Annotated in this window: 45 protein-coding genes and 1 pseudogene (1 of these 46 running past the window's edge); 21 read left to right on the forward strand and 25 right to left on the reverse strand. The window is 71.5% G+C overall.

The annotated features are described in order from the left end of the window. Both AB0B57_RS24730 and AB0B57_RS24735 read right to left on the reverse strand, forming a co-directional pair. On the reverse strand, positions 1-359 hold the 5' end (the start) of the coding sequence (locus AB0B57_RS24730) for a SigB/SigF/SigG family RNA polymerase sigma factor (protein WP_357074252.1). 790 nt of this gene lie to the left of the window's left edge; the window shows 359 of its 1,149 coding nt (coding positions 1-359); its start codon is at positions 357-359; its stop codon lies off the left edge, out of view. 223 nt (positions 360-582) lie between these two features. After that, positions 583-2,025, reverse strand: a complete 1,443-nt coding sequence (locus tag AB0B57_RS24735; protein ID WP_357074255.1) for a hypothetical protein — start codon at positions 2,023-2,025, stop codon at positions 583-585. A gap of 270 nt (positions 2,026-2,295) precedes the next feature. Between AB0B57_RS24735 and AB0B57_RS24740 the strand changes: the two genes are divergently transcribed. Continuing rightward, the gene (locus AB0B57_RS24740; RefSeq protein ID WP_357074258.1) at positions 2,296-2,526 is read left to right on the forward strand and encodes a CDGSH iron-sulfur domain-containing protein; all 231 of its coding nucleotides are present in this window, start codon (positions 2,296-2,298) and stop codon (positions 2,524-2,526) included. Positions 2,527-2,879: 353 nt separating this feature from the next. Here AB0B57_RS24740 and AB0B57_RS24745 read toward each other — a convergent pair whose 3' ends face one another. From AB0B57_RS24745 to AB0B57_RS24755, 3 genes are read right to left on the reverse strand one after another with little or no spacing between them, the layout of a single operon-like run. Next, on the reverse strand, positions 2,880-3,977 hold the full coding sequence (locus AB0B57_RS24745; RefSeq protein WP_357074261.1) for an iron-containing redox enzyme family protein: 1,098 nt from the start codon (positions 3,975-3,977) through the stop codon (positions 2,880-2,882). 49 nt (positions 3,978-4,026) lie between these two features. Beyond that, positions 4,027-5,781 carry a thiamine pyrophosphate-binding protein gene (locus tag AB0B57_RS24750; RefSeq protein ID WP_357074264.1) on the reverse strand — a complete coding sequence of 585 codons (1,755 nt, stop codon included), beginning with the start codon at positions 5,779-5,781 and terminating at the stop codon, positions 4,027-4,029. Next, complete coding sequence (locus AB0B57_RS24755; RefSeq protein WP_357074267.1) at positions 5,774-6,898, reverse strand: Vms1/Ankzf1 family peptidyl-tRNA hydrolase; 1,125 nt, start codon at positions 6,896-6,898, stop codon at positions 5,774-5,776. Before AB0B57_RS24755 ends, AB0B57_RS24750 begins: the two co-directional genes overlap by 8 nt. A 142-nt stretch (positions 6,899-7,040) precedes the next feature. Here AB0B57_RS24755 and AB0B57_RS24760 point away from each other — a divergent pair, with 142 nt between their 5' ends. Then, the gene (locus AB0B57_RS24760) at positions 7,041-7,589 is read left to right on the forward strand and encodes a hypothetical protein (RefSeq protein WP_357074270.1); all 549 of its coding nucleotides are present in this window, start codon (positions 7,041-7,043) and stop codon (positions 7,587-7,589) included. Positions 7,590-7,610: 21 nt separating this feature from the next. Here the strand turns inward: AB0B57_RS24760 and AB0B57_RS24765 are convergent, their stop codons facing one another. Next, positions 7,611-7,949: a DUF3817 domain-containing protein gene (locus AB0B57_RS24765; RefSeq protein ID WP_357074394.1), complete on the reverse strand. Its 339-nt coding sequence runs from the start codon at positions 7,947-7,949 to the stop codon at positions 7,611-7,613. 154 nt (positions 7,950-8,103) lie between these two features. Here AB0B57_RS24765 and AB0B57_RS24770 point away from each other — a divergent pair, with 154 nt between their 5' ends. Further along, positions 8,104-9,582: a glutamate--cysteine ligase gene (locus AB0B57_RS24770; RefSeq protein ID WP_357074273.1), complete on the forward strand. Its 1,479-nt coding sequence runs from the start codon at positions 8,104-8,106 to the stop codon at positions 9,580-9,582. A 30-nt stretch (positions 9,583-9,612) separates the two neighbouring features. On the opposite strand, the gene AB0B57_RS24775 is transcribed toward AB0B57_RS24770, so the two are convergent. Then, on the reverse strand, positions 9,613-9,999 hold the full coding sequence (locus AB0B57_RS24775; RefSeq protein WP_357074275.1) for a DUF2267 domain-containing protein: 387 nt from the start codon (positions 9,997-9,999) through the stop codon (positions 9,613-9,615). Between the two features lie 378 nt (positions 10,000-10,377). On the opposite strand from AB0B57_RS24775, the gene AB0B57_RS24780 reads away from it, so the two are divergent. Next, complete coding sequence (locus tag AB0B57_RS24780; RefSeq protein ID WP_357074278.1) at positions 10,378-11,397, forward strand: LD-carboxypeptidase; 1,020 nt, start codon at positions 10,378-10,380, stop codon at positions 11,395-11,397. Here AB0B57_RS24780 and AB0B57_RS24785 read toward each other — a convergent pair. From AB0B57_RS24785 to AB0B57_RS24795, 3 genes are all read right to left on the reverse strand, one after another. After that, complete coding sequence (locus tag AB0B57_RS24785) at positions 11,394-11,969, reverse strand: GNAT family protein (RefSeq protein WP_357074281.1); 576 nt, start codon at positions 11,967-11,969, stop codon at positions 11,394-11,396. The genes AB0B57_RS24780 and AB0B57_RS24785 overlap by 4 nt on opposite strands. 61 nt (positions 11,970-12,030) lie before the next feature. Further along, a complete protein-coding gene (locus AB0B57_RS24790) occupies positions 12,031-13,203 on the reverse strand; it encodes a zinc-dependent alcohol dehydrogenase (RefSeq protein WP_357074284.1) in 1,173 nt (390 codons plus the stop codon). Between the two features lie 25 nt (positions 13,204-13,228). After that, positions 13,229-14,179, reverse strand: coding sequence for an SRPBCC family protein (locus AB0B57_RS24795; protein ID WP_357074287.1), 951 nt, complete (start codon positions 14,177-14,179; stop codon positions 13,229-13,231). 236 nt (positions 14,180-14,415) lie between these two features. Here AB0B57_RS24795 and AB0B57_RS24800 point away from each other — a divergent pair, with 236 nt between their 5' ends. The 6 genes and pseudogenes from AB0B57_RS24800 to AB0B57_RS24825 all read left to right on the forward strand — a co-directional run bounded on the left by AB0B57_RS24800 (position 14,416) and on the right by AB0B57_RS24825 (position 21,585). After that, complete coding sequence (locus tag AB0B57_RS24800; protein WP_357074290.1) at positions 14,416-15,432, forward strand: carboxypeptidase-like regulatory domain-containing protein; 1,017 nt, start codon at positions 14,416-14,418, stop codon at positions 15,430-15,432. A 111-nt stretch (positions 15,433-15,543) separates the two neighbouring features. Next, positions 15,544-16,011 (forward strand): annotated as a pseudogene (locus AB0B57_RS24805) (sigma-70 family RNA polymerase sigma factor); the annotation flags it as partial. 106 nt (positions 16,012-16,117) lie between these two features. Beyond that, positions 16,118-17,320 (forward strand): hypothetical protein, encoded by a 1,203-nt coding sequence (locus AB0B57_RS24810; protein WP_357074293.1) that lies wholly within the window; start codon positions 16,118-16,120, stop codon positions 17,318-17,320. Between the two features lie 81 nt (positions 17,321-17,401). Continuing rightward, positions 17,402-17,764 (forward strand): SCP2 sterol-binding domain-containing protein, encoded by a 363-nt coding sequence (locus AB0B57_RS24815; RefSeq protein WP_357074296.1) that lies wholly within the window; start codon positions 17,402-17,404, stop codon positions 17,762-17,764. 12 nt (positions 17,765-17,776) lie between these two features. Next, on the forward strand, positions 17,777-19,822 hold the full coding sequence (locus tag AB0B57_RS24820; RefSeq protein ID WP_357074397.1) for a glycogen debranching N-terminal domain-containing protein: 2,046 nt from the start codon (positions 17,777-17,779) through the stop codon (positions 19,820-19,822). 254 nt (positions 19,823-20,076) lie between these two features. Beyond that, entirely contained in the window at positions 20,077-21,585 is a 1,509-nt protein-coding gene (locus AB0B57_RS24825; RefSeq protein ID WP_357074299.1) for a DUF1996 domain-containing protein, read from the forward strand. A 40-nt stretch (positions 21,586-21,625) separates the two neighbouring features. Here AB0B57_RS24825 and AB0B57_RS24830 read toward each other — a convergent pair whose 3' ends face one another. Then, entirely contained in the window at positions 21,626-22,705 is a 1,080-nt protein-coding gene (locus tag AB0B57_RS24830) for a MerR family transcriptional regulator (RefSeq protein ID WP_357074302.1), read from the reverse strand. A gap of 7 nt (positions 22,706-22,712) precedes the next feature. Beyond that, a complete protein-coding gene (locus tag AB0B57_RS24835; protein ID WP_357074305.1) occupies positions 22,713-23,381 on the reverse strand; it encodes a HEAT repeat domain-containing protein in 669 nt (222 codons plus the stop codon). A gap of 160 nt (positions 23,382-23,541) precedes the next feature. On the opposite strand from AB0B57_RS24835, the gene AB0B57_RS24840 reads away from it, so the two are divergent. Continuing rightward, on the forward strand, positions 23,542-24,249 hold the full coding sequence (locus AB0B57_RS24840; RefSeq protein WP_357074308.1) for a carbonic anhydrase: 708 nt from the start codon (positions 23,542-23,544) through the stop codon (positions 24,247-24,249). 139 nt (positions 24,250-24,388) lie between these two features. Here the strand turns inward: AB0B57_RS24840 and AB0B57_RS24845 are convergent, their stop codons facing one another. The 3 genes from AB0B57_RS24845 to AB0B57_RS24855 all read right to left on the reverse strand — a co-directional run bounded on the left by AB0B57_RS24845 (position 24,389) and on the right by AB0B57_RS24855 (position 26,703). Next, complete coding sequence (locus AB0B57_RS24845) at positions 24,389-24,979, reverse strand: hypothetical protein (protein WP_357074311.1); 591 nt, start codon at positions 24,977-24,979, stop codon at positions 24,389-24,391. A gap of 297 nt (positions 24,980-25,276) precedes the next feature. After that, positions 25,277-25,945: an HNH endonuclease family protein gene (locus AB0B57_RS24850; RefSeq protein WP_357074314.1), complete on the reverse strand. Its 669-nt coding sequence runs from the start codon at positions 25,943-25,945 to the stop codon at positions 25,277-25,279. A gap of 191 nt (positions 25,946-26,136) precedes the next feature. Further along, positions 26,137-26,703: an RICIN domain-containing protein gene (locus AB0B57_RS24855; RefSeq protein ID WP_357074317.1), complete on the reverse strand. Its 567-nt coding sequence runs from the start codon at positions 26,701-26,703 to the stop codon at positions 26,137-26,139. Positions 26,704-26,854: 151 nt separating this feature from the next. Between AB0B57_RS24855 and AB0B57_RS24860 the strand changes: the two genes are divergently transcribed. Then, positions 26,855-28,402, forward strand: a complete 1,548-nt coding sequence (locus tag AB0B57_RS24860) for a WD40 repeat domain-containing protein (RefSeq protein ID WP_357074320.1) — start codon at positions 26,855-26,857, stop codon at positions 28,400-28,402. A gap of 207 nt (positions 28,403-28,609) precedes the next feature. Here AB0B57_RS24860 and AB0B57_RS24865 read toward each other — a convergent pair whose 3' ends face one another. Both AB0B57_RS24865 and AB0B57_RS24870 read right to left on the reverse strand, forming a co-directional pair. Continuing rightward, the gene (locus AB0B57_RS24865; RefSeq protein ID WP_357074322.1) at positions 28,610-29,389 is read right to left on the reverse strand and encodes a hypothetical protein; all 780 of its coding nucleotides are present in this window, start codon (positions 29,387-29,389) and stop codon (positions 28,610-28,612) included. 128 nt (positions 29,390-29,517) lie between these two features. Continuing rightward, the gene (locus AB0B57_RS24870) at positions 29,518-30,480 is read right to left on the reverse strand and encodes a hypothetical protein (protein WP_357074325.1); all 963 of its coding nucleotides are present in this window, start codon (positions 30,478-30,480) and stop codon (positions 29,518-29,520) included. Positions 30,481-31,001: 521 nt separating this feature from the next. Here AB0B57_RS24870 and AB0B57_RS24875 point away from each other — a divergent pair. After that, a complete protein-coding gene (locus tag AB0B57_RS24875; RefSeq protein WP_357074328.1) occupies positions 31,002-32,093 on the forward strand; it encodes a winged helix DNA-binding domain-containing protein in 1,092 nt (363 codons plus the stop codon). Positions 32,094-32,108: 15 nt separating this feature from the next. On the opposite strand, the gene AB0B57_RS24880 is transcribed toward AB0B57_RS24875, so the two are convergent. Together AB0B57_RS24880 and AB0B57_RS24885 are read right to left on the reverse strand one after the other, a co-directional pair. Then, on the reverse strand, positions 32,109-32,552 hold the full coding sequence (locus AB0B57_RS24880; RefSeq protein ID WP_357074331.1) for a DUF5990 family protein: 444 nt from the start codon (positions 32,550-32,552) through the stop codon (positions 32,109-32,111). Positions 32,553-32,573: 21 nt separating this feature from the next. Further along, positions 32,574-32,993: a helix-turn-helix domain-containing protein gene (locus AB0B57_RS24885; protein WP_357074334.1), complete on the reverse strand. Its 420-nt coding sequence runs from the start codon at positions 32,991-32,993 to the stop codon at positions 32,574-32,576. Between the two features lie 89 nt (positions 32,994-33,082). Between AB0B57_RS24885 and AB0B57_RS24890 the strand changes: the two genes are divergently transcribed. From AB0B57_RS24890 to bla, 3 genes are all read left to right on the forward strand, one after another. Next, entirely contained in the window at positions 33,083-33,730 is a 648-nt protein-coding gene (locus AB0B57_RS24890) for an NAD(P)H-binding protein (RefSeq protein WP_357074337.1), read from the forward strand. 163 nt (positions 33,731-33,893) lie between these two features. After that, complete coding sequence (locus AB0B57_RS24895) at positions 33,894-34,595, forward strand: DUF4396 domain-containing protein (protein ID WP_357074340.1); 702 nt, start codon at positions 33,894-33,896, stop codon at positions 34,593-34,595. 158 nt (positions 34,596-34,753) lie between these two features. Further along, positions 34,754-35,668 (forward strand): class A beta-lactamase, encoded by a 915-nt coding sequence (gene bla, locus AB0B57_RS24900; protein WP_357074399.1) that lies wholly within the window; start codon positions 34,754-34,756, stop codon positions 35,666-35,668. Positions 35,669-35,733: 65 nt separating this feature from the next. Here the strand turns inward: bla and AB0B57_RS24905 are convergent, their stop codons facing one another. Further along, entirely contained in the window at positions 35,734-36,717 is a 984-nt protein-coding gene (locus AB0B57_RS24905) for an RNA polymerase subunit sigma-70 (protein ID WP_357074343.1), read from the reverse strand. A gap of 129 nt (positions 36,718-36,846) precedes the next feature. Between AB0B57_RS24905 and AB0B57_RS24910 the strand changes: the two genes are divergently transcribed. Both AB0B57_RS24910 and AB0B57_RS24915 read left to right on the forward strand, forming a co-directional pair. After that, on the forward strand, positions 36,847-37,227 hold the full coding sequence (locus AB0B57_RS24910; RefSeq protein WP_357074346.1) for a hypothetical protein: 381 nt from the start codon (positions 36,847-36,849) through the stop codon (positions 37,225-37,227). A 247-nt stretch (positions 37,228-37,474) separates the two neighbouring features. Then, positions 37,475-38,683 carry an MFS transporter gene (locus tag AB0B57_RS24915; RefSeq protein WP_357074349.1) on the forward strand — a complete coding sequence of 403 codons (1,209 nt, stop codon included), beginning with the start codon at positions 37,475-37,477 and terminating at the stop codon, positions 38,681-38,683. Between the two features lie 56 nt (positions 38,684-38,739). Here the strand turns inward: AB0B57_RS24915 and AB0B57_RS24920 are convergent, their stop codons facing one another. Beyond that, on the reverse strand, positions 38,740-39,249 hold the full coding sequence (locus AB0B57_RS24920; protein WP_357074352.1) for a hypothetical protein: 510 nt from the start codon (positions 39,247-39,249) through the stop codon (positions 38,740-38,742). 93 nt (positions 39,250-39,342) lie between these two features. Further along, entirely contained in the window at positions 39,343-39,813 is a 471-nt protein-coding gene (locus tag AB0B57_RS24925; RefSeq protein ID WP_357074355.1) for a DUF3592 domain-containing protein, read from the reverse strand. Between the two features lie 92 nt (positions 39,814-39,905). Between AB0B57_RS24925 and AB0B57_RS24930 the strand changes: the two genes are divergently transcribed. Further along, positions 39,906-40,790: a S41 family peptidase gene (locus AB0B57_RS24930; protein WP_357074358.1), complete on the forward strand. Its 885-nt coding sequence runs from the start codon at positions 39,906-39,908 to the stop codon at positions 40,788-40,790. A gap of 39 nt (positions 40,791-40,829) precedes the next feature. On the opposite strand, the gene AB0B57_RS24935 is transcribed toward AB0B57_RS24930, so the two are convergent. Next, positions 40,830-41,705 carry an NAD(P)-binding domain-containing protein gene (locus tag AB0B57_RS24935; protein ID WP_357074360.1) on the reverse strand — a complete coding sequence of 292 codons (876 nt, stop codon included), beginning with the start codon at positions 41,703-41,705 and terminating at the stop codon, positions 40,830-40,832. Positions 41,706-41,822: 117 nt separating this feature from the next. Between AB0B57_RS24935 and AB0B57_RS24940 the strand changes: the two genes are divergently transcribed. Beyond that, the gene (locus tag AB0B57_RS24940) at positions 41,823-42,182 is read left to right on the forward strand and encodes a helix-turn-helix domain-containing protein (protein ID WP_357074363.1); all 360 of its coding nucleotides are present in this window, start codon (positions 41,823-41,825) and stop codon (positions 42,180-42,182) included. Here AB0B57_RS24940 and AB0B57_RS24945 read toward each other — a convergent pair. Continuing rightward, positions 42,179-42,427: a hypothetical protein gene (locus AB0B57_RS24945; RefSeq protein WP_357074366.1), complete on the reverse strand. Its 249-nt coding sequence runs from the start codon at positions 42,425-42,427 to the stop codon at positions 42,179-42,181. The genes AB0B57_RS24940 and AB0B57_RS24945 overlap by 4 nt on opposite strands. 177 nt (positions 42,428-42,604) lie before the next feature. Between AB0B57_RS24945 and AB0B57_RS24950 the strand changes: the two genes are divergently transcribed. Beyond that, a complete protein-coding gene (locus AB0B57_RS24950) occupies positions 42,605-43,333 on the forward strand; it encodes a hypothetical protein (RefSeq protein WP_357074369.1) in 729 nt (242 codons plus the stop codon). A gap of 37 nt (positions 43,334-43,370) precedes the next feature. Here AB0B57_RS24950 and AB0B57_RS24955 read toward each other — a convergent pair. Next, the coding region (locus AB0B57_RS24955; RefSeq protein WP_357074371.1) for a hypothetical protein at positions 43,371-43,801 on the reverse strand (431 nt) is incomplete at its 5' end.

A 43,801-nucleotide genomic window follows, 5' to 3' on the forward strand; every position in this document is an offset into this window, starting at 1 on the left:
ACGCCCCAGGTGCGGTCCCGGAAATGGCGTTTGATCTCGCCCACGATGGTGATCGCGGCGTACGCGGTGAACGAGCCCCGCTCCGGGTCATACCGGTCGACGGCGTTGACCAGCCCCAACCGGGCGACCTGCTCCAGGTCCTCCAGCGGCTCTCCACGCCCTCGGTACCGGCGGGCCAGCCGCCCGGCGAACGGCAGCGCGAAGCGCACCAGGTCGTCGCGGGCCTCCCCCCGCCGCTCCGGTGGGAGGCCGGCGATCCGGGCCGCGTACGCCAGTGCCGCCGCGTCGAGGTCCTCCAGACCACGCTCGGTGGGTGGTGGTGTGGTCGTGGTCGTGGTCGTGCTCGTCTGTCCGAACATCCGCGCCTCCCTCAGGAAGGTCCCCCGCCCGGATCGGGAAACCGGTCGTGCGCGTGGTCGAGCCACGCACCGGGCCGGAAAAGTGGGTCAGTGACTGGGATGCCAGCGGGCGACACCGCCTCTACGCAGCGCAATCAGGCCGTCGCAGCCAGCGATGTTCCCGCTCCGTAGGTACTCAATCACGGGACCCCGGGTTCGCGAGGAAGTTTCGGCGTGCTCCGCCTCAGGAGACCAACAACCCCTGGTGGCCGCCGCTGTCCCGGAGTACGGCCAACGCCTCGGCGGCCCCCAGCGGAGGCGGCGCGGGCAGGTCGTACGGCTGGGCACGCAGCACCTCGGTGGCCCGGCGGGTGGGCACCGAGGTGACCGGGTAGCCCCGGGCGGTGGTGCGGTCCAACGCTCGACGCCGCCGCCCGAAGCCGGCCACCGCCAGCCACTGCGGCAGCCCGGCCAGGGCCGGTGACCGCATCCCGGGTGGCTCGGGCAGCACGTCCACCGAGCTGAACGCCTCGCTGCCGGCCAACCACCACTCGGCCTCGTCGACGCTGCGCCGGGTGGCGTTCTCACACCAGTACGGCACCAGCCCCGCACGCACCACCTGCCACGGGTCGAGCAGCCGGCCGCACTCCACCACCAACCGGTCACCGGTCTTGCCGGCGGCGCGCAGCCACCGCCGGTACAGGTCGGCCACGCCCGCGCTCAGTGCCGCCGGCCGGGGCACCAGCACCTGGTGCAGCGGGTGCTCGTGCCGTGCGGACCAGTCCCGCACGGCCGGCTCGAAGCCCGGGTCGACGCCGTGCTCGGCGTAACCCGACGGAACGGACACCTCCGGTGGCTCCCAGCGGGTCGCGTCACCGCCGACGGAGCGCAGCACCTGCCGCAGGGCGTGGCTGTCCGGGTGGAAGTCGACCGGGTCCAGCCCGCTGGCCGGGCAGCCGACCTGGAAGCTGTGGCCGGGGCCGCGCTCCAGCACCGGCCAGGTGCGCGCGTCGCGGACCAGCAGCACCGGGGCACCCGGGACCAGCCGGTCGGCCAGAAACTGCGCGTACGCGGCCGGTAGGGCCGTCCACGCGGCGGCCAGCGACACGGTGGCCCCGATCAGCGGGCCCCGGCTGGCCGGGCAGTGCACCTGGCGCAGGTGCAGGTCGGCGTTGCCGGCGAGCAGCCGCACGGCGAGTGCCGCACCGTGCTCCAGTGCGTCCGCCGGGCGGTCCACCGCGCCGTCGGGCCAGTGCACGCTCATCTCGAAGCCGGCCGGCAACCACGGCACGCCGAGAGCGACCGCGAGGTGTGCCGCCGCGCCGTGCGGTGAGCCGATCAGCACCCCGGGGTAGCGCCGGCGGGGGTACTGGTCGACGAACCAGCGGGCCACCCGGGCGGCGTCCACCTCGTCGGTCTGGTCCACGGTGAGCGCGACCCGACCGGCGGCGCGGGTGACCGCGGCGCGGCGTACCGGTTCCGGGGCGCCCGGGAACCGCGACGTCGGCCCGGTGTGCCCGAGGTCGGCGCAGTCCACGCCACGCAGGGCCCGGGCGGTGGCGGCGACCAACACCCGGGCGGCGCTGCCCACGGCCACGACCCGGTCGCCAGCGAGACCGGCGCCATCGGCCGTGAGCCCCTTGTGCACCTTGTGCACCGGCCCCACCTTGCCTCTTTCGCTCACCACGCGGCCCGGCTTCCCGTCCCGATGGGGTTCAAACGGGGCATCACCCACCCGGCAGCACATTCCGCTGGTCAGCGGCGTGCGCCGGTCATCACCGCCGTTCGGCGACGATCGGCCGAGGACGGCGGGAGCGGGTCGGCCGAGGGCAGATCGACTCGGCCCTTACGAAATCGCGGTGGCCGTGCGGGCGGGATACCGCGGTTTCACCAAACCCGAGTCGACCTCGACGGACGACCCGGTTTCGCCGGCCCCAAGACGGGCACTTCCGGGGCCATGCGCACCGACGACACCAGCGAATCAGCCGCCGCCACGATCACCCCGTACGAGGACGGACCGCTGCTGGTCCGCGGCGACTTCGCGTTGGTCACGCCGGACGGCGAGCACATCGACGCGCGCCGGGGCACGGTGGCGTTGTGTAGGTGCGGCAAGTCGGCGCTCAAGCCGTTCTGCGACGGCACCCACAAGGCGGTCAACTTCCGGGCCGGCACCACCCGCGAGGGCTGACCCCACGTCACCGCGTCCCCCGCCGCGCCGCGTCGCCCACCTCGCCGCGTCGCCGCGCCGCCGCGTCGCGCGGCGAGAGCACGCGGACGGACCGCACCAAGACACGCCCCCTTTGCTCTGCACCCGCCCGCGCACCACGCACGCTGCGTAACTGGCGCATGGGCGGGTGCAGAGCAAAGGGACGAACCCGCGCAGCACGCCCCCCAACAGCCGGCACTCAACACCCGGCGCTCGACACCCGGCGCTCGACACCCGGCGCTCAACACCCGGCGCCCAACAGGCGGCGCTCAACAGCCGACCCCACCCCGCCTGGGCGTGATCCGTCGGCTTCCTAAGGTGCCAGTCGCCTCGGCTCAGACGAGCGCGGGCGGGGCCGGCGGGGCCACCGCGGGCAACGCGACAAGCGGGACCTTGGGCGGCAGGGCCGGCGGGGCGGGTGCCCGCAGCGAGCTGCGGCCGGCGGCCCAGCTGTCCAGCAGGTGCGCGGCGAACAGCCGGTCCACCGCGAGCCCGGCCGCCGCGCCGAAGAGCACGTCGGGGGCGAGGGCCGGTTCGGCGCGGACCAGGCCGCCGCACATGTCGTGCGCGGCGATCTGCTCGTGTACCGCGTCGGCCTCGACGTGCTCGTCGTAGAAGCGGGTGGCCACCTCGTCGAGGCCGAGCCGGCGCAGCCCGTTGCCGTAGCGACGGTTCGGCAGCGAGGAGGTCATCTCGAACGCGGCCAGGTGCCCGAGCAGCGCGCCGCGCCACCGCCGGTGCAGCCCGAACAGCGACATCAGGTTGTTTGTCGCCAGGGTCACCGCGGGTGCCGCGTCCAGGTGGGCGCCGTAGGAGGTGTCCATGCCCAGCCGTTGCAGGGTGCGCCGGAACAACTCGGCGTGCATCCGGTCCAGCCGGCCGTTGCCGTACTCGTCGGTCTGGATCTCCACCAGCGCGGCCTTCGCCGGCCCACCGAGGCGGGGCAGGGCCCAGCTGTGCGGGTCCGCCTCGCGTAGGTGGTAGACGGAGCGGTGGGCGACGAACTCGCGGAACTGGCTGAGATCGGCGCGTCGTTGCAGCGTCGCGGCCAGCGGCGGCCCGTCGTCGGCCGCGACCAGCTCGGCCAGGCCGGCGGCCACCCCGGCGGCCGGCACCGACGGTACGCCGACCAGCCGGCGCAGCGCCGCCGCGAAGGGCCGTTCGGCTTCGGCGCGCAACGCGAGCAGCGTCGGCTGCCACTCCCACGCCTCGTCCACGCCGCGCCAGCCCCGGTAGTGCAGCTCGTAGCAGAGGAACAGGGTGAGCTGAAGGTCCTCGTCCGTGATCGGGTCGGCCGGATCGAGGTCGGTGCCGAGACCAGCCGGCAGGTCGTGCGGCGGGCGCCGGAGAGCGTCGAGCACCGCGGTGGAGAGCGGGCCGCGCGATCGTGGCAGTGTTGCGGGGCCGTAGCGGCCGTCAACCTGCTCGGACATGGGACCTCCAGCGTCGTCGGGCCGCTACTGATGCCCTGGCCGAGGGCAGCTAAACGAGGTCTTCGGCGTTCGCGGTGATCTCCACCTGCTCGCGGACCTTGCGGGCCGGAGCGCCGTCGGCGTACAGGCCGCGCAGGTCCGCGAACGCCGGCTCCGGCGGCGCCAGCGACACCGCCGGGTCGACAACCGCCTCCAGTACGCAGGGACGGTCCGCGGCGAGGGCCTCGTCCCAGGCCGCGCCGACCAACTCCGGGCGGTCCACCCGCACACCGTGCAGCCCGAGCAGGCGGGCCCAACCGGCGTACGGCACATCGGGGCGGCGGTTGCCCGGATCGGACGACGGCTGCCGCCCGCCACCCGTGCCGCTCTGATCCCGGTTGTTGAGCACCAGCACCACCAGCCGAGGGTCACGCCAACTCTGCCAGTGGTGCGACACGGTGATCAGCTCGGCGAGCCCGTTGAGCTGCATCGCCGCGTCGCCGAGCAGCGCGATCACCGGCTGGTCGGGGGCGGCGAGCTTGGCGGCCACCGCGTACGGCAGCGCACAGCCCATCGACCCGAGAGTGCCGCAGAGCTGCGCGTTCACCCCGGGTGGCAGGGTGAGGTGCCGGGCGTACCAGTAGAGGACCGAACCGACGTCGACCGCGACCGCCGCGGTGCCCGGCAGGCGGGCGGACAACTCCTGGAGTACGAGCTGCGGGTTGACCGGGTCGGCGGACGCGGCCACCCGTCCGGCGGCGATCTCCCGCCACCGGTCCACCGAGCTCTCCACGGTGGCGCGCCACCGCTGTTCGGGACGACCCCGCAGCCGGGCCAGCAACGCCCGCAGCGTCTCGGCGGCATCGCCGACCAACGGCACGTCGGCCGGGTAGCGGGTGCCGATCCGCCGGCCGTCGATGTCGATCTGCACCGTGCGGGCCTGCTCCGGCATCGGGAAGTAGCCGGTCCACGGGTCGTTGGTGCCGACCATCAGCAGCGTGTCGCAGCCGCCCATCAGCTCGGCCGCGGCCGCGGTGCCGACCTCGCCGAGCACTCCGGTGTGAAACGGCAACCGCTCGTCGAGCACCGGCTTGCCCAGCAGTGACGTGGCCACCCCGGCACCGAGCCGGTCGGCCACCTCGATGATCTCGGCGGCCGCGTCCCGCCCACCCTGACCCACCAGGATCGCGACGCGCTGACCGCCACCGAGCAGTTGCGCGGCGGCGTCGAGGTCCGCCTCGTGCGGCAGCACCCGGGCCAGCGGCTCACCGGGGGTGGCCGAGACCACCCCGGCGGCGTACGTCTGCACGTCGGGCACCAGGGTTTCCTGCAACTGCCGGGGCAGTACGACACAGGTGGGGCTGCGGGTCGCCGCCGCCGTCCGGAACGCCTGGTCCAGCAGGGCGGCCACGTCCTCGGGGTTGCGCCCGTAGCGGACGAACTGGTTGCACACGTCGCCGAAGAGCCGACTCAACCCGATCTCCTGGTGCGCGGCGCCGAGCGGCCCGGAGATGTCCTCCCCGACGATCGCCACCACCGGCTTGCTGTCCAGCTTGGCGTCGTAGAGGCCGTTGAGCAGCTGCACGGCGCTGGGCCCCTGGGTGGCGAGACAGACCCCGATGCCGCCGGTGAACTTGGCGTGCCCGGTGGCCATGAACGAGGCGGTCTCCTCGTGCCGGGCCGGGACGAACGCCGGCTCGCCGCCGGTGCGGTCCAACGCCTCGATCAGCGGGGTGATCGCCTCGCCCGGGTAGCCAAAGGCGCGGGGCACCCGCCAGGCCAGGAGCCGTTCCACCACGAGATCTGCCACCCGGCGCTCAGCCATTGCCGCGCCCCGGTGTGCTGGGGTCGACGTAGCGCAGCACCGCACCCACCCCGTCGGTGAGGTCTGGTGCCTCGTCCGCGCCCAGCACGGTCAGTGCCGCGTCGGTGCCGACGAGCGCGCGGACCAGCGCCGCGTCGGCGCGTACCCGTTGCGGGTCGGCCACCGACATGGCGGCCAACTGCCCCGGGTCGACGGCGATCTCGGTGGGTTGCGCGCCGATCCACAGCTCACCGTCGGCCGACGGATCGTCCACGATCAGCATGGTGTCCACCTGGTTGCGTTGCAGGGCCGAGACGACCGCGTCGAGGCCGCCGCCCACGTCCTCCTGCACACCGAACTTGTCCAGCGCGGCGCTGATCCGCTGGTCGGCGATCTCCGCGATGGTCTGCACGGTGAGGTCGTCCAGCATCGTCTGGTCGGCGCCCCCGGCCCGCGACCCGGCATCGGTGCGGACCACCAGGTCCTGCCACCGCTCCGGCATCTGGGCGGCGATCATCCCGGTGGCGCGGACGTCACCGGCGACCACCACCACGTCCGCGCCGACCTGGTCGGCCAACTGCACGGTGGCCGCGGTGACGTCGCCGGCGTTCTGGTGCCACGCCTCCATGGCCGCCCGCTGGTAGCGCGACTGGGACCAGCCGCCGGGCTTCGTCCGCCGCAGCGGGAACTCGTCGCGGCCGGCGACGTGCGCCCGGCGGGGCACCCCGCCGGCGCTGACCGCCATCGCGTCGGCGCCGAGCCGGTCGGCGACCACACGTACCCAGGCCACCTGTTCGCCGCGTTGGGCGAGCAGCGGCATCACGTGTGGCAGCGGCGCGAAACTGGCCAGGTCGCGCAGTGGTGGCGCGGACAGGTACTCGGAGAGGACCACCCGACCGTGGCTGGCGAAGACCGCCAGTCCGTAGTCGCCGACCATCGGGTCGTGTCCGCGGATCACCCGGTCCAACGCGGCGATGCTCGCCTCGTCCGCGCCCTGTTCGGTCAGGCGACTCTGTAGGGCGCGCCAGCGCAGGTCCAGCGCGGGTTTGGCGTCCTCCGTGTCGGCGGAGGCATCCAGGTACACCGAGCACCACGGCCCGGGACGGTCGTAGAGCGGGCGCAGGAAGGACAGCTGCATGCTCGACCCCTTTCCAGCTCGGCCCCCCGCTTACCCGGGTCGCCGGGGATGTCACCTCGCGGCCGTGAGCCCGTGACCAGGTTTCATTCACGTCGTTCAACTCAGGACGTCGATACGATCTGTGCACACAAGCGGACTCTCGGTGGTGGGAATGGACAGCGGACTCGAAACCCGACGGATCGTGCATCCGACCGAAAGGATCGTCACCGGGCGGTTGATCCGCCTGCTCGACGGCTACACGCGCGAGATACGCGTCGGTCAGCCGGTGCTGGTGGCGGTGCTCGCCGCGGCGGCGATCGCCCGGCTGCCCGCCCTGCTGCTGCGCGCGCTGTTCTCGTTCGGCGGTGGCGGCACCCGCCGGCGGTGGAAGGAGCTGAAGAAGGGCCCGGAATACCTGGTCGTCCCGGTGCGTCTGCGCAACACCGCCGGCCAGCTCTGCGAGGTGGAGCTGCACGGGCATCTGCCGCAGAGCGCCCTGCACCCGGCGGACCAGGTGCAGCTCACCCTGCGCCCGCAACGCGACCCGGAGCTGCCGCCGCGCATCGAGCGGATCGTCAACCTCACCACCGGGCAGTTGCTCACCCCGCGCACCGCGACGCTCTGGTCGCACCTCGGGCCGCCGCTGCTGTTGCAGGCGTTCCTGGGCGCGCTGCTGCTCGCCGGTGTCACGGCCTGCTCCGCACTCACCTGACCGCTCAGGCAGGCGCCCCGGTCAGCCGACCGGGGCGGGCTCGCGGGCCGGTTGGCGGTCGACGCCGAGCATCCCCCGGCGGCGAGCCCAGCGCTCGTAGGCCAGGGTGGCGAACGGCGGCACGGCACTGATCAGGGCGACCGCCGTGGCCAGCAGGCTCCACCGGTGCAGCCGGGCCACGGCCAGCGTCAACACGACATACGCGATGAACAGGCCGCCGTGGATCGGCCCGAAGACCTGCACGCCCAGCTCGTTGCCGGGCGGGCCGTACTTCATGAGCATGCCGACCAGCAGGGCCAACCAGGAGCAAGCCTCGGCGATCGCCGCCGCGACGAACAGCCGGGTCACCTTCTCGCGCATCCGCACGCCACCACCTCTCGACCGGCAATGCTATCGGGATGGTCTGACTGGGCTATCAGGGTGGTCAGCTGGGTAGAAGAGGTCCATTGGGTGTTCCCCCGCCCGACGAGGACGTGCGAGGTTAGGGGGAACCAGCGGTGACAGGGTGGTGACGATGGGCGAGGACGTCGGCGTACGGACCTTCAGTCGAGAAGATCGGGCCCGCTATCGCGACAAGGTCCGCCGCTGTCTGGATGTCTTCGCCGAGATGCTGCGCGAGTCGCGTTTCGACGTCGACCGGCCGATGACCGGCGTGGAGATCGAGCTGAACCTGGTCGACGAGGCGTCGAATCCGGCGATGCGCAACGCCGACGTGCTGGCGGCCATCGCCGATGAGAGCTTCCAGACCGAGTTGGGCCAGTTCAACGTCGAGATCAACGTGCCGCCGCGGCGACTGACCGGCACCGGCACCGCCGACTTCGAAGAATACGTGCGGGCCAGCCTGAACGCCGCCGAGGTGAAGGCGCGGGCGATCGGCGCGCACATGGTCATGATCGGGATCCTGCCGACGCTGCGCCCCGAGCACCTGACCGCCGAGACGCTCTCGGCCAACCCCCGCTACAAGCTGCTCAACGAGCAGATCTTCGCGGCGCGCGGTGAGGATCTGCCGATCGCCATCAGCGGGGTGGAACGCCTGGCGGTCACCGCCGACACCATCACCCCGGAGGCGGCCTGCACCAGTACCCAGTTCCATCTGCAGGTCAGCCCGGCCCAGTTCGCCGACTACTGGAACGCCGCCCAGGCGATCGCCGGCATCCAGGTCGCCGTCGGTGCGAACTCGCCGCTGTTCTTCGGCCGGGAGCTGTGGCGCGAGACCCGCATCCCGCTGTTCCAGCAGGCCACCGACACCCGGTCGGAAGAGATCAAGGCCCAGGGGGTACGCCCCAGAGTCTGGTTCGGCGAACGCTGGATCACCAGCGTGTTCGACCTGTTCGAGGAGAACGTGCGCTACTTCCCGGCGCTGTTGCCGGTATGCGACCCGGAGGACCCGACGCAGACCCTCGCGGCCGGTGAGGTGCCCAATCTCGCCGAGTTGCGCCTACACAACGGCACCGTCTACCGGTGGAACCGCCCGGTCTACGACGTGTCCCGTGGCCGACCGCATCTTCGGGTGGAAAACCGGGTGCTGCCCGCCGGCCCGACGGTGCTGGACACCATCGCCAACGGTGCCTTCTACTTCGGGCTGGTTCGTGCCCTTGCCGAATCCGACCGGCCACTGTGGTCGCAGATGTCGTTCAGCGCCGCCGAGGAAAACTTCACCAACTGCGCCCGGCACGGCATCGACGCGCAGGTCTTCTGGCCCGGCCTCGGCTATCTGCCCGTCACCGAGCTGGTGCTGCGCCGGCTGCTGCCGATGGCACACCACGGCCTGGACGGGTGGGGGCTCGACCCGGGCGAACGCGACCGGCTGCTCGGCATCATCGAGCAGCGCTGCCTGACCAGCCGCAACGGCGCGAGCTGGCAGGTGGAGACGCTGCACCGACTGGAGTCGGCCGACCACCTGGACCGGCCGGCGGCGCTGCGGGAGGTGGTCCGCCACTACGTGGACCTGATGCACAGCAACCGGCCGGTGCACGAGTGGCCGATCCCGTGAGCGCCCCCGGTGGCCCGACTGGCGCGGGGCTCAGCCGCGCGGGGTGGGCACACCGAAGAGATCGATGATGCCGCCGGGAAGCTGGGCGAGCAGGTCGTGTCGTTCGTCGTCATCGAGCGCCTCGGCGACGGTACGCAGCACCGCCTGGGCGTGTTGACGCACCTGGTCGGCGTTCGCGACCTGTTCGCGGTCCCCGACGTTCTTCAGGAACTCGCCGACGTCCCACCGGCGGCCCTGCGGATTGCGGGTGACGGACCCGTTCAGCCGCTCGGGTAGCTGCGCCGCGAGGTGGTCGGCCTCCTGTCCGGCGAGCCGTTCGCCGAGCACCGACAGGACTGCCTGTACGGACCGCACGGCCTCGTTCTCGCCGAGGCCAGCTCGCTGTCGTACCGTGGCGATCATCTGCTCGTACTCCATGCTCCGCTCCTTCGGTTCCTCGACCTGCCGTCGGGCCTGCCTGCGGACGAACGGGGCGAGTTCCCAGGCTCACTGGCCACAAACGGGGTCACGCGCGGATCCGGACTTCCCGCCATCGGCGGTCGGACCCGCACGAAACCCGCCAGTCACGGCACTCGGATCGCCAGTGCGGCCGGGTCGGGCCGCGCGGGAAGCCCACCGGGGCATCGCGCGTCCGTCGACTGGGGACCGTCCGTTGTGGACCCCGCCTGGCGTCGATGACTGTCGTAGGCTGTGGCGGCTCGCACATCGTCAGACGAGGGGATGCCGATGGCCACGTCAGGACCAGACCCAGCTTCGACCCGAGGGCCCGCGCGGGTGCCCCTGTCCCGTCGACACATGCTGCGGATGGGAGCGGCGGCGGCCGGTGGCGCGGTGCTCGCCGGCGGGTTGGAGACCGGGCCCGCGCAGGCCGCGCCGGCTGGTGCGAAGCGTGCGCTGCGGGCTCCGGCGCTGGCGCCCGGCGATCGGGTCCGGGTCGTGTCGCCCGGCAGCACTCCCGACCCCACGAACATGGCCCGCGGCATCGAGATCCTGCGAAGCTGGGGCCTGGAGGTCGAGCTGGGCACGCACGTCTTCGCCAAGTACGGCTATCTGGCCGGCACCGACGCGCAGCGGCTGGCCGACCTCAACGCCGCGCTCAACGACCCGGGGATCCGTGCGGTCTTCGCCGCCCGTGGCGGTTACGGCACCCAGCGGATCGTCGATCGCATCGACGTGTCCGGCGTTCGCCGGGATCCCCGGGTGGTCGTCGGGTTCAGCGACATCACCAGCATCCACGGCAAGCTCTGGCGCGAGACGGGCCTGGTCACCTTCTACGGTCCGATGGTCAACTGGAGCGACGACCGCACCGGCCCTGATTCGGCCGAGGCGCTTCGCCGGGCGGTGATGACCACCGCACCCGTGACGATCGTCCGGGACCCGGCCGAGACGGCGGCGCCCGTGCTGGTGCCAGGGCGCGCGTCGGGCCCTCTGCTCGGTGGCTGCCTCACCCTGCTCTCCACCTCGCTGGGTGCCGGTGACATCCCGAAGTTCGACGACGCCATCCTGTTCTTCGAGGACGTCGACGAGGCTCCGTACAGCATCGACATGATGCTGACCGAGCTGCGCCGGGTGGGCGTGTTGTCGAGGGTTGCCGGGGTGGTCATCGGCCAGATCACCAACAGCGTCGGCGAACCCGGCGAGTGGGACGCGGCGGCGGTGCTGAAGGACCGCCTGTACGACCTTGGCGTGCCGGTCCTGGGCGGGCTACGGCTGGGGCATGGCAACGGGCAGCTCACCGTTCCGCTCGGCGCACGGGCCACGATCGATGCCGAGGCGGGGACCCTGACGGTGGAGCCGGGAGTCCGGCCGCGCTAGCCTCCCGTCACCGCGGCCCAGGGGGACAGGTCGTCGCGCAGCCGGCTGTAGAGGTAGGCGTCGCGCCACTGGCCGGCCCGAAACTCACTGGCCCGCACGACGCCCTCCAACTGGAAGCCGGCCTTCTCCAGCGCCCGCTGCTCGGCGATGTTCTCCGGGTGGGTGCCGGCCTGGATGCGCTGCGCCGGCGTGTGCTGGAACAGGTAGTCGCAGAGCAACGCCTGCGCCCGCCAGCCGATCCCCCGCCCGCGCCATTGCGGCAGGAGAAAGATGCCGATCTCCCAGTACGACGCCCGCCCGGCGTAACGCCCGGAGATGTAACTGACGAGGCCTGCGGCTGCCCGCTCCTGCTCGACCTCGACGATGAGCCGCCCGTCGTCCTCGCCGAGGTAGCCGTCGACGGCGAACCGCCGAGCCGGCGCCCCAGCGTCGCGGAAGCCGGCCCAGTCCAGACCGATCAGGCCCGGCTCGGTGCAGAGCCGCCGAAATATCGCCAGGTCGGGCTCGGCGACGGGTCGCAGCCGAACGGTGAGATCTGCCGTCACCGGCACCGACGTGCCACCGTGATCCATGGCGACACGCTAGCCGCCAACCCACACCGCGGTCGTCCCGGCAGCAGGGAGGCGCCGCCGGTCAGACCGTGAGCAGCACCTTCGTACACTCGTCCTGCTTCTTCTGGAAGATCTTGTAGCCCTTCGGGGCGTCGCGCAGCGGCATCCGGTGGCTGACGATGAAGCTCGGGTCGATCTCGCCGCGTTGGATGCGCTCCAGCAGCGGCCGGGTGTAGCGCTGGACGTGGCACTGACCGGTCCGCATGACCAGCGAACGGTTCATGAACGCGCCCATCGGGAACTTGTCGACGAAACCGCCGTACGCGCCGACGACCGAGACCACCCCACCCGAGCGGCAGGCGAGGATCGCCTGGCGCAGGGCGAACGGCCGTTCCGTCTCGACCCGGGCGACCTGCTTCGCCCGGTCGTAGGCGTACATGGCGGCGTTGCCGTGGTGGCCTTCCAGACCGACCGCGTCGATGCACGCGTCGGGCCCTCGTCCGGCCGTCATCTCGTTCAGGGTGTCCAGCACGTCCGCCTGCTCGTAGTTGATCGTCTCGGCGCCGATGTGCTCCTCGGCCAGCCGCAACCGGTACGCGAACCGGTCGATGACGATCACCCGCTCCGCGCCGAGCAGCCGGGCGCTGGCGGCGGCGAACAGACCCACCGGCCCGGCGCCCCAGACCGCGATCACCTGGCCGGGTTTGATGTCGCACATCTCGGCGCCCATGTAGCCGGTCGGGAACACGTCGGCGAGCATGACCGCCTGGTCGTCGCGGACCTCGTCGGGCACCTTGAGCGGGCCGATGTCGGCGAACGGCACCCGGGCGTACTCGGCCTGACCGCCGGCGTAGCCGCCGAGCAGGTGGGAGTAGCCGAAGATGCCACCCGGCGAGTGGCCCATGATCTTCTCGGCGATGCCGGCGTTCGGGTTGGAGTTCTCGCAGACCGAGTAGAGGCCGCGCTGGCAGGACGAGCAGTGCCCGCAGGCGATCGGGAAGGGCACCACCACCCGGTCGCCGGGCTTGAGGTTGCGCACCTGCGGACCGACCTCGACCACCTCGCCCATGAACTCGTGGCCGAGGATGTCGCCCCTGCGCATCGCGGGGATGTAGCCGTGGTAGAGGTGCAGGTCCGAGCCGCAGATCGCGGTGGTGCTGATCCGGACGATCGCGTCCCGGGCGTTCATGATTTTCGGGTCGGGCACGTCGATCACCTTGACGCTGTCGGTGCCCATCCAGGCGGTGGCCTTCATGGTCGGTCCCTTTCGGAGCGGGCGGTCATCGGCGCGACGGCGGCAGCGGCTGGGCGGGGCGCTGCATGGCCTGCTGGCGTACGGAGATGCCGTTGGGGCTGCCCTCGGAGCGGACCACCTCGCCGGTCTCCAGCACCTGCTTGAAGCGGCGCAGGTCGTCACGGACCTGCTGCTCGGGCTCCTCGCCGAAGAGTTTCGCCACCACCCGCCCGAGCGGGCCGGCCGGCGGCGCGTACCGCAGCTCGACCCGGACCTCGGTGCCCCGGTCACCGGGTGCGGGCACGAACCGGACCCGTCCGGCGTTGGGCACCCGGGTGCCCGGCAGCGAACGCCAGGTGATCGACTTGTTCGGTTGGTCGTCGATGATCTCGGCGTCCCACTCGACGCGGTGACCGGCCGGGCCACGGGCGATCCAGTGCGAGCGGCGCAGGTCGTCGGCGCGTACGGACTCCAGGTGTGCCATGAACCGGGGCAGGTTCTCCATGTCCCGCCAGAACCGGTACGCCTCGGCGGGTGAACGGTTGACGGTCACCGCGATCTCCATCCGGATCATCCGGGCCCGGGCCCGTTGGGCCCGCCCGATCCGTACGGCGCAGAGCACGTCGACGGCGGTGATGCCGGCGACCGCGAGGGTGCTCAGTGCGACCCGGCGGCGGCGTTCACCGTCGCGGTCGGCGAGGGCCCGCCCGAGCAGGGTCAGGTCCATGGCGTCGCCGGCCACCCGGCTCCAGGCCCAGCCGGCGGGGCGGCGCCCGCTGAGCAGACCGGCGGCGCTGCCCACCTCCCGGAGGCCGACGGCCGGCAGCACGGCCCGCGCGGACGGGGAGTCGTCCACCCCGGTCAGTCGCGCCAGGGGTCCGGGCGCGACCAGGGCGCCCACGCCCAGGGCCAGGCTCAGCAGGCCCAGGGTGCTCGGCAGCGTCGCCGGCACCGGCCCGTCCAGCTCGGGCAGGAGCACGGTGTCGATCCGGGTCATGCCTGGTCCCTTCCGTTGGACGTGACGGCCGGCGGAGCGGCCGTGGTGGTGGTTCCGCCCCCGTGACGCTATGTCGTAGACGTGCCGTATGCGCCAGGTTCGGGGTAGAACGTCCAACGCGACAACGGAGGCGTGAACGCCTACGGCACCGGTCAACATCGCGACATTGACCGATTTGGATCGCTTGAAGCCGTTACCTTCGGCCCAACCCGCCGCGCCGCCGGAAGGACACCCCCATGAGCCGGGCTCTCCTGCGCCACCTGACCGCCACCGTCACCGTCGCACTGCTCGTCGTGCCGGCCGCCGCGCCGGCTGCCGCGCGTACCCCCGGGTCGGCGACGCCCGCGCCCGGCGTCGTCCGCACCGTCGTGCGCGACGCGACGACCGGCGCACCGGTGCCCCGGGCCTGCGCCGCACTCCTCCCGGTGGACGCCGCCGCGTTGTCGGCAGTCGGCATCGGTGAGGACCAACTCGGACGGTACGGGGGTTGCGCCGACGAGCAGGGCGTCCTGGTGGCCTCCGACGTCGCCCCGGGGAGGTACCGGCTGCTGGTGCGCCCCTACGACACGACGGCGCACGGCTGGCAGTGGGTCGGCCGGCACGGCGGCACCGGTGAACGCGAGCGGGCACAGGTGATTCAGGTGCGACCCGGCGTCGTGACCAGCGCGCCGACCATCCGGCTCGACCCGCCGGGCACCGTCGTCGGAGTGGTGACCAACGCGGCGACGGGCGCTCCGGTCTATCGTGCGCTGGCCATGGTGGTGCCGTATGTGCCGCACCCGAAGTACGACGACCACGGCCCGACCACCGACGAGAACGGCCGCTACACGATCACCGGCCTCGGGCCGTACCACTGGCCGGTGCAGTTCGCGGCGAGCGGGCTGGCGACCGTGTGGTCCGGTGGGGTGGGCAGTCGGCAGCAGGCGCGGTCGGTGCGGGTGCGTGCCCACCAGACGGTAGCCCTGGACCAGGCGCTGCCCGCCGGCACGCTCGTCAGCGGCGCGGTACGCGTCGACGAGCTGCTCACCTACGCCCAGGTGATCGCGTTCGACACGGCCACCGGGGACCTGGCCGGCGTGGCGGACGTGGGCACCGGCTACACCCTGCGCCTGCTCCCCGGGCAGCGGGTGAAGCTGCGCTGCGACTGCGCGTACGCCCCGCCGGTCTGGCACCGGGACGCGGCCGACTTCGACACCGCGACCCCCGTACGGGTCCGACGCGCGCCGGTCGTTCTGGACTTCGACCTCCGGTAGGAGTCGCTGGCCCGTACCGACAGCCGAACCTCGCCGGTCCGCATATTCTGGCCGGCCACCGGAACCTTCTTCCCGGCCCAAAGGTGGGAATGGTGGAGAAGGGGGGTGACGGTGTCCGACTGCGATCTGATCTCCGAGCTGTACGCCGGCTGTTTCCGACGCCTGGTGGTCCAGGTGTACGCGGTGACCGGCGACCTGACCGAGGCGCAGGAGGCGGTCCAGGAGGCGTTCACCCGGGCGTTGGTGTCACCACGGCGCTTCGCCGCGCTGGACAACCCGGAGGCGTGGTTGCGCCGAGTCGCGGTGAACTGGGCCCGCAGCCGGTACCGGCGGCGCCGGGTGCTCGACGGGCTGCTGCGCCGCATCGGCCCGCCGCCGGCCGTCGCCGACCACTCCCCGGAGCACCTCGCCCTGCTCGCCGCGCTGCGCGTGCTGCCGGAGGGGCAGCGGCACGCCCTGGCTCTGCACTACCTCGTCGACCTGCCGGTGGACGAGGTCGCGGCCACGCTGGGCGTGTCGGCCGGGACTGTGAAGTCCCGACTGTCGCGGGGTCGGCAGGCCCTGGCGGCGCTGCTCGCCGACACCGACACCCCCGATGCCGCCGCCGGCGCCGGCACGGGCACTGCGGCCGACACCGGCACTGGCACGAAGCGCGCCACCGACGCTACGGAAACCGGGAGGATCGATGTCCGGTCGTGAGTTCTCCGGGTTCGACGTGGACACCCTCACCGAGGCCGTGTCACCGCCGCCCTTCGACACCCTGCGCTCCACCGCCCGGTCGCGCCGACAGCGGTCGGTCGCGATGGTGGCGACAGCACTTGTCGCACTGGCCGGGCTGGCTGTCCTGCCGCTGGTGGCGGGGGCGGACCGGGCCGACCCGGTGGCCCCCACGCAACCGTCGCCCGTGCACGGGGACGACTTCACGCTCACCGGGCCGGAATCGGGGGTCGACGTCGACGTGTCCGAGGACGGCTGCGTGGTGCGCTTCACGTACACCGGAGACCGCGGCCGGACCTGGTCGGACTGGGACGCGGCCCTGTTCCGGGGCACCAGGTGTGCGGCCAGCGCCCGCACCGCGACACCGGCCGGTCCGGTCCAGGTCGCCGTGCTCAGCGACCGGTCCTACCTGGTCAGCGACGCCGGCCTGCCCCGTCTCTCCACCGACTACGGTCGCACCTGGCGGGACGGAAGCACCGCGATCGTCGCCGTGTCCAGGTTCCCGGCGACGGCCCGGCCGGTCTTCTGCGGGTTCGGTTGTCGGCCGCTGGCCGAACCACTCGCGGTGGATCCGTCGAACGGCACCGTGTACCGCCTCACCACGGCACCCTCGTGGCGTCCCCTGTACAGCCTCTACCCGGCTGCCGACGGCTCGATCTGGGCGGTGTACCGGATGGGAAGAACCTCGGGGTCGACAGTCGCCCGCAGCGTGGACGGGGGCGCGACCTGGACCACCTGGGACGCGGGCGACGACGCGAACGTGGTCGCGGTGGTCGGGCTCGACGACCGAAAGGGGTACGCGCTGGCCGAACCGTCGACGACGAGCGGCGGGATCCGGCTGCTGCGCACCACGGACGGCGCGAAGACCTGGACGGACACCGGCGCCCACCTGCCGCGGCAGACGTGGGACCTCACTGTGGGGTCGGACGGCTCCCTGCTCGCGACCAGCACCAACGGGGGCACCGAGCCCAACGAGCTCGCGCGGCTCCTGGTCAGCCGGGACGGCGGGAGCCACTTCACTGTCGCGCGGGACTACGGCCCGGTTGTCGGGTCGATCAGTGTGACACCCGGGTACGCCTGGCTCTTCGGCCGCGACGACGGGGCGGAGCCCGACCACCTGCTCGTCACCACGGACGCGACCACCTGGAGCCGCTTCGCGCTCAAACCCTGAAGAAGGAGTGCCGCCCGGAGTTAACACCGAGCCGCACCGGGTAGCCGGCATGCGCTTCTACCAGCGCCCGGGGGAGGTGGGATGACGGCGACCAGTGCGTTCTTCGAGCGGTTGACGGTCGCCGGCCAGGATCCGCGGTTCGAGAAGGTGTGCGGGAGCGTGCGGTTCGACATCCGCGACGGCGCTCAGCTGGAGCAGTGGCTCCTGGTGATCGATCACGGTCGGATGCGGGTGACCAGGAGCTCCGACCCCGCCACCACAGTCATCATGGTGTCCGCGCAGGTAGCGGAGGCGATGGCGCGCGGTGAGGTGAACGGCCTGGCGGCGATCACCCGAGGCGACATCATGGTCGACGGAGACCTCGGTCTGGCCCTGCGGCTCGGGCGGCTGTTCCCGCGGGAGCCCGGGCCGCTGCAGAGCGGCGGCCAGGCCAGTGGGACGTGACCGATGAGGGACATCCCGGGCACCGTGTCGTGTATCGACGGGAACACCTTCATGGTGTCCGACGCCAGCGGCGATGTGGAGTCGTCCCCCGCCACACCGGTCGGGCTGTTCGCCGCCGACACCCGCTTCCTGTCCCGCTGGATGCTGTTCGTCAACGGCGAGTGCATGACCGCGCTGTCGGTGGACGACAGCCAGTACTACGAGGTGACGTTCTTCGTGGTGCCGGGCGCGGCGGTCGACTACGTCCAGGCCGACGTGTCGGCCATCCGGCGCAGGCGCATCGGCCCGGACCTCACCGAATCGCTGACGATCTTCAACTACGGCGAGCGGGACACGGACCTCGACATCCGGCTGGAGGTGGCCGCCGACTTCGCCGACATCTTCGAGATCAAGTTCGACATCGGTGACAAGACCGGCACCAGTTACACCCACGTGGGCCCGGACGAGTTGCGCCTGGGCTACCGGCGCGGCACCTACCGACGTGAGGTCGTCGTGTCGGCGAGTGAGCCCGCCGAGTTCGACCCGGACGGCCTGCGGTTCACGATCCGCCTGGCCCCCGGCGAGCAGTGGTCGACGCGGTTGCAGGTCGCCATGCTGGCGCTGCGTCCGGACGGCGTCGACCTGCGCTCCGCGCTGCGGGCTCTGCGGCCCGACGACTCCACCCTGCCCACCAGCCTGCGGGCCTGGGTCGCGGCGGCCCCGACCCTGGACACCGAGAGCGCCGCGCTCCAGCAGGTGTACCACCGCAGCCTGGTCGACCTGGCGGCCCTGCGCTTCGCCCCGCTCTCGCTGAGTGGCGCGGCCGTGCCCGCCGCCGGGTTGCCCTGGTTCATGACCCTGTTCGGCCGCGACAGCCTGCTGACCTGCCTACAGACCCTGCCCATCACCCCGTCGTTGACCCCGCCGACGCTGCGGATCCTCGCCTCGCTCCAGGGTGTCCGCACCGACGACGTGCTGGAGGAGGATCCCGGCCGGATCCTGCACGAGCTGCGCTACGGGGAGTCGGCCGCGTTCGAGGAACAACCGCACTCCCCGTACTACGGCACGGTGGACGCGTCGCCGCTGTTCGTGGTGCTGCTCGACGAGTACGAACGGTGGAGCGGCGACACCGCCCTGGTCCGGGAGTTGGAGCAGGAGGCTCGCGCCGCCCTGGCGTGGATCGACAACTACGCGGACCTGACGTCCACCGGCTACATCTGGTACGAGCGGCGCAACCACGTCACCGGCCTGGAGAACCAGTGCTGGAAGGACTCCTGGGACAGCATCTCGTACGCCGACGGAAGAATGCCGGGCTTCCCGCGGGCCACCTGCGAAACCCAGGGGTACGCCTACGACGCCAAGATCCGCGGGGCCCGGCTGGCCCGTACCGTCTGGGGTGACCCTGATTTCGCCGACCGGCTGGAGCGGGAGGCGGCGGCGCTGTACGACCGGTTCAACCGGGACTTCTGGCTGGCCGACCGCGGCTACTACGCCCTGGCGCTCGACCACGACGGCACCCCCGTCGACAGTCTGTCGTCCAACATCGGGCACCTGCTGTGGAGCGGCATCGTGCCGCCGGAGCGGGCACCGCAGGTCGTCGACCACCTGATGGGTCGGGCGCTGTTCTCCGGGTGGGGTGTGCGGACCTTCGCCGAGGGTCAACGCCGCTACAACCCCCTCGGCTACCACAACGGCACGGTCTGGCCGTTCGACAACTCGTTCATCGCCTGGGGCCTGCGCCGCTACGGGTTCGCCAGCGAGGCGGCGCGCATCGCCGAGAGCATCCTGTCCGCCGCGACCTACTTCCAGGGCCGGCTCCCCGAGGCGTTCGGCGGGTTCGACCGCAACACCACCCGCTACCCGGTCCGGTACCCCACCGCCGGCAGCCCGCAGGCGTGGTCCAGCGGAGCGTCGATGCTGCTGATCCGTACCATGCTGGGCCTCAACCCGCACGAGGACCACCTGGCCGTGGATCCCGCGCTGCCCTCCATCTTCGGACGGGTCGCGCTGCTGGACGTTCCCGGCCGCTGGGGCAAGGCCGACGCCTTCGCCCGCCACCGCCCCGACCAACGGCAATAATCGGAGCAAGATTTATCTCCAAAAACTGTAATCACCCATTCGCCGGGGACACGCGCCCCGGCACCTCAGGCACTTAACAAAGAATTAAGGTTGCCCGACCGAAAAACTGTCATCTGGCACGGACACGACCGCAGCCAGGAGACTTGCCGGTCACCCTCCTTAATTCTTCGTCCGCAAGTTGTTGTCAGCCCTCGGCGCACCCATAATTCCTTTCGTCAAAAGATTTGTCGCCGACGCAAAGGAAAACACTGGTAATGCGGACTCCCCCCGCGCATGTCGCACCGGCGGACCGGGCGCGAAAGCGTCGCCGCCGCACCCGCATCTCGCTCTCCGTCGCCGTCGTGGCCGCACTGGGTGCCAGCGGCATCTACATCGCCGGCGCCCAGGCCGAAGAGGTCGCCGTGCCCGGCCGGGTCCAGGCCGAGGCCTTCGCGGCACACTCCGGGGCGCAGACCGAGGGCACCGGCGACGCCGACGGCGGCCGGAATGTCGGCTGGCTGGCCAGCGGCGACTGGCTGCGCTACGACGCCGTGTCGATCACCGGCGCCGACCTCACGGCCCGGGTCTCCTCGCAGAACGCCACCGGCGGCACGGTCGAGCTGCACCTCGCCGCGCCGGACGGTCAACTGCTTGCCACCTTCCCGATCGCGCAGACCGGCGGCTGGCAGAAGTGGACGACTGTCACGGCGCAGGCGTCCGGCGTGCCGGCCGGCCCGCAGACCGTCTTCGCTGTCATGAAAAGCACCTCGCCGTCGGACTTCGTGAACCTGAACTGGTTCACGTTCGGCCCCGCGGCGGGCTCGTCGCCGAGCGTGCCGGTGAGCGCCTCGGCGACGCCCACCGCCTCGCCCACGCCGAGGCCCACCCCGTCGGCGTCCGCCTCCACGTCCGTCCCGCCGGGCGCGCCGGCAGCCGGCTGGGTACCGGTCGACCAGGCCCGGTGGAGCAGGGAGTTGGCCGCCTTCGACGCCCTCACCCCGAAGGCGGTGCCGCCGGGGACCACCCGGGTTCCCGAGTTCCACACCGACTGCGAGGTCGCCAACTCGGCGCCGGACGACCCGATCGTCGTGCCCGCCCTGCCGGGCGCCTCGCACATGCACACCTTCTTCGGTCCGAAGATCGACTCCTTCACCACGACCGACAAGCTGCTCTCCGCGACGACCAACTGCAACGCCCCGGGTGACAACAGCGCCTACTGGACTCCGGAGTTGCGCAAGGACGGTCAGCCGGTCCCGATCAAGAGCATGCGCGTCTACTACGGCTCGCGGGTCAAGGACCCGTCGACCGTGAAGCCCTTCCCGCCGGGCCTGCGGGTCGTCGAAGGTGACGCCAAGCGGCAGGTGGACACCCCGAAGAACGCCGGTAGCAATCAGTTCTGGTGCGCCGGCAGCGCCGAGATCGGCCGCAGCGCCGACGGCAACTGGCCGGTCTGCGCCCCGGGCGGCAACCTGATCTTCCAACTGGTGTTCAAGGACTGCTGGGACGGCAAGAACATCGACTCACCCGACCACAAGTCGCACATGGGTGACCCGGTGAACGGTGTCTGCACCGGCAAGTACCCGGTGGCCGTGCCGGACCTGTCCTTCATGGTCAACTACCAGTCGCTGGGCGGTGACGGTCTCACGCTCTCCTCCGGCAAACCGTCGTCCATGCACGGCGACTTCATGAACGCCTGGGAGCCGGCACGCCTCGGCGCCCTGGTGAAGTCCTGCCTCAACCAGAACGCCAAGTGCGGCACCGAGGTCACGTTCGCCGGCGGCTGACCGGCGCACCCACACCGTTGCCACCGGACGACCCCCTCGCTCAGGCGAGGGGGTCGTCCGGCATCGTGGCCGGCTCGGGACAGGTGCGAATCTCTCCGAACCCGGTGCGGCGACTCCCGCCCCCCGTGCGGAGCGTACGGATGGATGTCGCCGTCAGCGCGACGACGCGGTCGTCGTCCCGTGACAGGTCCACCAGGGCGCGCTCGGCGGTGTCGCCGGGGATGTCCGCCAGCGCCTCGGTCAGCCGCCGACGCGCGGATGGTGCCAGGGTCCCCCGGGCGAGGCAGTCGACGAGGCTGGTCGCGATCCGTTCCGCCACCGCGGTTTCGCTCGCCAACGCGGCCAACACGTCGGCCGCCTCGGCGTCCCTCGTCTCCTCGACGACCATGTCGACAAGCGTCGGGATCGCGTCCACCACCCGCCGCGCCCCGAGCGCCAGCGCCGCGTACCTGCGGACCACGACGTCGGAGTTCGTGAGGGCGTCCCGCAGCACGTCGGTCGCCGCGTCGTGCGGGATCTCGGCGATGGTCTGGACGGCCCGCTCGCGTACCTCTGCCTGTGGTGCGCGTAGGCCGACCGCGAGCAGGGCCAGGCCGCTGTCCCCCGACTGTGCCAGCGCCCATCGCAGGGCTCCGGCGACGTTCGGGTCGCTCTCGTTCAGCGCCGCCTCGACGAGAGCCTCCACGGGCACCGGACCTCCGCCGACCGAGGACAGTGCCGCGCGCTGACGCCTGCCCGCGCTCGGTGAGCCCAGGGCCTGTAGGAGCGCGACGACCTGGAGGACGTCCTTCCAGTCGGCGGGGTCGGCGGCACCGATCCGACGCAGTCGGGTGAGCAGGTCCAGCTCATCCGCGATGCGCTGCCGTGTCCGCTGGATCAGGTCGTGGACGAGGTCGGAGGGGGTGAAGCCGGGATCGTCGAGCGCCCGCCGGACGTCACGTAGCGACAGGCCCAGGGACCGGAGGCTCTCGACCTGGAAGATCAGCCGGATGTCCTCGTCGGAGTACTCCCGGTAGCCAGCGCCGCTCCGGCCGGTCGGTCGGACCAGGCCGAGCGAGTCGTAGTGCCGGAGCATGCGGGCGCTGACCCCGGACCGGCGCGCCACGTCACCGATCAACACCTGCGCATCATCCCCGCTCGCCGATCGCGCCGAGGGCCACCACACGCTTCGCCTCCTCGATCGAGAACCCGACACCGGCATCCGGGTCCCGCGCCAGCCGTTCCGTCGCGATCGCGTGCGCGCGTACCTGCGGGTCAGGATCTGTCAGCGCGACGCGCAGGGTCGGCGTCAGCACCGCACCGAGCGCGACCAGCGCCCGGCTGAGGCTCAACCGCGTATCCCGCGGGCCACGCCCGAGCTGCGTCGCCAACACCTCGGCCAACTCCGGCTCGTCGGCCGGGGGCACGAGGACGACCGCCGCCCGCCAGGCGCTTCGCGCCACCTCGTCGTCCGGGTCGGTCAGAAGCGCCCGTGTCATCGCCGGCCAGGCCCGCCGATCGCCAATCTTGGACAACGTGTGCAACGCCTGGCTCCGGGCCTGCGCACGCTCCGAGCGGAGTTGGTCGGTGAGCTTCGGAACGGTCAGTGCGGGTGGGTGGCGGATCAGTGCCCAGGTGAGCATCTCGCGTACGGAGAACTCGGGCTCGATCGCGCATCGCTCGACGAGGGTGTCGACGAACCGCGGGTCCGGGGCTGTGCCGACCGCCAGCGCCGCGCGCAGCCGCACCGACGGGTCGCCGTGCTCCAGCGCCTGGAGCGCCCGCCTGGTGTTCGTGTCCTTCTCCGGTCCGGTCATCGAGACCACCTCCTCGATATCACTGAAGACCTTCGCACCGTGTCAAGGTCAAGGCGTCCGACGACGGGTGCCCCGGGCAACTTTCGTCGACCACGGTAGATCCATCTGTCGGCATCAACTGATAGGAAGGGGGCACAACCTAGCCTCCCGGGAGATCGTCTTGGCACGTGCACACCTGTCCCGTCGTTCGCTGCTGGCCGCCGGTGGCGCCGCCGCCGTCGCACTCGGTGCGGCAGCGAACCCGTCCGCTGCCGCCGCCGCACCGGCCGACAACCCGGTCGGTACGCCGGCCGAGGCGCTGCGTCGGCTCCAGGCCGGCAACCGACGGTTCACCACCGGCCACGGCCGGCACCCGCACCAGGGCCTCACCGACCTGCACCGACTCGCCGCCGGCCAGCACCCGTTCGCCGTCACCGTCGGCTGCGCGGACTCCCGGGTGGCGCCGGAGGTGCTCTTCGACCAGGGGCTCGGCGACCTGTTCGACAACCGGGTGGCCGGCAACATCGTCGACGACCTGCTGCTGGGCAGCGTCGAGTTCGCCGTGGAGGAGTTCGGCAGCCTGCTGATCGTCGTCCTCGGCCACGAACGCTGCGGCGCGATCACCGCCACCATCGACGCCATCCACAGTGGCGGTGCCGCACCCGGGCACATCGGCACCATCGTGGACGCCCTGCGTCCGATCGTCGAGCCGGTGCTGGACCAGCCCGGTGACCCGGTGGAGAACGGGGTCCGCGCCAACATCGCCGCCCAGGTGGCCGCGCTCTCGGCACGCAGCACGATCATCGCCGAAAAGGTGCACCAGGGCGCGTTGCGGGTCGTCGGCGCCCGTTACGACCTGGACACCGGGCGGGCTTCGCTGGTGGCCTGACGGCCGTACCCGCACGCACGGTGACGCCGGCCGGTCGACCGGCCGGCGTCACCGCTCGCGGCCGTGCGGGCCAGCACCGCCCGGCCGCGGCCGGGCCAGCCAGCATCGCCGGCCGCGGCCGGGCCGGCTGGCGGTCCCGTCAGCGCGGTAGCCGGGTGCGGCGGTAGTAGGACCAGCCGGCCAGCGGCAACGCGATCGCCCACGCCAGCAGCAGCGGAAGGCCGATCAGGACACCGGTCGGGGTGAAGATGTCCTGCTCGCTGGACTTCGACAGGTCGGCGGCGAACTGCCACGGCAGGGTCGCCGAGTAACCAATCATCAGCGCGGAGCCCAGCACCGTCGGCGTCAGCGGCACCCACGGTGGCACCCGGCGCCCGCGCAGCCACGGCACCCACCGGGGGAAGGTCACGCCCCACTCGCTGACGAGCCCCAACGCCAGGACGCCGCCGAGTCCGGCGAGGACGCACAGCAGGCCGAGATAGAACGCGCCGGCCGGCACACCCAGGAAACCCTCGACCGGGTGGTCCCCGACGCCGGGCCCGCGACCGTGGTACCACTCCTCGAACGGCTCGGCATTGGCGAACAGCGGGACACCGAGGATCCACGGCACGTGCAGCGGGATGAACCCCAGCACGGGCGCGATCCACGCCACCTGCCCGGCCCGGCGCGCCCAGGGCGGCGGCGTAACCGCGGCGGCGGGCCTGATCTGCGCAGGTGCTGGTCGAGTCACGGCGTTCCCCCGTAGTCGGCGGTGGTGTCGGCATTTCCGAGACCACCCTGCCCGGGCCGGCGTGACCCGCGAATCCCCCCGCGGAGGGAATCGCCTCCCCGTACGCGGGAGTGCCGCCGGGTGGCGCCGAGTTCGACACCGAAGGCGAGGCACTCGCCATGGCCAAGCGCCTGCTCGCCGCCGACGCGGGCGGCCAATGGCGCAAGCAGTCCGGCGACAGCCAGCCGCCACAGCACGCATAGCCCCCGGCTTGCGGTCCGCTGGCGCAAGCCCGCGGACCGCAAGCCAGGATCGTGGTCAGGAGCTACAGGTGTTGAGCATGCTCTGCAGGGCGGACTTCTCCGACGACTGCAGGGTCAGGCCCCAGTTGTACTTCACGGTGATCCACATCTTGCTGTAGGTGCACCGGTACGACGACAGAGGCGGCTGCCAGGTGGAGGGATCCTGGTCGCCCTTGGACTGGTTGACGTTGTCCGTCACCGCGATCAACTGGGGGCGGGTGAGGTCGTTGGCGAAGCTCTGGCGGCGGCTAGTCGTCCACGAGTTGGCACCCGAACGCCACGCCTCGGCGAGGGGCACGACATGATCGATGTCGACGTCGGAGGCCGCGGTCCAGGTGGCGCCGTCGTACGGGCTGTACCAGCGGCCCGAGGTGGCGGCGCAGGCGCTGTCGACGACGACGGAGGTGCCGTCACGTTTGAGGACCTGCTCGCGGGTGTTGCAGCTACCGCTGACCGTGATCCAGTGCGGGAACAGGTCCCGCGAGTAGCCGCTCGTTGAGCCCTGCGTCGCCACGGTCAGGGCGTTGAGCTGCGACTGCGCCGTCGCCTTCGACGGGATCCCGGGAGGTGTGGCGGACGCGGGCTGCGCGCTGACGCCGACCAAGGCGGCGACGGCGGCGAGAATGACTGCGCCGGCGTGGCGCGTGACGCGTGGAAAACGGGCAGAGACTCGGGTTACCCGCATAGGGGCCTCCTCGGCACTGGGTGGACGGCAACCGTCGCTGACGATCGTTGCCATCGAAGGACGTGTTGTGGAGGGGTAGGGAAGCAGCCGGGAAACTTTGAAGCGCTCTGCGGCTAACGTGCGGGCACGAGCCGGTCGGCTCATGAGAGTTCATGGCGGTGGGGCGAAACGACCGTCGCTCCACCGACGGCTCACACCCGGTTGTGTGTCCATGCCTGCACGGGTAGCCCGCTGCACCCGTACAGCTGGATGTTCGCGCCCGGCGACGGATTCCAGTCCTGGTCATCGAGGCACAGGTACGGGGCGATCCGGGGCACGATCTGCTGCAGGTTGCCGCCGAGCTGGACGACGCCCCACTGCTGCATGGGGCCATTCCAGCAGCCGTGCAGTTGCAACTGAGCGCCCGGGTACGCGTTGTTATACGGCAGGTCGAGGCAGCGAGGACTGCCGGCGGGGCTGTTGCCGTTGACGATGTAGAACCAGTCGACGCGGACGCTGTTGCCATTGTTCAGGTAGCTGTACGTGTAGTAGGTCGACTCGATGTAGTCGTAGCGCCACCGTTCCGGCGGCCCGCCGTAGCAGGTCCACTGCTGAATCCGGGCGCCGTCGTTGACGCTGCCGTAGGCGACATCGACGCAGTTTTGACTGTGTTGATTGACGACGGTGTAGGTATAGCCGGGCGATGCGGCGTTCGCGACGCCGGGCAAGATCCCGACGACCCCCGCTACGAGCAGCACGGCAGCGATCAATTTTCTCAACAGTTTGCCCTTTCCCTCTCATGGCACCTACGAACAGACCAAAGCGTGTTGCGTGCGTCAGGTGTCCGGCAACCGGTCCGGACGGATTGCCTTCGACAGGCGACAATTCGCTGGTCAGCCCTGCTACATTTCCGGTGTCAGCAGGTGTCCGGTGACGCCGGACACCCAGTGGATCGAGGGACGCTTGGACGAGACCACGGACCCGCGCGCCGAATTCGCCCGCAAACTGCAGGCACTGCGGCAGGCCGTAGGTCTTTCCGTACGGCAACTCGAGAGCGAGAGCGAGCACACTCCGCGGCGGCGGAACGAAGACGTGATCCGGCTCAAGCGAGCCACGATCGCCGGGATGACGAGCCAGGCCCGTCCGGTCCGTCCCGAGCTCGTGAATTTCGAAGTGTTCGTCGACACCTGTCTGCGGGTCGCGGCTGATAAGAAGATCGCCCTTCCACCCGATCTCGCCGGCCGCGCCCATTGGGATGAGGCATATCGCGAACTCCGTGATCAGCTCGACCGGAGCAAGCGCCGTTCCACGTCAGGTTCCGCGACAACAGTCGCCGCGGAACCTGAACCCTCCACCGCGAACCAGGCGGATCCCGAGCATCCGAGGCACGACCCGGCAGAACAGCGGAGGCGCGTCTTCACCCGACGGCGGATCATCACGGCCACGCCGGCCGTACTGCTCGTGGCCGCCGGAGGCATCGCGACGCCCCGCTGGCTCCGCGGGTCGAAGCCCGTGGGCGCCGGCACCACCGACGGCTACGACCCGGCCGGGAGGCTGCTCAGCGCGCCGACCGCCGTCGACAACCCCGTCTGGGCGACTGCAGTCGGCGTGCTGCTCGGCAAGCCCATCGCGGTTGTCGGGCGGGGTGACGGCACAGTGCAGGTGTGGGACCTGGCCGCGGGCACGGCGCGCAGCGGCCCCCTCCCGGGTCACGACAAACCCGTCTACTCCGTCGGGCTGCAAGGCCCGCTCGCTGTCTCGGCCAGCGCCGACGGCACGCTGCGGGCCTGGGACCTCACCCTCGACACTCCTCGGGGCGTCCGCATGGGCGACCCGCTCCCCGCCGGTGTCAACAGTGTCGCGCTCGGCAGCATCGATGGCAGGACCGTGGCTGTGTCCGGCGCCGACGACCGCACGGTGCGACTGTGGGATCCGGGCACACCCCGGCTGCCGGGAACGGTCGTCGGCGAGCCGCTCGAGTCGGAGGTGAAGAGCATCGCCGTAGGTGCCCTCAACGGTGTGCCGATTGCGCTGTCGGGCGGTGCCGACGGCACCATCCGGCTCTGGGATCTCCAGGCGCAGCGAGCGATCCGGCTGCTCGGCATGCACGCCGACGTCGTCGGGACCCTGGTGATCGGCCTGGCGAACGGTAAGACCATGGCCGTCTCAGGCAGCGAGGACGGTGAGGTACGGCTGTGGGACCTGACCCTGTCCAAGCCGTCGGGCACAACCCTCGGCCGGATTCGCAACGCGGTCAAGACGGTCGCCATCGGCACGATCAGCGGCCGGACCGTCGCCATCTCCGGGAACGACGACAACACCATCAGGATCTGGGACCTGGCTACCGGCGCCCCCTTCGGCGGCGGCCTCACCGGCCCGGAGCGCGGCGCTGAGGCAATCTCGATCGGCACGGTCGAGGGCAGGACCGTGGCCGTCTCCGGGCACTGGGACGGCACGATCTGGACGTGGAACCTGTGACGTGAGCAGGTGTCACTGCCGCTGTCAGGCTCAGGTCGACAGCCTTTGCAACGCGCTGCTGCAGGTACGGACGCACGAAAGTCTGCGGACAGCATTCGAGGCGCTCTCTCCTGACGCCCAAACCGCTTTGGCTGAAGGCAAAGCGTTGACCAACTGGGTGGTCGTCAAAAGCGGAGGGGAACCGTCCTCCTGAAGGCTGAGGAGCCGTCAGGCGTCGTATCGGAAGTGTGCCGGCGGACCGCCCTCCGGGCAGGCCGGGCGGGGCGTGTGCACACACTCGATCCAGTGGTCGCCGCCTGCGGGCACCTGGTAGGTCCGGGGTCCGGGTGCCGCGGTCGTGACAAAGCTCCGACCCCGGTTGGTCACCTCGACCCGCTTTCGTTTCCCAGCGACCACCAGGTCGAGTTCGAGAGTCCACTCCACCGTGCCGGTGGTGAACGCGGTCAGGTCGAACACCTCGGTCTCGCCCTTGGCGAGGGTGAACCCGAACAGTGGCCTGCGCCCCTCAATCAGGGTGCGGTAGCGGGCGGTCGGCTGGGGAGCGTCCAGGTCCATCTCGACGTCCCGTGGTTCGGCGGCTCCCTGCTGGCCGCCGCAGCGCAGCTGCACACCGGCCGGTTCCGGAGTTTGGCTGCGCCGGATCACGCGGGCACGCAGGTTGTCGATCAGCACCCCCTGGTCGCCGGCGCCCTGCACGACGACGCGCACCCGGCTCACCTGGTGATCGACCGCACCGAGGGCGCGCGCCCAGTCGATCAGCGTCGCGCAGCCCACCGGTGGATCATCGGAGGGCTGGGCGTCCTTCGGCAGCACCATGGCGAACTCAGCGGTGCCCCAGGTGTCCACAGTGGCCGGATTCGCCACGACGTGTACCGCGACGACCTGCGGGTCCACCTGATCAACCCACCTGGGCACATAGATGCTCGCGAGGGCGGCTACCGCGGTGGCCAGCACGAACCACCAGGCCCGATGTAACGATCCCAGCACTCGACGCAGCCGCGGTACAGGCTGATCGCCGCCCGGTTTGTCCTGGTCCGCTGCCGGACGCCCGCCCCGGACCACCTTCTTCCGGTCCGGACCGCTGGTGCCGCGCCGCCGTTTCGGTTTGCCGCCGCTCACGACCCGGACCCCTGCCACGAACCCGCCAGCTTGCCGTCCGGGACCGACCACACGTGACCGTGCTCCGGGCCGGCCAGCAGCCAGCCGCCGTCTTCGGTGAACTCCAGCTCGGTGGGGTTCACGGCCGGTTTGGCTCCAGAGGCCACGGCCGGCACCTTCCAGTGTCCCACCTCCTGGGGAGGGCCCGGATCCCAGAGCGCCACTTCGTCGTTCAGGGTCAGGAATGCCACGTGCCGAGCCTGCCGGTCCACTGTGCTGGTCAGGGTGCTACCGCAGGCGCAGGGCCGCCACTGGAATGTCTGCCCGTCCGGCACCCAAACCAGGAAGCCTTCTTGACCGGCGATCACCACCCGCTTTCCGCCGTTGACCACGGCCAGCCCTGCTACGCCCAAGATGACACCCGGATCACTCGGGACCTCGATGCTCGGCGGAGGCGGCGAGACGATCTCACGGCGACTGTGCAGATCGTGAAGCCAGTAGCGACTGTTGTCCCGTTCATCGAACAGTTCGACCACCAGATGGCCACTGTCGGCCGAAAAGCGTAAGTTGCCGGCGCGCGGCCGGGGTTCGCCGCCCGGCCGCTCCACCTCCTCGGGCACGGGCAGCGCCGTGGGGTCCTTCGTGGTGAAGTCGTAGAGGACCACCGAGTCCGGTAGTCCGACCGCGAGGTATCGCCCGTCGGGAGAGAAGTCCATGCTGATCCAGGCGTCTGCGGCGCCGGTGCTGAACCGGTCGAACTCGGCACCGTCGGCGGTGGAGACAACCACCCAGTCGCCGGCCAGCCGTGCCTGATACTTCCCGTCCCGGGTGAGCTGGGCGCCGGCAAGCCTCCGACGGGCCAGGTCGAACTCAGGACCGGGCGGCGCCGCGCTGCTGACCGTCGGCTCGACGATCTGATCGGTGCCGTCCAGTCGGGTCGGCTCCGGTTCGGTGGTGCAACCGGCAAGCAGCAGACTCACCAGTCCGGCGAACATGGCCCGCGTTGGCCAGGCTCTCGCCGGCGCCCGGCAAGCCGACGGTGCCGCGCGCGGGGGATGACGCCGACCCGCCGGCGCGCCGACCCGCTCGGACAGCCGGAGCGGTTGGCGCGGGTCGCACACCGCCGCCGATTGCCACAGCACCAGTGCGCCCCCATCGATCCACTATGGCCACTCGTTTTGCTCAGGCATCCTATCCTCGGGCGGCGATTCGCCCGGATGGCAGAATACTGACAGTTCGCTGCTCGAGAGCGTTTCGCATGTCTGCCAGTCGGGTGGGTTGAAGGTACGGCGTTCTTGGCGGGCAGCGGGTCCGCCTCGGGTGAGGAGGCCGAGCATGCCGGCGATGGCGGCCCAGCGGATCATGCGCATCGATCAGGTCAGACGGGTACCGCCGGGCTCGATCCATGCCCGTCTACTTGCCGCGCCCAGCCCATCGATCGCACCCACTGTGCGACCCACCCGGCCAGCACACATCCCAAACGCGCTCTCAGGGTGCAGCCATGGTTGATCGGCGTCAGGTGATGAACTTCCGCGTCCAGGCCCAACAGCTCGACCGGGACCACGGGACGCTCGCCGACACCGCCGTCCTGGACCTCGGCGTGCAGAACACCGGCCCGGACGGCGCCCGGTGGGCGCTGGCGGTGCGCGGGGTCGACGTGACGACGCTGTCCGACGGGGAAGTGATCCTGCTGTGGACCGTGCGCGGCGCACCCCACCTCTACCGCCGGGCCGATGTGGCGAAGGTGGTGGCGGCGGTCGAACCCTTCTCCGACGCCGACGCGGGCAAGCGCATCTACGACGCGTCCAAGCCATTGAAGGCCGCCGGCATCGGCAACCTCGCGGCCCTCGACGAGGTGGCCGCCCGGATGCGGGCAGTCGTCACCACACCAACGGTCAAGGGAGAGGTCTCCGGGCGACTGGCCACGCTGCTGCCCGAGCCGTACCTGCGGTTCTGCCGGGCCTGCGACGCGACGCACCTCTACGAGATGCCGTTCCGGCTCGCCGCCGCGCGGGCCGGACTGGAGTTGCAGCTCGACACCTCACCGCCGGTCCTGCGGCGCATCACCGGGTTCGCGAAGGCAGCCGCACCGGGCGACCGATTCGACCTCATCCGCGCCTACCTTCGTCTGCTCGGCCCGGCCACCCCGAAACACGTCGCCGACTATCTCGACGCCTCCGTGCGGGACGTGCAGGCGCGCTGGCCCGACGACGTGATCGAGGTGCCGGTCGACGGCGAGGTGCGCTCGCTGCTGGCCGCCGACGAGCAGGCCCTGGTCTCGGCCGCTGGCGCGGGGACCCGGCTGCTCGGCCCGTTCGACCTGTTCCTGCAGGCCAAGGACCGGGCGACGCTGGTGCCGGACGCCGCTCGGGCGAAGGAGTTGTGGCCGACGCTGGGTCGTCCCGGTGCCGTCCTGGTCGACGGCGACCTGGTCGGCACCTGGCGTCCCCGCAAATCCGGCCGGACGTTCACGGTCACCGTCCAGCCCTGGCACCGGTTCTCCGCCGCCACGCGTACGGCCGTCACCGCGCAGGCCGAACGCCTCGCCGCGCACCGGCGCGTGCCCCTCGGCGGCGTCGACTTCGGCAGCTAGCCAGCGGCCGGGCGGCTACTCCACCGTCCAGGCGATGGCCGGAGGGTGGACCCGAGCGCACACCGGGCCGCCGGTCGCGTCGGTCAGGCCGACCCGGCCGACCAGGACCCCGCTGCCCTCGTGCGCGGCGCGCAGCAGGGTGGTCGGGATGTCGGTGAACATCAGCTTCGCCCGGCGGAACATGGCGAAGCCGTCGACGCCCACCGCACCCCAGCTCAGATAGAGAAAGCGCGCGCCGGGACGCCCGTGCACCCACGGACCGCCGACGTCGAGCATCCCGTCGACCTCCCGGCTGGACACCTCGAAGCCCCAGGTCGCCGTCGCCGCGTCGGCCGGCACCTGGTCGACCACGTCGGCCTTGCGCTGAATCCCCACGTGCACGTTGCCGAGCCGCAGCGCGTCGGCCTGCGCGCCGGCGCGCCGCCCGGGGAGGTCGCTGCCGTCGATCCGGATCCGCATGCCCGCGACTCTAGGCCTGTGTCAGTGGTCGCGATCCGTTGAGCCCGAAGCGGGCGGATTCGCGCGGTCGTAGGCCTCCTGCGCCACCGACACGTCGCCGAGGTGGGTGATCGACCACTCCTCCAGGGCGCGCAGCGGCCCCCGCAGGGTGCGGCCCGCCTCGGTGAGCGTGTACTCCACGCGGACCGGAACCTCCGGGTAGACGGTGCGGCGCACGAGACCGTCGCGTTCGAGCCCGCGGAGGGTCTGGGTGAGCATCTTCTGCGAGACGCCCTCGACGCGTCGGCGCACCTCGGAGAAACGGACACTGCCGTCCCAGAGGGCGCCCACGATGAGCACCGTCCAACGGTCGCCGATGCGATCCAGGATGCGGCGAGTCGGGCAGTCCGCGCGGTAGGGGTTGCCCCGCAGCACCGACTCAGCCCCGGGGGTGGTTACCACAAAGTGCCTTCTTCCCGTTGGAGAGTTGCACTCGTACGGTAATCGCAACGCGTCGCCCGACGCCACCCCATCTCCTGGAAGGGCACCTCGTGTCTCGCATCACCGTCATCGGCGGCACCGGCTACGCCGGTTCGGCCATCGTCGCGGAGGCCGCCGCTCGTGGTCACCAGGTCACCTCGCTGAGCCGCTCGGCCCCCACGACGCCCGTCCCGAACGTGACCTACCGCCACGGCGACGCCACCGACGAGGCAACCCTCTCGGCGGCCGTCGAGGGCGCGGACGTCGTCGTGGCCGCACTCGCCCCGCGCGGCCCGCTGGCCGGCGTCTTCCGCGACGTCTACCGGGCCGTCGCCCGTCTGGCCGACGCCGCCGGCGTACCCCTGTTCGTCGTCGGCGGCTACTCGTCGCTGCGCCCGGCGCCCGGGGCGGACCGCTTCGTCGCCGACCTCAGCCACGTTCCGGCGGAACTCCACGACGAGATCCGCGCCGGGGCGGCGCTCATCATCGAGGACCTTCCGGCCACGCCCGCGACGCTCGACTGGGTCTTCGTGAGCCCGGCGCTCAGGTTCGGCGCATGGATGCCCAGCGAGCGACTCGGCCGTTACCGGCTCGGCGACGATGTCGCGGTCGCGCCCGAGGACGGCGGCGCGATCTCCGCCGCGGACTACGCGCTCGGGTTCGTCGACCTCATCGAGAAGGGCGAGCACCACCGGGCTCAGGTCAACCTCGGCAACTGAGGACGAGGTCAGCAGCAGCCGTCCCCCGGCCGGCGGGAACGCCCGATCTCCCGCCGGCCGGGGGGCACGGCGTGGAACACTGCGACGTGCCCTCGGTCGGTGTGCCCCCTGCTGATGCGGCGACGGGAGGCGCGTCGGCGTCCCGCGTGCGGAAGGGGCGGGGATGCAGCCAACCTGGCTCCTGACGCTCTCCTGGGTCTCGCTCGCGTTCGGGTTCCTCAGCTGCGCGATCGTCGTCGCCGACACCTATCTTCGCGGACACCGTCAGCCGGTCCGGGTCATGGAGATCGTCTGGCTGGTGACGGTCCTCTACGTCGGCCCGGCAGCCGTCCGCCTCTACTGGAACTGGGGCAGGCCGGAGGCGTTCGCCCAGCGGCGGCGGGAGGGCCAGCCGCGACGGCCGCGCCGGGGCATCGTCGTCACCCACGTGTCCCGCTGCGGCGCCCACTGCGCTCTCGGTTTCGTCGTCGCCGAGGTCGCCCTGTACGTCGTCAGGTCCGACCCGGCTCAGGAGACCCTGTGGGTCGACTACGCCGGGGACTACCTGGCGGCGGTGGCGATAGCCGTCCTCTTCCGGTACGTCGGCGCGCCCGGTCGCAGCGTCCGGAAGATCTGGCACGCGATCTCCACGGTCGCCAGGGTCGAACTGCTGACCATCACCGTCTTCGAGGTGACGCTGTTCGTATGGCTGACGCTCGCGCATCGCGTGGTCTTTCCCGAGCCACCCCTGCGAGCCGACAGCCCGCTCTTCTGGTTCGCCGGCCAGTTGGGCCTGATCGCCGGCTTCGTCGCGGCGTGGCCCACCGCCTCCTGGCAGTTCGGCCGGGGGTGGAGACTCGAACCGCGCCGACTCCCCTACGACTAACGAATCGTCGCCAGCCGCGCATCCCTGTCCGCGCGCCCGCGCCCATGATCGACTCCGCTTTCAGGAAGTCGGGGTGTCCGCGCTACCGGGACGCCCCGACTTCCGGGAACCACCGTAGGGTCGTCGCGGGTGACCCGCCGGAGACGAGGGGAACGATGATGGATTCCGCTGCGCGACGCCTGGCCACCGCGGTCGCCGCACTGTCGGCCCTGGTGTCGTTGGCGGCGTGCGGCACCGACGACGCCCCCGAGGCGCGCACCACACCGAGCACCGAGGTGACGCTGTCCCCGACGCCAGCCGCCGCGCAGGAGTTCCAGCGGCTGGAGCAGACGTTCGGCGCGCGCCTGGGGGTCTACGCCGTCGACACGGGCACCGGCCGCACGGTGGCACACCGCCCTGACGAACGATTCGCGTACGCCTCGACGTGGAAGGCCTTGGCCGCCGCCGAGGTGCTCGACGACACCACGGACGCCGAGCTCAACCGGGTGGTGCGCTACTCGGCTGGGGAGTTGGTGGCCCACTCCCCGATCACCGAGAAGCACGTCGCCGAGGGCCTGAGCCTGCGTGCCCTCGGCGACGCCGCCGTGCGCCACAGCGACAACACCGCCGGCAACCTGCTGCTGCGTCACCTCGGCGGCCCGCAGGGGTTCGAGACGAAGCTGCGTGCCCGAGGTGACACGGTCACCGACGCCACCCGCTACGAGACCGCGCTCAACGAGGCGACGCCCGGCGATCGGCGGGACACCAGCACCGCGCGGGCCCTGGCGGGCGACCTGCGCGCGTACACCCTGGGCGACGCCCTGCCGCCCGCGGACGGCGACGTCCTGCGCGGCTGGCTGCGCGACAACACCACCGGGGCGACGCTGATCCGCGCGGGCGTGCCCGCCGGATGGGTGGTCGGGGACAAGACCGGGACCGGAGGGTACGGCACCCGCAACGACATCGCCGTGCTCTGGCCGCCCGACCGGGCCCCGATCGTGCTCGCCGTGTTGACCAACCGCGCCACGAAGGACGCCACTCCCGACGACGCTCTTCTCGCGCAGGCCACCAGGGTGGTCGTCGCCCACCTCTGAGCGGCTGCCTGGTGGCCGCGTCGTGCCGGCGCGGGGATCGCCGTCCGGGCGCGGAGGCCGCGTGCCTATTCGGTGCCGTCGGCCGGCAGACGCTCGGGCAGCCCGAGCCGCGGGAACTGGTCGTCGTGGAACGTGACGATCTCGGTGATCGCACCGCCGGTGACGCGCAGGACGTCGAGGGTCAACGGCAGGTACGCGCCCTCGTCCGCGCGCCACAGGTAGAACGCGACGGCCGGCTGCCGGTTCACCGAGGTCGCGACGCCGCGCAGGCCCCGCATGCCCTCGAACCCGTCCTCGACCCAACTCCTCACCACCGCGTCGCGCCCGACGGACAGGCCCGGGGTCGGCGGCATCGAGCAGCGGACGTCGTCGCGCAGCATCGCGGCAAGCACGTCGATGTCCGTGGCCACGGCGGCGTCGGTGAAGCGGCGCACCAACTCTCGCGTACCGGCGTCGCCCTCCCCACCGGTCCAGTCCTGCCGCTCGGCCGGCAGGTGCTCCCGCATCCCGGCACGGGCCCGCTGCAACGCGCTGTTCACCGAGTTGACGGAGTCCCCGAGAAGATCCGCGACGTCCTTCGCCGGCCACCCGAGCACGTCGCGCAGGATCAGCGCGGCCCGCGGGCGCGGCGCGAGGTGCTGCACCGCGACGACGTACGCCAACTCGATCGTCTCCCGCGCCACGGCGAGCGCCTCCGGCTCGTCCGCGCCACCCGCCGGCACCTCGTCGAGCAACCAATCCGGGTACGGCTGCAACCACCGCACCTCACCCCCGGTCGCGGGCTCCGGGCGGTGCTTGGCGAGCAGGTCCAGGGAGACGTTCGTGGCGATCCGGTACAACCAGGCCCGCAACGACGACCGCCCCTCGAAGGTCTCCCGCCGCCGCCACGCCCGCAGCAACGTCTCCTGCACCGCGTCCTCGGCGTCCTCGAACGACCCGAGCATCCGGTAGCAGTGCACGTGCAGCTCCCGCCGGTGCCGATCCGCCAACCCCGCGAACGTCAGCTCGTCGACCTCGCCCAACCCGTCCAGCCGCGTGTCCGCACTCATCACGTCATCCTTCCGTCTCGTCACGTCCCAGGTATGACGGGCGCGGGCGCGAAAACTCATCACCGGCGTCGGTCGCGGTGCTCTGCCGGCCCGCTCCGGCCGTTGCGCCGCGGTGGCACCATCGGTGCGGTGAACGTTCGTCGGCTGGCGGCCATCGACATGTACGGCAGCCGGGGCACCACCCGTCGACGCTGGATCATCCTGGCCGAGTTCCTCGTCGGCGTGGTCGTCATGGTGACGTGGGGTGTCTGGCTGCTGGCGTCGACGGACGGCCTCGGCACCCGAGCACTGGGCCTGTGGCTGACCGGCGCGGGCCTCAACTACGCCCCGCTGTCCGCGTCCGCGATCGCGCTGATGCGCCCCGGCGCCCTGGACGCCGAACTGGCCGGCGCGTCCATCGACGGGGAGTTGCGCCGGTACACAGTCCTTCAGCTCTGGGTGTTCATCCCGCTCTCGCTCGTCGTGCTCGCCATCCGCGACGTGCTCGCCGGGCGGCGGGCACGGGGGTGACGGCTGTCGCCCAGCCCTGACGAGCAGAGCGCACCTCCCGTCCCACCCCCCGTGGACCGGTGCCGTGCGATACGGTCAGTTCGTGGTTCCGGTGGAGGCGGTCGCGGCTTCGTACGCCCGGTGGATCACGCCTCCGCTGCCGTTGTACGGCAACGACCACGAACGGTCCGACTTCGCTCCCTGATCCGCGCTGGCAGTTGCCCGTGGGTCCGTTCGATTCCTTTCCTCGCGCCGGGAGCGATGTCTCATGTCTTCATCCGGTATCCGGGTGGTCCTGCGTGCCCCGCAGGTGCTCTGGGTTCTGCTCGCCGCCCAGGTGGGTCGGCTGCCGTCGGCCTCCGGGCCGCTCGCCCTCCTGCTGTTCGCGCGGGAGTCGTTCAGCCTGGCCGCGGCCGGGTTGCTCGTCGCCGCGTACACCGCCGGGGTGGCGGTGGGAACGCCCCTGCTCGCCCGAGCGGTGGACCGTTGGCGTCAGCCACCGGTGCTGGGCATCTCGGCGGTCATGTCCGGCGTCGGGTTCGGCTTCGTGGCCACCGGTGCCTTCGGCGCGACAGGTGCCGCCGTCGGTGCCGTGGTCGCCGGGCTCGGCGCTCCCCCGCTGGAGGCCTGCCTTCGCTCGCTGTGGCCGGATCTGCTGCCCCCGGCGGCGGTGCCGGCCGCGTACGCGCTGGATGTCGCCGTACAGGAGGTGATTTTCGTGGTGGGCCCGCTCACCACGCTCCTCGCGGTGGCGCTCGGCGGGCCGGTCGCCGGGTTGGTCGTGGCCGCGCTGCTCCAACTCGCCGGGACCGCCGCGTTCCTCCGCGCTCCCGCCGTGCGGGCCTGGCGCGGGGTTCCGGCGGCGCGGCACTGGGCCGGTCCGCTGCGGGTGCCCCGGTTCGCGGCGCTGCTGGCCGGGGTGGTCGGCGCGGGGATGGCGGTCGGCGGCATCACGGTGGCGATCACCGCCTACGCGGAGGAGGCCGGCGACCGGCACCTGGCCGGCTGGCTGCTCGCCGTGCAGGCAACCGGTGCCCTGATCGGCGGCCTGCTCTACACCCGGGCCCGGCCCGCCGGAGCGTGGCGGCTGCCGCTGCTCACCGCCGGGTTGACCCTCGGCTATGTGCCGCTGCTGCTGACACCGCGCCCCACCCTGATGGCGGTGTTGCTGGCGGTCAGCGGTCTGGCCCTACCGCCGACGCTGACCGCCATCTTCCTCCTGGTGGATCAGCTCGCGGCGCCGGGCACCGTGGCCGAGGCGTTCGCCTGGGTCGCCACCGCGTTCACCATCGGCAGTGCCGCCGGCTCGGCGGTCACCGGTCTGGTGGTGGCGAACAGCGTCCGTCACGGCCTGGCCCTCGCCCCCGTTGCCGCGCTGCTCAGCACCATCGTCATGGTGGCCGTCGCCAGAAACACGAACCGCCCGAATGTCGCCACCGCCGACCACCACGACCCGCACCTAAGGCCTGTTTCATAAGAACTGGCCGCCCTTATGAAACAGGCCTTAACGCAACAGCGCTGAGACCATCGTGATCAGAGGGTCACACTGACTCCGGCCGCCTTGCACGCGGCGCTGACGTCCTTGCCGGCCTTCAGGAAGGCCGGGTTGTCGGCAGCGGACCCCGGGTCGGCGGCCGCCGCGGCCTTGGCCGCCTCGGCGCCGAACGGCTTGAGGGCCGTGGCCACCTTGCTGTCTCCGCCGGCCGAGGCCAGGGCGGTAGCCTTCGTGCCCAACTCGGTCAGGATCTTCTTGAAGTCCGCCGCCGTCGGCTCACCAGCCGTGACGATCTTCAACAGCTCGGCCCTCATCTCGTCGCTGGCCTTCTTCACCGACGTGCAGAGTTCCTTGTCGCTCGTGGCGCCGGCCGCGGCTGGCGACGCCGGTGCGGCGGTCGGGGAGGCCGCCGCTGAGGTCGCGGCGGCGGACGTGCTGGCAGACGGCGTCGATCCGGCGTTCGTCGCCGGTTCCGCGTCACCGCAGGCGGTCAGCGCGGTGGCAGTGGCAAGGATCAACAGCACGGAAGCAATTCGAGAGTGATTCACGGACGCGGACACTAATCGACGGGTAAGACATGATCAATTCGCACGGGACGATTCCGGCTATCACCGCACTTCTGCGCGTGGCGCGCCACCCCACTACGCGCGGGCGGGCGCCTGCCGTCGGCGGCGCCGCTTGAGCAGCTCGCGGATGACGACTCGAAGCGCGCCCAGGGTGAGCGCCAGCCCGCCGGCCGCCGGCAGAAACTCCAGGCCGCCTCGGGTCACCCACAACCGGCCTTCCAGCGGGGCATCCGGCGAATAGATCACCTTGACCCTGTCACCGTCGCGGTCGAGGGAGCCGCTGGGGGTGACCCGGAAGCTGGTGGCGACCTGCCGTCCGTCGGCGATGGCGTACTGGAACTCGTACCACGTTCCCTTGCGCTTCTCGCTGCGGGCCGACGGATGGGAACCGGTAAGCGTGCCCGTCGTGGTCACCTCCCTCGGTGAGCCGCGGTCGTCCCAGATGAAGGTGACGCCGATACCGGTCGCCAGGATTCCGACCAGGACGACCGTCAGTGCGGCCCGCAGCGACGAGACGCCTGAGGTGTCCCCGCGAAAGTCAGACATGGCCGAGAGAATAGCCACGGGCCACAAGCGACTGGTGGGCCGGCGCGATATGAGATGGCCAGCCGGCCGCGGGTGGTCTACCGTGGCCCGCCGTGCTCTTCAACGATCAGATAATCGGACAGGCCCTGGACCGGATCGAGGCAGGGTACGTCTTTCCCGAGAAGGTCGCGGACATCGACGCCGCGATCCGGCGTCGTCTCGCGGCAGGCGAGTACGCCGACCTGGACGGGCCGGCGCTCTGCGCGACGGTGACCGCGCACCTCCAGCAGGTGTGCCCGGACAGGCATCTGCGGCTGCTGTGGGCAGACCAGCCGCAGTCGCTCGATCCGGCGGACGCCGACGGCGGGCGGGCCGCGTTCCTCACGCTGCTCCGGGCCGAGAACCAGGGCATCCGTCGGGTCGAGCACCTGGCCGGCAACGTCGGGCTCATCGACGTGCGGCGCATCGCGTACGCCGACGAGGGCGCCGCCGCGATCGGCGCGGCCATGCAACTGGTCGCCCTCAGCGCCGTGCTCATCCTGGACCTACGCGCCTGCTCCGGCGGAGCACCCGAGGGCGCCGCGATGTGGTGCAGCTACTTCTTCCCCGACGATCAGGTGCACCTCAACGACTTCTACGAACGGTCCACCGGCGCCACCCGCCAGTTCTGGACGACCGCGCACCTTCCCGCGCCGCGCTACCCGGACCGCCCGGTCTACGTACTCACCAGCGCGATGACGTTCTCCGGCGGCGAGGACGTGGCGTACACCCTGCAGGCGCACGGTCGGGCTGTCGTCGTCGGTGAGACGACACGTGGCGGCGCGCATCCGACGGCCCGCCATCCGGTCACCGAACACATCCTCGTGACCGTGCCGACCGCGCGGACCATCAACAGCGTCACCGGCACCAACTGGGAGGGTGTCGGCGTGCTCCCCGACGTGCCCGTCCCGGCAGAGCAGGCACTGGACACGGCGCTGAAGGCCATCTCGGCCCCATAGACAGATTGGCGCGGCGGCATCCGGTGACGCCGCCGCGCCTCACCCGGGCTGCTGGATGGTGCGCACGATCCGGGCGAAGCCCTCCTGGCCGTGGCCGGCGTCGACCTGGTGGCGGATGAGGCGTTGCACCATGGCGACCACGTCCGTGCTGATGCCCTGGTCCCGGCTGGCGGCGAGAATGTCGCCGAGATCGGAGAACTCCAGGCTCTGCTGCCCCGGCACGGTGTAGTCGCCGCCGTCGACGACCGTCGCGAACCTCGGGAAGGCACCGGTCATGGCGGACAGCCAGGGTGCGGCCAGCGCGGCGAACTCCGTGGCGCTCACGCCGGACGGCGCGACCATGGCGACGCCGTGGAGGAATCCGGCGAACATGACGTACATGCCGGCGAGCAGGGCCAGGTCGTACAGCGACGCCAGGCCGGGGTCCGCGCCGAAGTAGGTGCTGGTCCCCCATGTGTCGAGCAGCGGCCGGTACGTGTCGAACGCGGCGGCGGACCCGCTGTAGAGGATCGACGAGCCGGGCTGGCCGATCATGGCGGGGACGGCCATGATGCCACCGTCGAGGTACGTCACGCCGACATCGGCGGCCCACGCGGCCAGCTCGCGCGCCTGCTCCGGCGTCGTCGTCGTCACGTTGACCAGGGTCCGGCCGGCCAGGTCGCCGGCCAGCGGGTCGAGCACCTCGTGGACGGACGCGTGGTCCAGCAGGCAGACGACGACCAGTTGGCCGGCGCGGACCGCCTCGGCGGCCGTGCTGGCCGGGATCGCGCCCTGGGCGACGAGCGCGCTCGCCCTGTCGGCCGAGCGGTTCCAGACCGTTGGCGGGTGGCCGGCCCGCACCAGGGCAGCCGCCAGGGCGCTGCCCATCGCCCCCAGCCCGAGGACGCTCACCGGAAGGTCGTGCCGTGTGTCCATGCTTCTGATCCCCTCGTGATGTCGGTCGAGGAAATCCTTTCCGCTGCCGATAGGGTTGACCAGTACCGACAATGTAGTGCGGTACTTACCTTCTGGTAAGTCCACCCTGGAGGGCTGATGGCGGCGGCAGCGCGAAGCGGTCCGTATTTCTGCGGCATCGACGCGGCGATGGACGTCGTCAGCGGCAAGTGGAAGTCGCTGATCCTCTGGGAGCTGCACCACCACGGGGTTCGTCGGTTCGCCGAGCTGCGGCGGGGCCTTCCGGGCGTCAGCGAGAAGATGCTGATCCAGCATCTGCGCGAGATGGAGGAGGACGGGCTCGTGCACCGCGAGGTCTACCGCGAGGTGCCGCCGAAGGTCGAATACTCACTGACCGACGACGGGGTCTCCCTCAACGCCGCGCTGGCCCCGCTTGGCGCGTGGGGCACCGACCGCATCCGACGAATCGGCGCCGACAAGATCCCGATCAAACCCTAGCCACGAAAGCCCTGGTAGACCCGCCAACAGCCCCAGCCGATGGCGGCGAAGCAGGCGATCCGCACCGCGAGCAGAATCGGCAGGCCCCACCGGCCCTGATCGACGAGCCAGTCGCGCAGCCCCCAGAAGAGCGCGGTGAACACGACAGCGGCCACCACCACGACGACCAGGCCGGTCACCACCCGCACCCAGTGGCGGATCCGCACAGCCCGGGCAACGTCGCGGTCGCCGTCGCCCCCTGCCATGCCGGTCAGCCTAGGTCCGGCACACAACGTCCGCTCCCCCTCCCCGCATCGCTGACAATGAGGTCGAATCCCGTCAGCCTCACGATCACCCAGTGCCGGGCAGGTCGGTTGCGGGGCATGGATACGCTTCGTTGTCACGGGGTGACCGGTGCAGCAGCCAGTGACGAGGAGCAGCCGATGACACCTCGACCGTGTACGGACGGCACGATCCAGCACCTGTCCGTGGATCTCGACGACGAGGCCGGCGGGGACGGCGGCCAGACGGGTCTCACGCTGTGTTCGACTCCGCAGCGTCCGGTCTGGGGCAGTGACCAGTGGGCGATCGACATCGCCTACGAGATGCATCGCAGTGACAGTCGCGTGGACATCGCCGCGTTGCCGCCGTGCGTGGAGTGTGGGCGGGTGGCGCAGTTGCTGGCCGACCCGGACACGGCGCCGCCGCTACACCGGAGGACTCCCCGGCCGGAGGTCGCCTCCGGGTTCACCGGCGAGGAGATCCGCGGCATCCTGCGCACCGACATCGCCACCGGCGCCTCGCTCGGCCGGCGGGCCGCCGTACATCTGCTGACCTTCACCACGGTCCCGGACCAGCCGGGCTTCGGTGACCTCGTGCGGATCCTGGATCTGCCGTGGGACATGGGTGACACCGTGCGGATGGGGCAGGTCACCGACTGGGCGGCGGTGGTCGACTTCGCGGCGGCCGCCGACGTGCCGGACCGGGACCGGCAGTTGGTCGCCGTGGCCGCGAGCCTCGCCGGTGGGCCGCCGGTCGGCCTCGACGCCGCCGTCAGCTTCGTCGACGATCCCACCGCGGCCCGGCGGGTGATCGAGGCGATCGTGATCGCCACAGGTCACGGCGACCGGTGGCAGCTCACCGAGAGCCCGGCCCCGAGCGCCCACGCCTGACCGGGGGTCACCGGCAGCGTCGCGCCCACACCGAGCCTCAGCTGGGCGGCGACGGACACTCCAGGACCGCGATCGAGTTTCCGGCGAGCAACCCCAGGTGCGGGTGCCCGGAGAAGATCTGCACCGCCTCGTCGTGCGAGGCCGCTTCCACGATGGTGTACGCGGTCAGGGCGTCGGTGAAGTCCTCGACGCCCCGTGCCGTGACCAGCTTCTTCGCGTTCAGGGGAGCACCGGGGTCGACGATGGCCTTCTCGTTGGCCTGCGCCCAGGCCGCCCACGCGTGGCGAAACTCGGCCTGCCGCTGGTCGCTGAGGTCGACCCTGTCGGCCTCACCAGCCGCGCCGTTGAAGAGCGCAAAAAGGGCCTGTTTCACAAGGGCGGTCGAGCCGAGGCGGAGTCCGGGCGGCGATCCGGCAAGGCGCGGTTTCGTCCGGATACCGGTGTCGTATCCGGACGAAACCGCAACGC

The sequence above is a fragment of the Micromonospora sp. NPDC049101 genome, assembly GCF_040648675.1.
In the GTDB taxonomy this organism is placed as follows: Bacteria; Actinomycetota; Actinomycetes; order Mycobacteriales; family Micromonosporaceae; genus Micromonospora.

What these genes read in the sequence shown, in the direction of transcription:
- AB0B57_RS24740 (WP_357074258.1), top strand. Translation starts at nt 2,296, where the DNA reads ATGCGCACCGACGACACCAGCGAATCAGCCGCCGCCACGATCACCCCG.
- AB0B57_RS24745 (WP_357074261.1), bottom strand. Translation starts at nt 3,977, where the DNA reads ATGTCCGAGCAGGTTGACGGCCGCTACGGCCCCGCAACACTGCCACGA.
- AB0B57_RS24750 (WP_357074264.1), bottom strand. Translation starts at nt 5,781, where the DNA reads ATGGCTGAGCGCCGGGTGGCAGATCTCGTGGTGGAACGGCTCCTGGCC.
- AB0B57_RS24755 (WP_357074267.1), bottom strand. Translation starts at nt 6,898, where the DNA reads ATGCAGCTGTCCTTCCTGCGCCCGCTCTACGACCGTCCCGGGCCGTGG.
- AB0B57_RS24765 (WP_357074394.1), bottom strand. Translation starts at nt 7,949, where the DNA reads ATGCGCGAGAAGGTGACCCGGCTGTTCGTCGCGGCGGCGATCGCCGAG.
- AB0B57_RS24770 (WP_357074273.1), top strand. Translation starts at nt 8,104, where the DNA reads ATGGGCGAGGACGTCGGCGTACGGACCTTCAGTCGAGAAGATCGGGCC.
- AB0B57_RS24775 (WP_357074275.1), bottom strand. Translation starts at nt 9,999, where the DNA reads ATGGAGTACGAGCAGATGATCGCCACGGTACGACAGCGAGCTGGCCTC.
- AB0B57_RS24780 (WP_357074278.1), top strand. Translation starts at nt 10,378, where the DNA reads ATGCTGCGGATGGGAGCGGCGGCGGCCGGTGGCGCGGTGCTCGCCGGC.
- AB0B57_RS24785 (WP_357074281.1), bottom strand. Translation starts at nt 11,969, where the DNA reads ATGGATCACGGTGGCACGTCGGTGCCGGTGACGGCAGATCTCACCGTT.
- AB0B57_RS24790 (WP_357074284.1), bottom strand. Translation starts at nt 13,203, where the DNA reads ATGAAGGCCACCGCCTGGATGGGCACCGACAGCGTCAAGGTGATCGAC.
- AB0B57_RS24795 (WP_357074287.1), bottom strand. Translation starts at nt 14,179, where the DNA reads ATGACCCGGATCGACACCGTGCTCCTGCCCGAGCTGGACGGGCCGGTG.
- AB0B57_RS24800 (WP_357074290.1), top strand. Translation starts at nt 14,416, where the DNA reads ATGAGCCGGGCTCTCCTGCGCCACCTGACCGCCACCGTCACCGTCGCA.
- AB0B57_RS24810 (WP_357074293.1), top strand. Translation starts at nt 16,118, where the DNA reads ATGTCCGGTCGTGAGTTCTCCGGGTTCGACGTGGACACCCTCACCGAG.
- AB0B57_RS24815 (WP_357074296.1), top strand. Translation starts at nt 17,402, where the DNA reads ATGACGGCGACCAGTGCGTTCTTCGAGCGGTTGACGGTCGCCGGCCAG.
- AB0B57_RS24825 (WP_357074299.1), top strand. Translation starts at nt 20,077, where the DNA reads ATGCGGACTCCCCCCGCGCATGTCGCACCGGCGGACCGGGCGCGAAAG.
- AB0B57_RS24835 (WP_357074305.1), bottom strand. Translation starts at nt 23,381, where the DNA reads ATGACCGGACCGGAGAAGGACACGAACACCAGGCGGGCGCTCCAGGCG.
- AB0B57_RS24850 (WP_357074314.1), bottom strand. Translation starts at nt 25,945, where the DNA reads ATGCGGGTAACCCGAGTCTCTGCCCGTTTTCCACGCGTCACGCGCCAC.
- AB0B57_RS24875 (WP_357074328.1), top strand. Translation starts at nt 31,002, where the DNA reads ATGGTTGATCGGCGTCAGGTGATGAACTTCCGCGTCCAGGCCCAACAG.
- AB0B57_RS24880 (WP_357074331.1), bottom strand. Translation starts at nt 32,552, where the DNA reads ATGCGGATCCGGATCGACGGCAGCGACCTCCCCGGGCGGCGCGCCGGC.
- AB0B57_RS24895 (WP_357074340.1), top strand. Translation starts at nt 33,894, where the DNA reads ATGCAGCCAACCTGGCTCCTGACGCTCTCCTGGGTCTCGCTCGCGTTC.
- bla (WP_357074399.1), top strand. Translation starts at nt 34,754, where the DNA reads ATGGATTCCGCTGCGCGACGCCTGGCCACCGCGGTCGCCGCACTGTCG.
- AB0B57_RS24905 (WP_357074343.1), bottom strand. Translation starts at nt 36,717, where the DNA reads ATGAGTGCGGACACGCGGCTGGACGGGTTGGGCGAGGTCGACGAGCTG.
- AB0B57_RS24915 (WP_357074349.1), top strand. Translation starts at nt 37,475, where the DNA reads ATGTCTTCATCCGGTATCCGGGTGGTCCTGCGTGCCCCGCAGGTGCTC.
- AB0B57_RS24925 (WP_357074355.1), bottom strand. Translation starts at nt 39,813, where the DNA reads ATGTCTGACTTTCGCGGGGACACCTCAGGCGTCTCGTCGCTGCGGGCC.
- AB0B57_RS24935 (WP_357074360.1), bottom strand. Translation starts at nt 41,705, where the DNA reads ATGGACACACGGCACGACCTTCCGGTGAGCGTCCTCGGGCTGGGGGCG.
- AB0B57_RS24940 (WP_357074363.1), top strand. Translation starts at nt 41,823, where the DNA reads ATGGCGGCGGCAGCGCGAAGCGGTCCGTATTTCTGCGGCATCGACGCG.
- AB0B57_RS24945 (WP_357074366.1), bottom strand. Translation starts at nt 42,427, where the DNA reads ATGGCAGGGGGCGACGGCGACCGCGACGTTGCCCGGGCTGTGCGGATC.
- AB0B57_RS24950 (WP_357074369.1), top strand. Translation starts at nt 42,605, where the DNA reads ATGACACCTCGACCGTGTACGGACGGCACGATCCAGCACCTGTCCGTG.